Here is a 57,671-nt window from a genome sequence, read left to right as displayed (position 1 = left end):
TTGGTCTGCCATTCCTCAAAACGATCAGCCACCTGCTGGTACGCCCGGTACTGCAGCAGGCGTGCGAACAAGAGGTCACGGGAAGACAGAAGCTCCAGATCTTCCTCGTCATCCTCACCACTACGCGGCAAAAGACGCTGTGTTTTGAGCGCTAAAAGAGTCGCCGCCGTGACTAGAAACTCAGTGACTTCATCCAACTGTGCTGTCTCGCCCAACAGACGCACATATTCAATGAACTCATCAGTAACTTCAGCCAAGGCGATCTCAGTGATGTCAAGCTTCCTGGCACCAATGAGGTTCAGCAGCAGATCATAGGGTCCCTCGAAGTTATTGAGAACAATGGTGAAACCGGTGATCTCTGGCTGGTAACCCTCATTACCAGCCATCGGTCGATTCGTATGCGTTGTTGTCATGCCGGATCAACGGCTCCCCTACTAGCGCTGGGAAGTGCGCTCGATGACCTCAAGCGCCAGATTTCGGTACTGCTCCGCGCCTGGTGAGTTGGGTGCCCACGTGATAATCGGTTCACCAGCGACAGAAGTTTCTGGGAAGCGGACGGTGCGGGTAATCACGGTGTCAAAAACACGATCACCGAAGACTTCCACCACACGATCCATGACCTCGCGGGCGTGGGTGGTGCGACGGTCAAACATGGTCACCAGGATGCCCACGATGTCCAAGTCGAAGTTAATGCGGTCACGCACCTTCTCCACAGTGTCCGCCAGAAGGGCGAGGCCACGCAGCGAGAAGTACTCGCACTCCATCGGGATGATCACGCCATGAGAACACGCAAGAGCATTCACAGTGAGCAAGCCCAACGATGGCTGGCAATCGATGATGATGAAGTCATACTCCCCGCGCACTGGGCGCAATGCGCGGCCAAGGGTTTGTTCACGGCCGACCTCATTGACCAATTGGATTTCCGCGGCTGACAGATCAATATTGGCCGGCACGAGATCCAAACCGGAAACATTCGTGCGCTTAATAGCCGAGTGGATGGAAGAGGTGTTATCCAACATCAGGTCATAGACCGTAACTTGATCCTCATCTTGAGTCACCCCAAGACCGGCAGACAAAGCGCCCTGCGGATCCAAATCAACCAGCAGGACTTTACGTCCCTGTTCCGCAAGGCAAGCGCCAAGATTGATGGATGAGGTGGTCTTGCCCACGCCACCCTTTTGATTAACCATGGAAATGATCGTGGCCGGGCCATGCTTGTCCAGTGGCTCCGGCTGAGGGAGTTCGCGCAGTGGGCGTCCAGTCAGTCCGACTGCTGCCTGCTCCGCATCGAAGAGTCCTTCGTCTGCCACAGTCCCGCCCTTCATTTTCAGGTCGACCAAACATTTACTGCCCGTCATCTTACACGGGTGTTATTTACCGCGTAATGCGTCTGATCCCCTTGTTTTCGCAGTGTGTTTAGGAACGCGGATGGGCGGTACGCCAGACCTCACGCAAGTTCTCTGGAGTGACGTGAGTGTAGATTTGAGTCGTTGTCACACTGGCGTGACCGAGTAATTCCTGGACGGTACGGACATCTGCTCCACCCTCAAGAAGGTGTGTTGCAAAGGAATGGCGCAGAGTGTGCGGTGAGATGTCTTTCTCAATCCCCGCGCGCGAAGCCGCATCTTTAATAATTGTCCACGCGCTCTGCCGGGATAGCGCTCCCCCGCGCTTGTTAAGGAATAGTGCATGAGACTTGCCCTGTGACAGGGCGGGACGACCACGCACTAAGTATGCGTCTAACGCCAGATTCGCCGTGCGCCCCACCGGGATAATGCGTTGCTTGTCGCCTTTGCCAGTGACCTTGATGTACCCGGGCATCTGGGAAACATCATCCACTACCAAACTGAGCACTTCAGATACACGTGCTCCCGTGGCATACAGAATCTCCAACAAGGCCTTATCGCGTAGGTGGTGAGGGGTGTCGGTCAAGCAATCGTCGAGAAGCTTGCTCACCTCATCAATACTCAAGGTGTCAGGCAGCTTCTCCCCCTGCTTGGGTGGTGAGACGCGTGCTGCAACATCCGCAACCACAATGCCCTCAACGGTGGCGAACTTATGCAGACCCCGGGCAACAACAAGTGCTCGGCTGGTTGAGGATGCCGCCAGTGGCTTCCGATACTCATCGCCCCGGCGAAGATCTGCGACATAGGCCTCTAAATCAGCAGCAGTCACTAAGGCGAGATCCGTTTTGCCAGAGCTTTCCAGCCAATCAACGTAACGCCCTACATCACGCCGGTAGTTGCTTAGCGTGTTCTCTGAAACACCCCGCTCAACAGCGAGGTGATCAAGCCACAATTGGCCAACTTCCCGTGCCTTCACTACATCCCAATCTTTTTCATATCGGGCTGGACACCTTGGTGCTGGCGCCGTAGCGCCATGTGAGTCGGCCGCACATCAAAAGGTGTGTCAGTGGAACGGGGAAAAGAGCGCCCCGCGAGCACATCCGATGCGGCGAAGATGCCGGCTATCGCAATCGAATTGATAATGCGGCCGGACATAACGGCTTCACGCGCATCCTCAATGTGCATCCAGGTGAAGCCCATGTCTGCTTCTTCATCCTCGGCTTCAGGGCGCTCCACCTCAGTCAAACCAGTGGCCATGAAGACGCGTACTGCTTCTTCGGCGAAACCCGGGGAGGTAACCAAGTCCAACAAAAGTGACCAGTTCTGCGCTTCAAGCCCAGCTTCTTCGACGAGCTCGCGCCGTGCTGTAGTCAGCTCATGCTCACCTGCAAAATCGAGCAGACCCGCAGGAAGTTCCCACAATCGCCGTCCTACGCTGTGGCGATATTGCTCAACGAGGGCGATACGGTCCTGTTCATCCACGGCAACGACAGCCACGGCCCCGAAATGTTCTACGATCTCGCGGTGAGCGCTGACACCACCTGGCATGGTCACCGAGTCGCGCCGAAGCGCCAGAATGGGCGCGTCCACAAGAAGCTCGGAGCTCGTCACTGTGAATTCATGTCGCGGGGATTGTGCGTGGGAAGTCATGGCACCAGTTTAGGCCCGGCTCGAACAGACAAGCCGGGCCTAAGCGCAAGCTTTATTCAGCCGACTCAGTGCGTGGACGTTCCGGGGCGGGCGCCTGCGCGTTGGAGGCCGAGCCGTAGGCACCAGACTTACCGCCTAGCTGTTCAGCCAGAGCGAGGATGGTGGAAATCCTTCCGGTTTCAGTGTCGAGGGAATCCACGGTGGATACCGCAGCGCTTGCCTCAGCATCGGAGCGAATCAGCTCGATGGATCCATGTGGCCCCGCCGCGCCACGGCGACCGGCAAGCACAACGGCATCCCCGCGTGAATCCAGGCCTTTGGCAAGGTCGGCGAGAACCGTCGCGGCAAACACATCCGCATCGTCCTTGACGCCATCGCCCTCGTCGATGCTGCCACCGGTGACCACAATGATGCCCTGTGCCGGGGTGATCGTGCCATCGGCGTAATCGATGAATCCGGCATCACGCAGTGCGTGCAGGACCAGTGCGCGGTCTTCGACCGTGGCCAGCGGCTCATTCTTGTCCACGTCAAACATCAACGCAGTGCCCAAGGACTCGCCAGCGTGCGTACCTGAAGTTTGGTTGTCCACAGAAAGTTGTGCGCCCGCCGGCAGGGTGTTCGCGACGATGGAGCGCAGCTCATCTGCACCATCCTGGGAAAGGAACTTGTCGGTTAGAGTGATCTGCCCGGCTGCCGTAGCACCTGCCTGTTGGGCAAGAGACTCGACGGCTTTCACATCATCCTCATCGGCGTTAGGAGCCCGCACAATGATGTAGGGGCGCTGTTCCAACGTGCCCTCCACAATGCGTTTGGAGTGGCCAGCCAGAAGCGCATTAGCGGAATTGGCCTCCGGGTTTTCTGGGACCTCACCGTCCTGCTTGTTTGCCTTAGCTTCACCCCGGTCGGCGGAGTCGATGTTGTTGAACGCGTAATCCGAAATAGGAGCCAAGGAGGGCGCTACCACCAGGGTTCCCAGGGTAAGGCCACCTGCAAGGCCCCATGCGAGGCCACTGGCAACCCATCCGGCACCGCCGGTCTTCTTTTTAGACATGTTGTTGCGCCCCTCCTAGCGCTTGAAAAGGTTTTGGACGGTCAAGGCGAAGTTGTTCCACGTGTCAATGAGGTTGTCAACGAACGTCCCGTTACCCATGAAGCCGACAATGAGGACCACAGTGGCTAGCGCCACGAGCAGGCCCAGAATTGCCCACGCCCACGCAACACCGGAGCCAGAGCTGGTCTTATACAGATTCTCAATCACCGTGGATTCCACGATGCGGTTGCCGGCCTTGAGGCGCGTCAGCATTGCAGCCGGGGACGCTGCCAGGTCATTGCCGAAAATACGGTCCAGGTCGACGAGATCACCGACGGTGACAATTGTTTCGGCCTGGTGAAAGACAGCCAGCAAGACTGCCAGATCCATCGCCGAATCAGCAGCTGCCGGAAATGTCACGGCACCAACACCAAGATCCTGGATGCGTTCCAAACCAGCTGCATGCCCATCCGGGTCGGCTGGCAGGATCACCCGCGCATCACCACGCAGCGCGTCCGTGGAGATATCTGCTGGGTCTCCAACGATGAATTCGCAGCTGTATCCCAGATCAAGCAGCGTGTCAGCGGCACTGCCAACGCCGATGATGACTGGGCGGTATTCACGAATGAAGTTCCGGAGATTGGTCACTCGCTCACGCACATCAGGAGTGGGTGCGACGATGAGGACTTTCTGGCCATCCATGACATCGCCAAGTTCGGGCACACCTACACCGTCCACAAGCAGCGGCGATTCGGAATGGATGAATTCGATACTGTTGCCAAAGTAGGCTTCCATATTCTCAACAAGGGCGCGCTGAGCATCATCAAAAACCTTGTCAGCGGTCTCCCTGCCCAGGTAGTCAGTCTGCGCGATGACCTTCTTGCCCACGACGAGTTCGCCATCAGCGCTTAGCGTGGCTTTCTTGCCATCCCGAAAGGCTTCGCGCGTGGTAGCACCTGCGCCCTCATAGAGCGGGATCCCAGCGTCCAGCAGAAGCTGCGGGCCATAGTTCGGGATATTGCCTGTTGAGAACTTCCCAATGTTCACCACAGCAGCCGGACGCTTTTCCACTAGCGTCTGAGCCTGACGTCGCGTCAGGTCAGGGGCATCCACGACGGCGATATCGCCTGCAGTGAACTTGCGCAGACCTTTGCCCTGCGGAGTGCAGTCACGGAGGTGGCCATGAATGGGGGCAGCGGGCTTCTCCGTCGCGTCTGGCGTGGCGGGGGCTGCGAGAGTGTCAGGGGTACCAGCCTTCTGCGGGGTTGGTTCTTTCGCCTCAGAGGCATTGGAAGTTGAGCTCATGACACGTGATCTTGCTGTATCAACCAGCAATATTGGTGGAGGCGCGCTGTAAGAACAGCTCTGTTTTTAGAATGCAGCGATCTCTGCCTGGGCGCGCTCCATGAGCTCATTAGCGTGCGCCCGGCCTGTCTCCGAATCATCCATGCCGGCGAGCATCCGAGCGAGCTCCTCAATGCGCGCGTCTCCCTCAAGCACATCAACACCGGACGTCACGGATTCATCGCTCACATTCTTCGACACATGCAAGTGTGTCGTAGCGTATGCAGCAACTTGCGGAAGGTGCGTAACCACAATGACCTGGTAGTTTCGTGCTAGACGAGCCAAACGTCGTCCAATTTCGACGGCAGCGCGACCGCCGACACCGGCATCCACTTCATCAAACACCAACGTCGCGCCACCCTGCTGGCTAGACAGAATGACCTCTAATGCGAGCATGACGCGCGAGAGCTCACCACCAGAGGCGCTCGAAGCCAATGGTTGTGGCTCAAGCGCATCGTTCGGGGCCAATCGCAATTCGACGCTATCAGCACCGTTACGGTCGAATTCTTGCTTATCGACGGACACAGTCACCCGCGCCTTCGGCATCGCCAGCCCGCGCAGTTCCTCCGTGACCGCTTCCTCCAATTTCCTAGCCGCAGCAGTCCGGTCCTTGGTCAGTGCTTTTGCCGCAGTGGTCATCTCTTTCTCGCTGGTTGCCACACGCTTCCTCAGCTCTTCAATTGCCTCCGCAGAAGTATCAATCGAGGCCAGCCGCTTCACTGCCTTGTCACGCCAAGCAAGCACACCTGCGATATCCGGCGCATACTTCCGGGTAAGGCTTTTCAGTTCCTGCTGACGTTGGAGCAAGCGCTCCAGTTCATCTGGATCACTTGGGAGATCGGAGAGGAACATACCCAACTCACCAGAGACATCAGTGAGAACCGCTGCAACATCTGCCAGCTGGCTGCCCAGTTCCCGCAAATGGCCGTCACTGGCCTGTTGCAGCGTTGAAGCAGCCTGGCCAATGAGCGTTGAGGCTGGATCCGCACTTTCCGCACCGCTGTTGTACTCCCCGACGGATTCTGCCCCATCAATGGCGACGAGTGCGCCTTGCGCGGACTCGCGCAGTGCATCCACATCCTGCAAGCGGTTGATCGTAGCTACTAGGTCAGTGTCCTCCCCATCTTGGGGGTCAATGCCGTCGATTTCATCCACGGCGAACTGGAGGCGGTCGACTTCTTGCGCTAACTCACGGCGCTTCTCTGTACGCTCGCGCAGATCCTTCGTCGCCGCGCGCCATTTCGAATAGGACTCGCGGTAACGCTCTTTCAATGGTGCGATAGCCGGGTCAAAAGCATCCAACGCTGCCAGCTGTTCTGCTGGGGCCAACAACCGGAGCTGATCATTTTGTCCGTGAATAGTCAACAGGTGGGAGGTGAACTCAGCCAGTGTCGCAGCCGGGACAGTCCGCCCGCCGAGGTGAGCTCGGGAACGGCCAGATGCCTTCACCGAGCGGGCAGCAAGGTACTCGCCGTTCTCATCCGGCTGCGCTCCGGCGTCTTCGGTGATGGTGGTGAGGGCGTCCCGTGCGACGTCGCTAAGCAAGTGCGTGCTGAAAGCACCTTCAACAGTGGCTTGCGCAGCGCCCGTGCGTACCTTCGATGCATCCGCGCGCCCTCCAGTAAGCAAACGCAAACCGGTGACAACCATTGTTTTACCCGCACCTGTCTCACCAGTGAGAACATTGAGTCCCGGCGAAAATTCGACGGCGGAATGCGGGATAACGCCCAGGTTATCGATAGTTATTTCGGTGAGCATAGACCTACCGTTGCGTCACGTTATCGGCGTAGGAGAAATCATCCTTGACCACGGGACCGCGCCAGCCATTGACCGGCAGATGAAGTTTGCTCACAAGGCGATCAGTGAACGGCCTGTCGTCCAGACGCACGAGGCGAACGGGACGCTGTCCGCGTACAACCTCAAGGCGCGAGCCGGGCGGCATGTCCAGATGGCGGAAACCATCTAACACGACGTTGGCGGGAGTGGTAGTGATCAGCGACTCAACTGCGACCTTGGAGCTGGGCGAAACGACAAGTGGCTTTGTAAATAGAGCGTGGGCGTTATTGGGAACCACCAAAATGGCGTCCAACTCCGGCCATAGAATCGGGCCACCCGCGGAAAACGCGTAGGCCGTCGAGCCCGTTGGTGTTGAGATGAGCACACCATCACAACCAAACGAGCTCACCGGACGAAGATCAACTTCAAGGATCGCATCCAACACACCACGGCGGTCTAGGTTCTCCAAGCTCGCCTCGTTAAGAGCCCAACCCGTACCCACGAGGTCGTTGTTGTGGTCATGCACCGTGACATCAATGGTCATTCGGCTATCAAGGGAGTATTCGCGGTCGATGACACGGCGAATTGCGGTTTCCAGGCTGTCCTCTTCCCACTCCGCCAAAAAGCCAATGTGGCCCAAGTTGATACCAAGGATTGGCACATTTTGGGCACGTGCAAAACCAGCGGCGCGGAGGAATGTGCCGTCACCGCCAAGGACGAGGACAAGCTCGCAGCCTTCCGCTGCATGTTCATCTGGTTCAACCCGGCACAGCTCGTCCAGCGCCGGGTAATTACCGGCGTAGGGCAATTCCTCATCGCCCAGCAGACGAACAGTGAAACCGGCCTCGAGCAGCAACTCAGTTGCGCGGGCAGCAGAAGCGATATTGCCTTCACGGCGTGTATGAGGGACCAAAAGAACAGCGCGGTCACTGCTTGTTGCCATTAGTTTTTCGGTCCTTCCTCTACTGCCTGCTGAATCATAGCGGCCAACTCGCCTTCACTCGGAACGCTGTGGCCACCATCCTTAACCAGCCATAGGAAGTATTCTACGTTCCCACTCGGCCCGGGAAGCGGAGAAGCCACTGCAGCACGACAACTTAGGCCTAAAGTATGAGCGAATTGCGCGACCCCCAGGGTCACTTCCTCGCGCAGCTGCGGTGAGCGCACAACTCCCCCGCTGCCGAGCCGCTCCTTGCCCACCTCAAACTGTGGCTTCACCATAGGTAGCAAGTCAGCACCGTATTCCAGACTGTCTGCGATAGCCGGCAGGACCAGTTCCAGGGAAATGAAAGACAGGTCACCCACCATCAACTGCGCGGGTCCACCCATCATCTCCGGGGTGAGGTGCCTGATATTGGTCCGGTCCAACACCGTCACGCGCTCATCGTTTTGTAGGCGCCACACCAACTGGCCATAGCCCACATCAACGGCGACGACTTCTTTCGCCCCGCGGCGCAACAGCACATCGGTGAAGCCACCGGTAGAAGCACCCGCGTCTAGGGCCCTCTTCCCGGCAACGTCCAACCCGAGTGGCTCGAAAGCCTCTAGCGCCCCAAGTAGTTTGTGCGCACCGCGCGAAGCCCAGTCATCGCCGTCAGCTTCCGCGACCTTGATGGACACGTCCGGTTCCACAACGGTGGCTGGCTTCTTAGCCACAAAACCACCGACTTCAACGTGGCCAGCCTTGATCCACTCCACAGCCTGTTCGCGTGAACGTGCGATCTTCCGGCGCACAAGTTCCGCATCCAGACGTCGACGCCCTGGTGCCATGCCTAATCCCCCTTCTAAGCCCGGTCCTGGAGTGCCTCGGCGAGCACCTCATACGCTGCCTCATACTCGGCTAACTCCGCCGCCAGATCATCCATCGGCTGGGAGAGCACAGCCTCAAAACGCGCGGTCAGCTCCGCAGGCGTGATCGCCGGCTTGCGGGGATCACGTGGCTTCGGCATCGGGGTGTTATGAGATTGCATGAGCTTTACCACCACGCCTTAATCGCCGTGGCAGCTACAGGCGATGCAGCCTTCACATCGATGAATTCGGGCTCGTCCTCAATATTCCACGCCACACTTACAACAGTGCGCAACGCTTGGAGCCACGTCGCGTCCTCGTTGCCACCATCAAGAATGATCACGGCCTCCTCCGAAGCACGCTGTTCAACCGTCGCGGTGAACCCGCCCTGAACAGCTGGCGCTAGAGAGCTAAAGTCCCCTGCATAGCTGGTCAACACTCGCAAGTCCTCCGCTATAAATGTTGGGCGTTGGCCGAGGGGTGCAGCAATCAGTGCCCGTGGACCCGAAACACCAGTGAGCACATGCAACGTGTCCATCCCCGCTGCCACCCCACCGGCGATATCCGTATCCAACCGGTCTCCCACTACCAATGGTTTGTGTACGCCGAGTTTTTCCTGCGCTAGATCAAACATCGCGCGACCCGGTTTGCCGGCGGCTTCGGGTACAACGCCAGTGGCACTGGACACGGCAGCGACCATAGAACCATTGCCCACCATGAAACCGCGCTCAGCTGGCAACGTTGAATCCAAGTTACTAGCCAGATACACGGCACCATTGCGGATAGCCAGCGCTGCCTCGGAGAGCTGCCGCCACCCGGTGTCCGGATTGTGCCCGTGCAGAACCACCGCCGGGTTGTCATCCGCGGAATCCACAACGACGAAGCCAGCCTCACGCACCAGACCCTTAAAAGAATCGGCCCCGACCACTAAGACCTTCGCGCCGGGATCCGCGTGGCGTTGTGCAAGCACGACCGCAGCTTGCGCCGACGTCAGCACATCCCCTGCGCTGGCATCAAGGCCAATAGCGGCGAGTTTGCCTGCCACTTCATCCGGACCTTTGGACGCGTTATTCGTCACATAGGCCACGGCGCAACCCGACGCGGTGCATGCGTTGATGTTTGCAACGGCATGTGGGATGGCGTCGCCGCCGGCCCACACAGTGCCGTCAAGATCGAGCAACAGCGCGTCATAAGGCGCGATCACGCTCATCGCTGTCCCCCTCTACCCCAGTTCCGTCAGGCGCTGCTTGGCATCCGTCCACTCCTCGTCGTCCACAGCGGCGACGTGTTCAAACCAGTGGCGCGCCTCATCAGTTCGGCCAATCTGCTGCAGCGCATCTGCGTACGCATACGCCAGGCGGGTCTGCGCGAAGCCGTGTGCGCTTAAGCTCGGATTCATCTGCTGCAGCGTTGCTAATGCCGATTCATGCTGGCCCAGGTCATGGCGCGCACCGGCGACGACAATGGCCAATTCAATCCGGGAATCCGGGTCCAGTTGTTTCACTTCCGGGCTACGGCCAATCTCAATCGCCTTCTCCGGCCGGCCAAGTCCACGCTCAGCGTCAGCCATGACAGCCAAGAGACCTGGGCCACCGCTCATACGGCGTGCGGCGCGCAGTTCAGACAGTGCTTCCTTCCACTCCCCAGCGTGGTACGCGGCAATACCTGCTGCTTCACGGACCACACCAACACGCCCAGCACGGTTCTTCGCAGCACGTGCGTGGGTCAGTGCCAGCTGCGGATCATCTGCCATCCATGTTGCGGCCATGATCATGTGTTTGGCCACCTTATCCGCGTTGTCCTTAGCCAACACGCGGAGGTCCTGAAGGACCGATGGATCAAGATCGGTCGGATCAATATCATCCGGCAGCGAGGGCTCTTTTTCCTTCTGCGCCATGCGGTCCTCACGGAAGCCCTGGCGGTAAGGATTGGATCGATCGTGGCGCACCTTGCCATCGCTGCCATCACGACCAGCGCCACCACGATTCGCATGCGTACGGCGGCCATGGTTGCCGCCCTGACGGTCATCTCGACCGCCGTGGTCACCGCGTGCGTTCCGGTCGCCACGGGGATTGCGGTTGCCACCGGACCTTCGGTCCTGGCGTCCTTCGCGGTTCTCCCGGTTATTGCGTGAATCCCGGCTGCTGTTCTGCTTGTTGTCCTCGCTCATTGCGTCACCTACCCGTTCACTTTCACGCCGGAGAAGTTCTTCTTGCCACGGCGCAGCACAATCCAGGAACCGTGGAGCAGATCTGCTTCGGTCGGCTCCCAATCCTCCGAATCGATGCGCTGGTTATTCGCATAGGCGCCACCTTCCTTGATGGTGCGGCGTGCAGCTCCCTTCGACTCGGCCAAGCCAGTGCCCACGAGCATGTCGACGATTCCGCGCGGCTCACCCGCATTGATCTCAAAGACCTCTGTCTCAGACACAGCAGCAGCCAACGTTGCCTCATCCAGATCCGTCAGCTCGGCGCGACCAAAGAGAGCCTGGGATGCCAGCTCAACGTTCTTCGTCGCTTCTGGGCCGTGAACAAGGTCAGTCATCTCCTGCGCCAGCTTCTTCTGCGCGACGCGTTTGAACGGGCGCTCCTTGACCTCAACCTCGAGCTCATCCAATTCTTCCTTGGTCAGGAAGGTGAACCAGCGCAGGTAACGGATCACATCAGCATCAGCGGTGTTGATGAAGTACTGGTACCAGCGGTACGGGCTGGTCATCTCCGGATCGAGCCACAGCGAGCCACCACCGGTGGACTTGCCAAACTTCTTACCCTCAGAGTCAGTCACTAACGGCACGGTCAGGGCATGTACGGACTCACCATCAATACGGCGGTTGAGATCCACCCCGGCAACGAGGTTGCCCCACTGATCAGAGCCACCAACCTGCAGCACACAATCGTGGCGGCGACGCAGCTGCACGTAGTCATTGGCCTGCAACAGCATGTAGGAGAATTCGGTGTAAGAGATACCGTCGTTTTCCAGACGGCGCTTCACCGTGTCGCGAGACAGCATGGTGGACAAAGAGAAGTGCTTGCCCACATCACGCAGGAAAGTGATCACGGACATCTCATTGATCCAATCCGCGTTGTTCACCATGATCGCGGCGTTCTCACCTTCAAAGGAGACAAAACGCTCAAGCTGACCTGCAATGCGCTTCGCCCAATCGCCGACGGTGTCGGCCGAGTTCATGGAGCGCTCCCCCACATCACGCGGATCACCAATCATGCCCGTGGCGCCACCAGCAAGCACGATAGGACGGTGTCCTGCTTCCTGGAAACGGCGCAGCATCAGCAACGGCACCAGGTGGCCAGCATGCAAGGACGGACCCGTCGGGTCAAAACCTGCATACAGTGTGATCGGCGCCTGCGCCGCCTCACGCAGGGAATCCAAGTCAGTAGACTGATTAATCAGTCCGCGCCACTCGAGTTCATCAATAATGTTTGCACTGTTAGCCATAGAACAGTTCTTTCACGCCTCGTTGAGTTGTAAATGGATTTTCAAAAAAAGAAAGATGGGCAGCCCGAATCCGGGTTCTATGCGGCGGGATACGGCTCAGCTTCGTCGATAAGCAAAACCGGAATGCCTTCATCAATGCGATAGGCAACGCCAAGCCGGCGATTGACCAGTAACTGCTCGTCCTTGAGATACTCCAACGGCCCCTTGTCCTGCGGACACGCAAGGATGTCAAGGAGCTGAGGGTCAAGCGTTGGAGTGTTCGCCGTCATGGTGCTTCATCGTACCTTGTTCAGTTCTCATCCAACCCAGGCAGGTCACCGAAGGCTTCCCGCAACGCCCGCGCCTGAGAGTCCAAAGCACGCAGGTTCTGGTCCAAGATGCCCTGCTTCACTTTCTCCGCAGCGTTCGTCAACGTAGTCAGTGAGCCAGTGACCACGTCAGCAGCTTCTGGGCTCCGGTACTGCGGCGCGTCCAGGTATGTGGCAATCACCTCCGGCAGGTAGATATTCACGATGTTCCAGATGGTCTGCTGGTGCTGCGGGGCAGCTTCCAGGTCATCCCACTCGTGTAGGACGAAACGCAGTGTCTCCTCCAACTCAATGGCCTGCAGGTGAACCGACTCCGGCGGCTCCACTCGGTAGAGCGGCTGAAGAACCTTATAGAGCTTTTGATCCAACTGTTTTCCCGGTGGCAGCAAGGGTGAGGTGTTCGCGGGAAGAGCTTTTTGCCGCGGCGCTGGAGTCAACAACACGCCTGCACCCCACGCGGCTGCCGCAACGACAGGCCAGAGGAACCCAAGGCCAACCACCACGTGCGCTCCCACGACCGCGGTGGCAAGACCCATGCCCACCATATTTTTCTTGGAGCTGAAAAAACTATCGCCACTGAGGGCTGCCGGGAGGCGGTTATTGGTACCCACGAATCTCCTTGAAGGCGTCACCGAGGTCACCGTTAATCGCATCAAACACAGCGCCACCGGTCATATCCGCCAGTTCCTTCATTTCTTCAACGTTTGCTTCACCGTACAGGATGACAAACACTGGGACCTTACCCTTGTTCGCGGTGACCTTGGCATAGTCATTCTTGAAGTCCGCCATTCCACGACCCGCCGTGACCTCACCATCCGTGAGTAGCACGATCGATGTGATGCCTGCATCTGGGTCAGCCTTCTCAGTGACGCTTAGAAGCGTGTCGTAGATATTTGTTCCGCCATCGGCGACAAGACCGTTGATGTAGTCAAGGAACTGCTGCTGCACGGCAGGAACAGTGGTGCTGTAGGTGCCGGTGAGAGGTTCCCACGGTTCGGAGGAGAACTTCTGGAAGGTCACGGTCTCCCCATCGCGCAGGGACACGTTGCCGATCGTGGTTGCTGCAGTGCCATCCACCAGCGACGTCATGATCTCCTTGAGTGAATCAAGCCGTTCCCCTTCCATCGAACCCGAGGTGTCCAGCACAAAGGTCGTGTTGCCGCGTGTGCGGTATTCATTGTTGTAGCGCTCAACGAGATTCTGAACTGTGCCGTATTTACCTGGGAACGGCAGCTCAATGACCGTCTGGGTCTGCAGCGCTGCTGGCATGTTTTCTACATCACTGACCGGGCGACGGAAGGAATCGGCGATCAGCTGCTGGTGCTCAAGCAACCAGTCTGCCAGAGCCTTGACCTGCCCTGAAGCCTCCTGATTCGCAGGATTAGCCAAGGTGGACAAAGGGTAATCCGCGGAGACAACCCCGTCCGCCGGAACGATCACCTCAATATCCGCACCCTCAGCTCGCATCTGGTGCAGCGTGGACTCGTAATTGATAATTGCATCCGCCTCATGTGGATTCTGCAGGAAAGAATCAGCCAACCAACCAGAAGAGCCGGAGACCATCGACTGCGCTTGGAAGAGTTCGTGGAGGCTTGGGCCGACTTTCTCAACATCCTGATCAGTCAATGCCGAACCAGTATCAGCCATGGCAGTAGCCACGGAAACGAGTGCAGAGAAACCTGAATTCGATGCGGAAGGGTCCGTCATACCGAAGGTGAACTTTCCTTCACGGCCGGCAGCAGCGAATTCACTCCACGTGGGCTGCTTCTTATCCCAGCCAAGCTCCTTCACCTTTGCTGTTTGCACACCGAAGGCGACAGGACTGGTGGCTATTTTCGTTTCATCTGCAAGTGCACCCCGTGCACCAATGAGGTCAACGTAGCGGTTGGTAGCCATCCACGTGGCATCGACGGAGCCATCAAAGACCCCATTTTTCAGGTCTTGAGAGTTCTGCAGGGTGCCCTGGTGGAACTGCATATTGATGGGAAAACCAAGATCCGCGGACGCCTGCTGAACCACGGGTTCAAGGTCTTCCAACTCGGTTGCGGCGATGATGTTCAACGCTGTATCGGAGTTAATCCCAAGCGAATTACTCGCCTTCTCCGTCAGCTCACAACCGCTCAGTGCCACGCCAGTCAGCAGGGCGACAAGCAGTGTGATTAGCTTCTTCATTTCTCTTGTTCCTCCTGGTTGCGTGGCGGGACGCTGCCATAACGAGTGCCCGTTCCTTCAATGAGTGCTTCCAACCTGTCGTAGTTCGGTGGGTCCACCGAAGAGACATAACTCGATGGTGCTGGGAGGCCCTTCTCCTCGACGACTTCCGTCAGATAGTCATTACTCGCTGGGCGGAAACCGTGCTGCGCGGCGAGACGCTGTAGAGTCTCATCCGTGGACAAAAGGCGCCCCAGCTCCTTGCCCTCCGGGCTGATGCCTACAACGCCGTGGTTGGCCAACACTGTTGGATCCAGCTGAACCAGCACCATGTCGTCCTTGATGCGGGAGTTCGGCTTCATCTGCTCCCCAAGGAACTGCGCCTCATAGACCAGCACCATCGGCGTTGAACCCATGCCTTGGCTCAAGTAGTCATTGAAAGGGCCTGCGGAAGAAGACTGGGTGTAGCCCTGGCCGGTAAAGAACGGTGCCACCTGCTGTGTCAACCATGCAACATCGTTTGCTTTGTCTGGTTCACGTTCACCAAACTGCCACGCCAAGATGGATAGAAACATCGCAGCAGAATTAGATGTGCGGATGTCCGTCGTGGCAATTTGCACGTTCCGCGGTGAAGGGAATGTATCCCCAAGGTCACGCCACCGCTTCCCGTCTTGGGTCAAGTCGATGTACTTGTTCACATCGAGGACGTAGCTCTCCCCTTCTTTACGCACCACACCGGCGCCAACCAGCAGGTCCACGATCGGTTGGAATGTTGCCACTGCCATGGGGGAAAAGAATGGGTAATCAGCGGAGTAGCCGGAGCCTTGATCGGTGACCTTCTGGGTGGCGGGACTCGAAGATGGGAAAACAAAGTCTTCCTCATCCAAGTCCACTTCAGTAGCAATACGGCGTGAGCCAGCGGTGCTCACTGTGACGGTGTAGCCCAACTCACCGAGGCGTTCCACCACGGCTGGGTCTTCAAAGTATTCCCGCTTCTCCGACCCGACTACACCATGAATGGCCTTGGTTCCCTTGGCTGGTGCAGGCTTACCGTCACCATCCCCACCAAAACCAAAGGACGGCCCAGGAATTATGCCGCGGCCCATCAAAACAGCGACAACAGCAACGATGAGGAGTAGAACGCCAAGGCCGACGGAACAGCCCCGCCGCTTCTTTCCCGATGAGTTGCTGCTGGGTGTGCCTGCAGGCGGTGGCCCAAAATTAGGCGAAAAACTCATGCCGAACGAGGAGTTGGGGTCTTGCGTGGACATGCGCACAGTTTAGTGCGCATACCCTAACCTTGCAGGCCAAGCGAGGATACGCCAGGCAGTTTAGTTGCCGCGTGGGCTCGTTTGAGCCCACGCGCGTGCTTGCGCATTTGCCTCATCAACACGCTCACGCTGCTCCACCACACGAACACCGGCGGTGCCACCGCGGGTTGCACGGGAAGCCACGGCACCATCGATCGTGAGCACCTCACGTACCTCAGGGGTGAGGCGCTTATCCACGCTGGCGAGCTCCTCATCCGTCAAATCAACCAGATCGACGCCGCGGGATTCCGCGATGCGGACGCAGGCGCCGGACGTCTCGTGGGCTTCACGGAATGGCACGCCCTGGCGCACCATCCACTCTGCGAGGTCCGTTGCAAGGGTGAACCCTGCCGGAGCGAGTTCCCTCATGCGATCCTCGTGGAAAACGAGGGTGGAGACAAGACCAGTCATGGCGGGCAGGAGGATGCGCAGCTGATTGACTGAGTCGATGATCGGCTCCTTGTCCTCCTGCAAGTCACGGTTGTAAGCCAGTGGCATTGCCTTGAAGGTGGCAAGAAGACCGGTGAGGTTACCAATGAGACGACCCGACTTACCGCGGGCAAGCTCAGCAACATCCGGGTTTTTCTTCTGCGGCATGATCGATGAACCGGTCGACCACGCATCATCAAGCGTGATGTAACCGAATTCCGGTGTGGACCATGCGATGATCTCCTCGGCCAAACGGGAAATGTCCACACCAATCTGCGCGAGGACAAAAGCCGCCTCCGACACGAAGTCACGGGAAGAGGTGCCATCCAGTGAATTATCCGCGGCTGAGTCGAAACCGAGCTCCTTGGCGATGGCCTCTGGGTCGAGCTTCAGCGAAGATCCTGCGAGTGCACCGGAACCGTACGGGGAGACCGCGAGGCGCTTGTCCAGGTCGCGGATGCGCTCGAGGTCACGCAACAAAGGCTGAGCATGAGCAAGTAGCGAGTGTGCAAGCAGGATTGGCTGCGCTGCCTGGAAGTGGGTCTTGCCCGGCATAATCGCATCCGGGTGTGCGGCAGCCTGCTTGCTCAGGGCTTCCACGAGGTCGGTGACATCGAGGGAAACAGCACGCACAGCATCGCGCAGCCACATACGGAACATGGCCGCAACCTGATCATTGCGGGAACGGCCCGCACGCAGGCGTCCGCCGAGTTCCGGTCCAACCCGATCAATGAGGCCACGTTCCATCGCACCGTGGACGTCCTCATCGGAAGGTTCCGGGCCGAAGGATCCATCAGCCACATCACGGCCCAGCTGATCCAGGCCGGCGAGCATTGCCGCTAAGTCAGAATCGGTCAGAAGGCCCGCGCGGTTGAGCACCTTCGCGTGGGCCTTAGAAGCCAACACATCGTAGGGTGCGAGAATCCAGTCGAAGTGAGTGGACACGGACAGGGCGAACATAGCCTCCGATGGGCCACCAGAGAATCGGCCGCCCCAGAGTGCGCCTTCATTCGTACCGTGCTGTTCCATTCTTATCTCCCTTTCCTCGCGCCCTATTCCTCGTGTGCTTGTCCGTTTTATTTACTTGCCAGCTTCGCGGTCGCGCTTGTTAGCAATCTCGGAGGACAGGCCGTGCAGCTTGACAAAGCCCTTGGCGTGGGACTGGTCGAAGGTATCGCCCGTGTCGTAGGTAGCCAGGTTGAAGTCATACAGCGAGTGACTGGAGCGACGGCCATTGACTGTGATGGAACCAGCGTGCAGCACCATGCGGATATCGCCGGTGACGTGCTCCTGGGTGGACTCGATGAAGGCATCCAGGGAACGCTTCAGCGGACCGAACCAAAGGCCGTCGTAGACTTCCTCGGACCAACGTGCGTCGATAAGCCTCTTGTAACGCGCAAGCTCACGCTCAACGGTGACGTCCTCGAGAGCCTCGTGTGCGGTGATGAGTGCAACTGCGCCTGGTGCCTCGTAAACCTCGCGGGACTTGATACCCACCAGACGGTCCTCGACCATGTCCAGGCGGCCCACACCCTGGGCACCAGCGCGACGGTTCATCTCCTCAATGGCCTCGAGCACGGTAACCTTGCGGCCGTCGATGGCAACTGGCTTGCCACCCTCGAAGGAAATGATCACTTCATCCGGAGCGTTGCCCAGTGCCGGATCCTCGGTGTAGGCATACAGGTCCTTTGTCGGCGGGTTCCACAGATCCTCTAGGAAACCAGTCTCCACAGCGCGGCCCCACACGTTCTGGTCGATGGAGAACGGGGAGGCAGCGGACTGCTCAATCGGCAGATCCTTGCCCTCGGCGTACTCGATCGCCTTGTCGCGGGTCCATGCGTAATCACGCGCCGGAGCGATGATCTCCAGGTTCGGATCCATGTTGACAAAGCCGACCTCGAAGCGGACCTGGTCATTGCCCTTGCCGGTGCAACCATGTGCGACGTGGGTGCCACCGTGCTCCTTGGCTGCCTCAACGAGGTGCTTGACAATGAGCGGGCGGGAAATCGCAGAGACCAGCGGGTACTGCTTCATGTACATGCCATTGGCCTTGATGGTGGGCAGGCAGTACTCCTCAGCGAACTCATCGCGGGCATCCACGACGATGGACTCCACCGCACCACAGTCAAGCGCGCGCTGGCGGACGGACTCCATGTCCTCGCCGCCCTGGCCGAGGTCCAGGGAAACAGCAACAACCTCACCGCCGGTCATCTCGGCGAGGTACGGGATGGCCACGGAGGTGTCCAGGCCGCCAGAATAAGCAAGAACGACGCGATTCGTCATATGTTTTCAGGGCTCCTTAGCTCTGTTGAATGCTTTGTAAAGATCAATAAAGACTGTATGACAGCGTACTACCCGGCTCCGGGCTCATCGCCGTCGGAATGCTCCTCGCGGTCCCCCATGAACTCCTCGGCTAAGTCTTTACCCGTGAGGGGTTCTCGGGCCAGTACAAACACCGTGTCATCCCCCGCGATGGTACCCACCACTTGGTCGAGCGCGACGCGGTCAATGTAGCTGGCCAAGTATTGGGCGGCACCGGCCGGGGTGCGCAGCACGGCGATATTGCCGGTGTGATCAACGGACACCACGAGCTCAGCGAGCATACGGCGCAGCTTGTCCCGCGGACCCTTCGGTGAGGCTTGGAAGGACTGCGCTTCCTCCCCCACCGCGTAGTAGGAACGGCCACCACCGGTGGGACGGACTTTGCGGGCACCCAGCTCATCCAAGTCGCGGGACAGGGTGGCCTGGGTGATGTCAATGCCTTCGTCCAGAAGCAGCTCCGACAACTGCACCTGGGACGAGACCCGAGTGTGATCCAAGATGGCCAGGATCTTTGCCTGGCGCACGGTGCGTGAGTTTGGTGTGGTCATGTCACTGGTTCTCCAACAGCCAGGTGAGCAATGCCTTCTGTGCATGGAGACGGTTTTCCGCCTCATCGAAGACGCGCGACTGCGGGCCATCAATCACCTCAGCGGTGACCTCACTTCCGCGGTACGCCGGCAGGCAGTGGAGGAAAATCGCGTCCTTGCCAGCACGATCCATCACAGCCTGGTTGACCTGGTACGGCATGAACGGCGTGCGGCGATCCTTCCCGTCTTGTTCCATGCCCATGGACACCCACGTATCCGTGATGATCACATCGGCACCATCGACTTCAGCAAGATCCGTGGATACCGTTACCGTGGCACCGGTCTCCTGCGCGCGAACCTGCGCTCGGTCCACGAACTCCTGCTTGGGCAGGAAGCCCTCCGGCGCCACGATGGAAATATCCATACCCGCTGTAGCGAAGCCAATCATGTAGGAGTTGGCCATGTTGTTATCGCCATCGCCAAGATAAACGGCTTTCTTTCCGGCGAGACCCGCAGCACCTTCCTCTGGGCAGAGGTTCTCAATGATGGTCTGCAGATCAGCCAAAATCTGACAGGGGTGCAAGTCATCGGACAGCGAGTTGATGATGGGCACGGTGGCACCCTGTGCCATCTCGAAGAAATTGGAGTGCGCGTAGGTGCGCCAGACGATCGCGGAGACATAGCGCGACAAGGTTGCACCCGTGTCCTGGAAAGTCTCGCCTTTACCCATCTGCGAGTTACCGGTCTCCGCCACGATGGGGAATCCGCCAAGTTCCGCGATACCCGTCATGAAGGAAAAACGCGTACGCGTGGAGGTCTTGTCAAAGAGCACGGCCACAGATTTCGGCCCTTCAAGCGGACGGTAGGCGTAGCGGTCCTGCTTCATCTTCGCCGCCAGCCCAAGCACTTCTGCCTGTTCAGCGGGCGAAAGATCATCATCAGCCAAAAAATTTCGTGGTGCTGCGTGAATCATTATTTATTCTCCTTCAGCTTCCGCGCGGAGACACTCCGCCAAGGTTGTTGCGAATGCGTCAACTGCCGCATCCAGTTCTTCATCCGTGATGGTCAGTGGCGGGGTCAGGCGCACCACGTTGTCGGTCGGCGCGTTGAGGATCACGCCATTTTTCAGCCCTTGCGCCACCATCTTCTTCGCCACAGGTGCTTCCACAACAACGCCGAGCATGAGCCCGCGGCCACGCACGTGGTCAACGCCAGATAGCTTTTCGACGCTCCGCGCGAGCTTCTCCCCCTTCGCCCGCACCGTCTGGCAAAACTCATCGTGGACCACACCGAGCACCGCCTGCGCTGCGGCGCAGGAAATCGGGTTGCCGCCAAAGGTCGTCCCGTGGGAACCGGGAGTGAACAGCGTTGCTGCCTTGCCGCGGGCAATCACTGCGCCGATGGGCATTCCGCCAGCCAGGCCCTTCGCCATGGTGACAATGTCCGGTGTAATGCCTGCTGCCTGGTGCGCAAAGAAGTTGCCCGTACGGCCAACACCCGTTTGCACCTCATCAACCACCATGAGGATTCCATACTCATCACACAGCGCACGAACATCTTCCAGGAAGCCCTCCGGCGCCGGAATCACACCAGTCTCACCCTGGATCGGTTCCAGGAAAATAGCGGCTGTGTTGGCAGGATCTTGCTCGACGAGTTCACGGAGGTTCTCAATGTCCCCATAGGTGTAAAACTCCACGCCAGGAACGAGCGGCTCAAAAGGCTTCTGCTTGGCCGGCTGCCCGGTCAAAGACAGCGCACCCATCGTGCGGCCATGGAAACCGTGCACCGCGCTGAGCACCCGCGTCCGCCCGGTCAAACGCGAGAGCTTGAACGCCGCCTCATTGGCCTCTGCACCGGAGTTGCAGAAGAAAACCCGCGCTTGATCATCACCAAAGCGCACACGCAGTTCTTTCGCCACTGCCAACGCTGGCTCAGAGCCAAAAAAATTGGAGATGTGCCCAAGAGTGCGCACTTGCTTTTCGACGGCCTCTACCACCGCCGGATGCCCATGTCCCAGCGAGTTGACAGCAATGCCGGCCAACATGTCGATGTAGGTTTTGCCATCCGCATCCGTCACCGTAGCACCATCACCGGACACCAGGTGCAATTGCGGGGTGCCATAGGAATCCATGAACACACCCGACCACTCGGCCAGTGCCTCCGCGTTAGTACGCGAAAGGTTCGTCATTGAATCGCTCACTGCATATCGTCCTTCCTGAACACGGTGCCATCCGGGTAGTTCTCACGCTCATAATCGTTGGGCAACACCATCGTTCCAATGCCGCCCATGGTGAGCAGCTCCAAGAGAACTGAGTGCGGAATGCGCCCGTCAATGACGTGTGCTGCTGCCACTCCCCCGTTGACTGCCGTCAGGCACGCTTCCATCTTGGGAATCATGCCGGAATCAAGATTCGGCACAATCTTCTCCAGCTCACCCACCTCGATCTTGGACAGTAAAGAATCCTTATTCGGCCAGTCGGTGTACAGGCCCTCAACGTTGGTGAGCACCACGAGGCGCTCTGCGTTCAAAGCAGCAGCAAGCGCACCAGCGGCGGAGTCTGCATTGATGTTGTACACATTCCCATCAGCACCAGGCGCAATGCCGGACACGACGGGGATCCTGCCCGCGTCGATAATGTCCATCACGGCTGCCGGGTTCACATCGACGATTTCACCGACAAGACCGATGTCCGTCAGCTCACCGTCAACCTCAACGAGTCGCTTCTCTGCGGTGAACAAACCAGCATCCTCACCTGAGGTGCCCACCGCGTACGGACCATGTGAGTTGATGCGCCCCAAGAGGTCACGCCCCACCTGGCCGAAGAGGACCATACGCACAACGTCCAGGATCTCCGGTGTGGTCACGCGGAAACCACCAACGAATTCACCACCGTCAAGCCCCAGTCGTCCCAGCATGGTGGTGATCTGCGGGCCACCGCCGTGCACCACCACCGGCTTCGCGCCCACGGTGCGCAAGAAGACCATGTCGGCGGCGAAGGCTGACTTCAGGTCATCGTCGATCATGGCGTTACCGCCGTACTTGACCACCACGATCTTGTCGCGGTAGTGCTGAAGCCACGGTAAAGCCTCCGCCAACACCTGTGCGCGGTCTTGGTTAGTCAGACCGCGGGTCAATTCTGCTGCTGCATCCATCTTGCTGCTCATTTTCTATCACTCAACTCTACGTCGAGTACTCGGAGTTGATTTCCACGTAAGCGTAGGACAAGTCCGTGGTGCTCACCGTTGCCTTACCCGGTCCACCGGTGCCCAAATCAACATTGACCTGGATATCGATACCGCTCAGATCAACCTCGCGGGCACCCGGTGCACCGGTACTGCCTTCACACACCGGGTGGCCGTTGAAGTAGACGCTGATGTTGTCCGGATCCATGTCGGCATCAGCCATACCGACGGCTGCGAGGACACGGCCCCAGTTCGGGTCCGAGCCGAACATTGCGCACTTGAACAGGTTGTCCCGGCCAATCGTGCGTGCTGCATTGAGTGCCTGCGCATCAGTAGTGGTGCCTTCCACGGTGATAGACACGCGCTTGGTCACACCTTCAGCATCAGCCTGAAGCTGGTGCGCCAAATCACGGCTGATCTCTAGGATCGCATCAGCTAAATCTTCCGCAGTTGGGGTCACACCAGAAGCACCAGAGGCCATAGCAACCACGGTGTCATTGGTGGATGTCGTGCCATCAATATCCAGGGTGTCAAAAGTGACAGCGGTTGCTGCACGCAATGCACGATCCAGGACCTCCGGCGTCACCAACGCATCAGTAGTAATGCAGGTGAGCATCGTGGCCAAAGACGGCGCCATCATGCCCACGCCCTTAGCCATACCGCCGACGGTCCAGCCGCCACGCACAACAACTGCTTCTTTTGCCACGGTATCCGTGGTCATAATCGCCGTAGCTGCTGCTGTGCCGTCGTCACCGAGGGAGGTACTCAGCTCATCAATGCCACCGCGCACAATGTCCATCGGCAGCAGATCTCCAATACGCCCCGTGGAGCACACAGCAACATCGGATGCAGCGCTACCAAGAGCTGCAGCGGCGTACTCCTGCATCGCCACAGCATCCTCATCGCCTTGGCGGCCGTTGCATGCATTCGCATTGCCAGAGTTGAACACCACTGCCTTGAGCGAACCATCGGCAACAGCCTTACGCGTCACCTTCACGGGCGCGGCCACGACCTTGTTGCGCGTGGTCACAGCAGCCGCTGAATATTCCGGGCCGCTGTTGACCACGAGGGCCATATCAGGATTGCCCGAAGGCTTAATGCCGGCAGTCACTCCTGCGGCCACAAAACCTGCTGGGGCAGTTACGCCTGTGGTTGCCATAGTGAACGGACTCTCTTTCAGTAGTGAATATGTAATGAACAAGTAGTGAGTAACTAATAGTTAGGGCGCAACGGCTGCACGTGGCAGACCATCGGTCTCCTCAAAACCGAGCGCAATATTCATGCACTGCACTGCTGCGCCACCAGTGCCCTTAGTCAAATTATCGATGGCCGAGGTGATCACCAGAACACCGGCACCCTCGTCCACCTCAACCTGGATGTGGCACATGTTGGAACCGACAACATTCTGTGTCTGCGGTTGGATGCCCTGCGGGAGCAGGTACATGAATGGCTCATCGGCATAGAACTCGGCATAAGCCGCGCGCGCTGCTTCCTCAGTCACATCACCATTCAAGGGCGCGGTGATCGTAGTGAGGATTCCGCGTGGCAGCGGTGCGAGGACCGGGGTGAAACTCACCGTGACTTTTTCATCGGTGACCTCACTGAGGTTCTGGACCATCTCTGGGGTGTGGCGGTGCTTGCCAGCAGTGTTGTAGGCCTTGAGCGAGCCCATGGTCTCCGAGCCGAGCAAGTCTACGTTGGCTTTCTTACCGGCGCCGGACACACCGGTTACGGAGACCACGTTCAGGTTAGGAATAACCAAGCCCTCAGCAACAGCAGGAAGCGCCGCTAGCGTTGCCCCGGTAGGGAAACAACCGGGAACCGCAATACGACGTGCAGCCGCAATCTGTTCACGGTGACCGGGAAGCTCCGGGATGCCATAGGGCCAAGAGCCGGCATGCTCACTGCCGTAGTACTTCTTCCAATCATCCGCATTGCGCAGACGGAAATCAGCAGCGCAGTCCAAAACAAGCGCGCTTTCCGGAAGGGCCGCACCGATCTCCGCGCTGAAGCCGTGTGGAAGACCGAGGAAGACAACATCGTGGCCGGAGAGAACCTCCGTGGTAGTTTCCTCAATCGTCTTATCGGCCAGCTGCGGAAGATGCGGCAGCACTACTGCTGCACTTTGACCGGCATTTGAATTGCCGGTCAACGCACCGATACGAAGCGTGCCATCAAGGTACCGCGGGTGGTTGAGCAGCAGGCGAAGAATTTCGCCACCGGCATAGCCAGTAGCACCCGCCACAGCGACAGAAATAGTCATAGCGGTCAGGCTACTCACCCAAGCGGCCAAATGTAAACTATTCCGTGAGTTTCATTTTATAAATTTGTGGCGGGTGCCTCTCAGCTAAGCGCGCATTTGTGCGCCGAACTGCTTTTCAGCAGCTTCTGCTGCAGCAAGACGACCGGCCGAGGCCTCATCATCTGTCAGCGTGCGGTCAGGCGCACGGAAGATCAGACCAAAAGCCAGAGACTTCTTGCCTTCGCCGAGGGACACGGACCGGTAGACGTCGAAAAGCTCCACTGCCTCGAGCAGCTCGCCAGCACTTTCCTCAATCGTGCGACGAACGGATTCAGCTGGGACTTCCTCGTCCACAACGAGCGCGATGTCCTGGTGAAGAGCCGGGAAGGAAGACAGCACCGGTGCCGGCAGTGTCTGGTTGAAAGGCACCGCCGTGAGGTCAATCTCCATTGCACAGGTGTGCTCCGGCAGGTCGAGTGCTTCGAGCACCTGCGGGTGAAGCTCACCGGCGTAGCCGACGACAACGCCGTCAACGGAGAGCTTTGCGCAACGTCCCGGGTGCCACGGAAGGTGCTCAGCGGACTCAATGTCCAGGCTCACACCGCACGCACGCGCGACAACCTGCGCGGACTCAATCGCATCAGCCCAGGTGTATGCACGGCCATCGCCCCACGGACCTTCGAGCTCAATATTGCCGATGGCCACGGTCGCCGCATGCAGGTGCTGTACCGGCAGCGAGGACACAAGTTCCTCTACAACCGCGTCGCTTGGACGCGATTCAACGCTCGGCATCGGCGATTCATCAGCGGTCTTCTCCGCGGTTTGTGCCACGGAGTACAGGCTGAGGTCATGGCGACCACGGGCGACATTGCGGCCGACAGCTTCCAGCATCGCCGGCAGCAGCGTGGTGGCCAGCACTGCATAATCCGCATCAAGCGGGTTCTGCACAGCAACGGTATTGCGGCGCGGATCGTCTGCATCCAGGCCCCACGTGTCCAAAACGGTGTTGGACATGAACGGTGTCGGGATGATCTCCACGTAGCCCGAGTACGCCAACGCGTGCGTCACTGCACGGCGACGGCGCTGCTCCGGGGAAAGACCACGACCACCACGCGGGGTGGGCAGCACCAACGGGATGTCATCCAGTCCCTCCAGGCGAACGATCTCCTCAATGAGCTCCACAGGCTCATTCAGATCCGTACGCCACGTCGGTGGTGTGACCACGAGGACATCGCCGTTATCGGCAATGTCGCAACCAACCTCGTGCAGGCGCTTGATCACGGTCTCCTTCGAGTACTCCACGCCAATGAGCTCAGACGGATGCGCCACGCGCAGGTTGACCGGATGACGCTTCTGAACAGCACCTTCAACCAACGTGCGCTTGTCGGAGATGGCCCCGCCGGCGATCTCCACCAGCAAAGCACACGCCATATCCAGCGCTACCTCAATGATGATGGGATCGACGCCACGCTCGAAACGTCGAGAAGCTTCCGAGCTCAACTTGTGGTGACGTGCGGAACGGGCAACGGTAAGTGCGTCCCACGAAGCGGCCTCGAAGTAGACATTCGTCGTCCCGTCGCTGATCTCCGAGGTCGTACCACCCATGATGGCTGCGAGCGACTGGACGCCATTGTCATCGGAGATGACCACATCATCCGGAGTGAGCGTGCGCTTGGTGTGATCAAGGGTTTCAAACACTTCCCCACCCTGCGCATTGTGCACGCGCAAACCACCGGCAACCTTATCCGCGTCAAACGCGTGCATCGGCTGGCCGAGCAGAAACATGACGTAGTTGGTCACATCGGTGGCAGCGTTGACAGAACGCACACCAGCCAGCATGAGCACGCGCTTCATCCAGAACGGTGCCTGCGCAGTTGGATCGATGCCCTCAACCTTGCGCAGGCCAAAACGCTGGACCTTCGCGGACTCCTCCAAGGTGATCGGAATGACTTCACCCGTCGGCGCCGGGACACCGGAAACATCGATACCCGCAACGGACGGATCATCGGCCATATCTTTGTACTCAAGATCAAACGCGGATGCGACCTCGCGGCCCAAGCCCCGCGCGGACAGCGCGTAACCACGATCCGGAGTGACATTCACCTCGAAGATCGTGTCCGGACCACCGAGCACCTCTCGCGCATCCTGGCCCAGCCTACCGGCACCTTCAGGGAGCACGATGATGCCATCACTCTTGGATGCGAAGCCAAGCTCAGCTTCAGATGCCATCATGCCGTTAGAAATGTGACCGTAGGTCTCACGCGCGGCGATCTCAAAACCACCCGGCAGCACAGCACCCGGCAGGGACACCACAACGTAGTCACCCTCCTTGAAGTTGCGCGCACCACAGATGATGCCCTGCAGCTCACCTGTGCCATTCGCCTTGCCGACGTTCACCTGGCAGTACCGAATCGGCTTCCGGAACTCCGTGAGCTCCTCAATCTCCTCTACGCGACCGATAACGAGCGGACCGGTTGTCTCCGGCAGGGGTTCGTAGCCCTCGGTTTCAAAACCGACGCGCACGAAACCAGCGTCCAGCTCCTCCGCACTGACGGACCAGCTTGGGTTACCAACGTTGTTCAGCAGGGACGTCAACCACTTCTGAGAAATCAGCATTTTCTACTCTCCTTAGACCTTTCCCTGCTACGCCTGAACACCAAACGGCTGTGTAAAGCGCACATCGCCTTCAACCATGTCCCGCATATCCGTCAGACCATTACGGAACTGCAACGTGCGCTCAATGCCCATACCAAAGGCGAAGCCCTGGTACTCATCCGGATCAACGCCAACCGCGCGCAGCACGTTCGGGTTGACCATGCCGCAGCCACCCCACTCGATCCAGCCGGCGCCACCCTTCTTGTTCGGGAACCATACATCCACCTCAGCGGATGGCTCCGTGAACGGGAAGTAGTTGGTGCGAATGCGTGTCTTCGTCTCCGGACCAAACAACACCTTGGCCAGGTGATCCAGCGTGCCACGCAAGTGCGCCATGGTCAGGCCCTTGTCCACTGCAAGTCCTTCCACCTGATGGAAGACCGGCGTGTGCGTGGCATCAAGCTCATCCGTACGGAAGACACGGCCTGGGCAGGCAATGTAGATCGGCAAGTCACGCTCCAGCATCGTGCGCACCTGGACTGGCGACGTATGCGTGCGCATCACCTGACGCGAGCCTTCCTTGCCCACGTAGAACGTGTCCTGCAGGGTGCGCGCCGGGTGATCCGGAATGAAGTTCAGTGCGTCGAAGTTGAAGTACTCCGCTTCAACCTCCGGGCCTTCAGCAACTTCCCAACCCATACCGATGAAAATGTCCGCGATCTGCTCACTCAACGCGGTGATCGGGTGCATCGCACCCGCCTGCGCACGCGCGGTTGGCAGCGTGACATCCACCTTCTCCGCACGCAGCTGCTGCTCTCGGTGTTCCGCTTCTCGCTCTGCATGCAACTGGCCGTAACGCTTTTCTGCACGCCCACGCGCCATGTTCACAAAACGGCCAGCATCCTTACGCTGATCCTTCGGAATCGAACCGAGCGACTTTCGGGCTTGCATAATCGGCGACTGCTCGCCCAAGTGCGCGCGCTTGGCCTCTTCAAGCGCCGCCAGGTCCGCGGCTTTTTCGAACGCCGCGATAGCCTCGTCCGCAGCCCGATTCAGGTTCTCCTCGGTCAGTTCAATTTCGAGTTTGTCAATGCTCACTGCACACCCGCACCTTTCCACTTCGGCGGCATCACAAAACGTTCACAAGCATACCCGCGGGTATTCGGCTGTCTCCTAGGAGGATAAGTTGTGCGTGCATCTATACAGTGCGGACTCTGGGCGCACGCCGAATCTCGTGCTGTTTTGTGGTCATGAGCGTGACAACCACCCCTTTTTAAACCGCCGTAGGACGGTTCAACATATACAGCACCATTTTTGCCGGGGTCAGTGCTTTAACAGCGTGCGGTAGGCGCGTGGTGAAATGCACCAAACCGCCAGGACGCAGTATCACCGTTTTACCGTGGGCAGTAATTTCCAGTTCACCCTCTAGGGCCTGCACAATCACTGGCATCGCAGCGGTGTGTTCTGAAAGTTCCTCCCCTTGATCAAACGAGAACAACACCACGTTGACGCCCTCGGCACGCAGGAGCTTGGTCGATGTGATCGAGTTTGGGGAATACTCAACATGCTCCGCCATATTTTCGACGTAACCAAGCATGGCTTCTGGCACGTGTTCGTGTCTGCTCATGAATCTAATCTCCTTCTTTTACACGCTGCCATCGGGTTTTCGAGCGATGATAGCGATGCCGGTGAGATTGTCTCGATATTCATTAAAGGTTCTACGCATCTCCAGTACACGGTGACGCAAATCCCTATCCCGCACTACGTTACGCAAAATCCGAAAAACTCCGCCAAAACCTTCATCTGCAAGATTGCGGCGCATTGACAGTAGGGCCATCGGCTCAGTTCCAACCCATTCAATGTCAAAACCCGACTCCTCCAACAATCCACACCATTCTCGGCGCGTAAGTGGGCGAGCATTCACGCGGATCGTTTTCGCTAGGCGCTTCCGCAACTGATCAGCGAGTTCTGCATCAATTGTGTCGGGGGTGAGTCCCAGCTCATGGATCGCATACAAACCACCTGGCTCCAGCAAACGGAACGCTTCAGCAATAATCGCGCGTTTGCCTTTCTCACCTTGCATTGTCAGCATCGCCTCACCGACCACCACCTGGGCAGAACCTCTTTCAAGGCCGGTGGATTCGGCACTAGCATTGACCACTGTGCCACGCGATCCCACCACGGACTGCGCGCGTGTCACTGCATCCACATCTTGGTCTACACCGACATAGGACGCGATGTCCCGTTCAAGCATGATGGTGGCAGTTCGCCCCAACCCAGGCGCGAATTCCACCACCCTTTTATCCTGCAGTTCTGCTGCATCCAACAAACGATTCGTCAGCTTCAAACCACCAGGACGCAAAACGCGCTTCCCAGCTCGAGCGAGCACCCAATGGCCTGCAGCAACGTTGGTCGATCTGTCGCTCTGCGGTAATGGCGGTTGACTTCCATTCGTTCCCATGAGGCCAACCTTACAGCCGAAACTTAGGCTTGCCTACCCTTATATCTGTGCGATAAGGATCACCTCTCGCGCAACGCTTTTGCTGACTCCCACAGGCAAATGGACGCCGCGGTGGACAGGTTGAGCGATTCGGCGGAACCCTTGATCGGGATGGAGGCTGTGTCGTCGGCGGCGGCGAGGACGTCGTCCGGCAAACCGTGGGCTTCATTGCCGAATAGCCAGGCGGTGGGCTTGTTTAGTGCATCGCCCGCATTGGTCAGGTCGAGGTTGCCGTTCATGGTTGTAGCTAACGTCGATAAGCCTGCTGCCCGGAGTTGACCGAGGACTCCCTTGATGTCGCGCTCGCGTGCGACTGGGACATGGAACAGTGAGCCGGCCGAGGAGCGCACGACCTTCGGTGATTCCGGATCGACCGTATCGCCGGCGAAGACAACGGCATCCGCCCCAAGTGCGTCGACAAGCCTGATAATCGTCCCGGCATTGCCAGGATCATTGGTCTCCACGCACACGGCGACGAGCTTGGGGCGACCTTTGAGGATCGAGCCGAGCGTCCACGTGACTGGCTTGCATACGGCGAAAATACCGGTGGTGTGCACGGTGTCCGTGAGCGATTGGGCAGCCTTTTCCGTGATGGCGTGGGTGTACACATCCATGTAGCCGGCGGTGGTGACAATGTCGGCGAAGCGGTCAGCAGCAGCTTCAGTGACAAAGAGGTCCGTAGCGGCGCCGGTGGCCACGGCAGCCTCAACAGAGTTCTCCCCCTCCGCGAGGAAGGCCTTAGCCTTCTTCCTGCCAGCAGCCCGATTCAACTTTGCGGCGTTGACCACGCGCGGGGTGCGTTCAGTGAAAGGTTGGGAGAAATCAAGACTCATGGCAACCAAGCGTATAGCTAGAGCGTTCCGTTCGCGCTAACGTGCTCGCTCCGCGACGGGAGTGCGCTCCAGAATCTCGTCGATTGTGGTCGGGGGCACGACCGTCTTGCGGGCATCCAGGTGAATGAGCTCCCTCATCGCCTCCGTCCACTCGGCGACGATAACGCGCTGCTTCTTTATCCTGGTCTCCAGCTTTCCGCCTTTGACGTTGCCACCACCGACGATCACGAGTACGAACTCGACTTCCCCACCGTTGACTAGGCGCGCAGCGTCTACCAGCGCACAGATCGAGCGGTAACGCGACAGCTCCTCCGACCCCAGGTTCGCATCCACGATGGTGCCGTCCCGCGTCAGGCTCAATGTGCCGTTCCACCACTTAATATCAGCGACAACAACTCCGCCACGGGTGGATATGATTTCGCCCACCCGCAATGAATCTTCCTTTTGTGCCTGCTCGAGGAGTGAACCGAGGAAACGATTCCGCTTCTGTTTTCGCTCGGTGGAGAAATCCAAACCGGAGAAGATAATCGGGTCCACTGCCCGTACTTCATTCTCGTGCGCACGTCTGACGAACGCCTTGCCCCGCGGGAGAACCCCGATGTCATGGCAGATCTGTACCTCGAAGGGCAAAGCGTTCTCCAGATCCAACCCCATCTGCTGCCGGCGATACGTTGCCTCTGCATACGTCCGTGCATACGGGTAGGCGTCAAAACCATTGAATGTGCCACGCTGTGCCTGCTTCACAAGAGGACTTAATGCCTCCAAGCTCCCAGCTGAGAATGCGCGCTGCTTATTCCTCCGGTGGCGGAAACGAAGGTAGTAAAAGAGGGACACCCCAACCACCGCTGTAATGAGACCGGCAAGCAACCACATACCTCGTCCGGCAGCGAGGGTCGCGGCCACGGTGCTCCAGATGACCATGAAACAAAGGTAGACACCGAGGATAATCAGGTAGTATCTTGCGCTGATGAGCCGAAACTGCACCGGGTTATCGAGCCTCCTGGATTCCTCGAATGGATCCGTTGGGTTGAATCGCTCCGGGTCTTTGGCTGCTGCCTGAAAAGCACGCTCAAAGAAAATCCAGGTTCCAGCGGATGGCGGTTGTCCCACGCGCAACGCCATGTGCCCCTTTGCCTTCCCGCTACCGATAAGCTCCACGCCTTCCGTCCCCCACACGGCAGCATGACGTGGCAGACCGACATCATTACAGCACAACGCCCCACTGTCACGGGATGGAACCGGAGCAGCAGAGCGCGGACAAGCGAAAACGGCTTAGGTTCCCTTCAGGGGGTTGACGTCTGATGGTGGGCGATGCAGTACCTAAACAGCTTTTCAAAGCAGCTGACGGAGCACACCACTGCTAGCAGGTGCCCCGTCAGGCTATGGAACTAGATGAATCAAACAGTCATCTATGGGCGGAAAACCCACGGGAACCTAGGCCACGGGTTCAAACCCTCCCAAGGATCCCAGTTATCCCAATCATCCCAGCCGCCTCCCGGAGGTTTCGGCGTGCTTGGTGGCGGAGTTGGAGTCGGTGTCGGTGTAGGAGTTGGTCTTGGCGCCGGATTCCACGGCCAAGGCAAAGGTGCCGGCGGCCGTGGTGTCGGTGGCTGCGGTGTCGGTGGTTGCGGCGCCGGTGGCTGCGGGTTGTTGTCTCGGCCCTGGCTTACCGCCGCTGCAGGATCAACGATGCCTGTGCCACAGCCATTGCAATTACCTCGCAATGGGCGTGTGGTCTCGCGCAGCCTCTGAGCAACCTGATCCGGAGACAGCCTCGGACTTTCCGCGCGAATGAGCGCTACAACACCGGCAACGTATGGTGCTGCCATGGATGTGCCTTGGAGCGAACCATAGGAAGGCTGAGCTGGTTGCTGCCTGCCGGAATTGTAGGTAGCCAAGATTCCGCCACCTTGGTTGGAATCACCACCAGGCGCAGTGACATCTACCGGCGCCCCGTAGTTAGAGTAGCCAGCCTTTTGGTCACGTGGACCGGACGCGGCCACTGTGATTGCCCCACGACAACTAGCCGGAGTAACGTTCGCAGCATTTTGGCTCTCATTGCCCGCAGCAACCACTACTACCGTGCCACGGCTGCGGGCATTATCAATTGCTTGCTGATACAGGCGCGAGCACCTGCCCTGCCCGCCGAGGGACATATTGATCACGGTTGCCGGGTTCGAGTTACGTGGCGCTCCCCGCACTGCACCACCCGAGGCCCACTCGATTGCATCAATGATGTCAGAGGTGTAGCCACCACAAGGACCCATGACTCGCACAGGCTGAATTGTCGCTCTTGGGGCAACGCTGGCTACGCCTTCGCGGTTATCCGTCACTGCGGCAGCGATGCCGGCGACGTGCGTGCCATGCCACGAGGAATTTGTTGAACGGCCACATTGGCCGGGTTGCGTCCAGTCCCCCTCATCACTTGGGTTCGGATCCCATCCATCACCGTCGCGCCCAGTCTGCGGTGACGAAATGAAGTCATATCCACCCCGTACATTCTGGTTAAGGTCGGGGTGGTTTGTAATGCCGGTGTCAAGAACCGCAATGGTTTGCCCAGCACCACGACTGGGCGCATGTGACCACGCGGTCTCAATGCTGGGCCCTACGGAGCCATTCAAAGACCACTGCTGGCGGAAATGTGGGTCATTCACCGCCATTGGGTACATGCGTACATCTTCTTCGATGTAATCAACCTTGCCGCTGGCAAGTGCCTCCTGCATGAAGGTATCCACTTCATGGTCACTCATTTTCTTATCCGCTGCGACAACCGTGGTTCCATCTTCGCGTTCACGGACTTCTGTTACATCTGGTAGCGACTCTTCCGTCGTCGTATTGAGGATTCGCGTGCGCTCCACGGGTGTGTCCACATCATCAGCAAAGTTCACGATGAACTGCGTCGGTGCGTTGTCCTGTTGACTCTGAACGCCAACATCTGGTGCGCCAGAAATCTGCACATCTTGCGCGGACGCCACTGGCGGCTGTACCGAAACCATGAACACAAGGCTCATCGGAACGGCCATATAGGCAAAGCTTTTTCTAGGTTGCAATGACTTCCCCTTCAGTCAGTGTTTCGGTTTCCCCAGCGACCTATCCCCCGTGCTCATATGACGCGAGCATGATCGCTGGCTTCCCACCGTCTCGAGTTGATAACGGGACGGTAACGGAAGCATAACAAACGCGACACTCCCCTACCCCTAAAACCCACCCCCGCCCTTCACCACCCCTAAACAGCACGAAACCCCGTAGCCGGCAAAAAGCCGGGACACACGGGGTTCCGTCGAAAAGCTAGATGCGCAAGCGCATCCAGGGGTTAGGCAGCCTTCGGAGCGTTAACGTCTTCCGGAAGGGCGTTCTTAGCCACCTCGCACAAAGCGGAGAACGCTGCGAAGTCGTTGACAGCGAGCTCAGCCAGGATCTTGCGGTCCACCTCGACCTCAGCCAGCTTCAGGCCGTGGATGAGGCGGTTGTAGGTGATGTCGTTCATACGAGCAGCCGCGTTGATGCGCTGGATCCAGAGCTTACGGAACTCGGACTTGCGGGCGCGACGATCGCGGTATGCGTAGGTATGGGAGTGCAGCCACTGCTCCTTGGCCTTGCGGTACAGGCGGGAACGCTGGCCGCGGTAGCCCTTAGCGGACTTCAGAATCGCGCGACGCTTCTTCTTGGCGTTAACTGAGCGCTTAACACGTGCCACAGTGATACTTCCTTAACTTCTCGTGACGGATGATTTATCTGGGAAAGGCAGGCGCTCGATTAAGCCATGCCGAGGAGGCGCTTAGCGCGCTTGACGTCACCCTTAGCAACGTCGGTGGTGCCGGAGAGCTTACGGCGACGCTTGGACGAAAGCTTCTCGTTCAGGTGGCGCTTACCAGCCTGCTCACGGCGCAGTTTGCCGGAGCCGGTGACCTTGATGCGCTTTGCGGTGCCCTTGTGGGTCTTCTGCTTCATAGTGGTAAATCCTTAAAGGCGGTGAAACGATCTAATTCTTACCCTTGCGAACCGGGCCAAAGACCATGGTCATGTTGCGCCCATCCTGCTTCGGACGGGACTCGACCTGGCCAACCTCCTGGATATCCTCAGCGAGGCGCTCCAGCAGGCGGTACCCCAGCTCCGGACGCGACTGCTCGCGGCCACGGAACATGATGGTCACCTTGACCTTGTTGCCCTTGCCCAAGAAGCGCTCAACATTAGCCTTCTTGGTCTGGTAGTCATGCTCATCAATCTTGGGACGGAACTTCTGTTCCTTCACCACAGTCTGCTGCTGGTTCTTGCGGGCTTCGCGGGCCTTCTGATCCTGCTCGTACTTGAACTTGCCGTAATCCATGATCTTGCACACGGGCGGCTTCGCGTTCGGTGCCACCTCGACGAGGTCAAGGTCAGCTTCGTACGCAAGCTTGCGTGCATCATCGGTACGGACAATGCCAACCTGCTCACCGGACGGGCCGACGAGACGTACTTCCGGAACGCGGATGCGTTCGTTGATGCGAGCTTCAGCGCTGATGAGAACTCCTAGTGTCTAGGGCGGGTATATGGTTCGCTACCGATTCGCCCGTGGGAATTCCCCCTCAAACAAAAACCCACGCTGCCGGTGGCATGCGTGGGAGTTCATCCGAAAACGGCGCCAGCATTATGGCTGCCACCGTTGTTTTGACCCTTAGCCTTCCGGGTTATCGGCGGCATCAGGTGGGAGTAACTCCACTTGCAACCCACGAACCTTTCAAGGCCCGTAGGCGGTAGTGGGTAGAAGATTAGCACTCCCCTGCCACAGCACCAAATCACAACACTCCAAGCCTGTCGCGGGAAGGCCATCGCAGAGACGCTATGTCACAACACAGTAACTATTCAGTCGTGTGCGAAACCTTTTGAACCTAAACGTCGTCTAAGAATAGATAGACATACTTAGGAGGCCCAATATGAATCAACCGCGTGAACAGATTCTTGCGCATGTTCACCGCCAACTCGGTGAGCTCCGTGCTAGCACTGCGCATTCACAAAAGCTTATCGACGATATCCAGGCAACCCTCAACCACCTCAGCCAGGTCAACCCTGCCTCATCTGTGGGTATGGCTGCACCTGAGCCTCCACCGGTTGGAGCACCGCTGCCACCACAGCAGCCCCAACCACAGTTCGCACCACCACCACAGTTCAGTGCACCACCACAACCGGGCCAGGCACCCCCGCCAAGGGAGCCTCTGCTGACTCCGCACCCACCAAAACCGAAGTTGACCACGGAGCAGCAAGTGATGCGATGGGCTGCGGTTGTCGGTTCCATCATCACCTTCGTGGGTGTGAGCTTCGGTATTGGGCTGGCTATTCAAACCGGTCTGCTTGGCCCTGTTGGTCGCATGGTCGGCGCTGCGCTTCTCGCTCTTATCCTGCTGGCCGTGGGCATTCGTGTGGATCTGCGCAAAGGCAAGAACGCTGGCGTGATGGCGCTGTACATCACTTCATTCCTTATTTTCATTCTTAATCTCTTGGATGCCGCGGAAGCCCGAGGCTGGTTGACTTCATTAGGTTTAGTCAGTTCCTTCTTGGTGCTGTGGTTGGTATATCTCGCCCTTGCGCACTGGCGAAAGAGCCCGCAGTTGGTTTTGGCTATGTGCATCATCTTGGTGTTCTACACACTCGGCATGACCAGCTGGGACGGTCTGGCTAATGCTCTTCTTATGGTCGCGCCGGTGGCTGTAATCCTGGTGAGCTGGCTAATGCCCATGTATGTCACCCCGCGTCTTCTTGCCATCGTGCGCGGGGTAGCAGGGCTGCTGCTTGCTTGGCAGATATACGCCGCGACATGGGCCACTGGATCTCGGTTATTCCGCGAGGACACGGGTACACCGATCGACTTTGCTGTCACAATGCCACTCATCGGCCTCGTGCTTCTGGTTCTTGGGGAGATCTTCTTTGGCGCCCCCGGCGCCAAACGTGCCTACAGGATCGTCCCAGCAGTTGTTGCACCAGCTGTTATTTTGATGGCATCTAACACGATGGTTAAGGACGCAGGCGTGTGGCTGCCCTTCATCACTGCCATTGGTGTCACACTGCTCGTCTTGGTTCTTCAGGCGAAGAATAACCCGCAGTTCGTTTACGATCTCATCACCGGTTGGTTCATCGTGCTTCCATTTACACTCAACCGGCCGCTGGCTGCATCCCGCGATTTCACCAGAGAAAACCTCCACGCAGAGGCGATTCCAATCTTCATCTTCCTCGCCCTTGCCATCACTTTGCTTCTATTTATCCACCGCCTGCCCGTGAACACACTTGCTGTGCTTGCCAGCTGGACAATCATGCTCTTCAACGCCATTCTCCCCCTGCTTGTAGGCGCGTTGATCCCGTTTGCTCGCACAGGCTGGTCGTGGTTCGTTTTGTTCGAGGGTCTCATGCTCGTGGCCCTGATCGTTGTAGCAGCAACTCGAAAGGCTGTATGGAGCGGCATGACAATCGGGGCGCGAGGAGTATTTGCCGCCGTTGGGCTTCTACTGGAGATGGTGGCGGTAGTCACCCTCGCAGATGTGACCAAGAATGCCGCACTCTTCTTGTCGGGAGCTCCCACCACACCCACCCTTGAAGCCTCAGAAGGCGGTTTCTACACGGGGCACATGATCGTATCCATCTCCTGGATGGCTGTAGCTTCCTGGCTTCTGCTCAAACGCCCCAGCGCTATGGATACCAAGAATCTACGCAAAGCTGGTTTGCTCATGGCCATTGTGGCCACACTCAAGTTGGTTTTCTTCGACATGGCGGCCATCGGCGGAATCATGCGCGTGATCACCTTCATCGTCTGTGGTCTGATCCTCATCGCGGTTGCCGTCAGGGGCGCACAGCAGGTGGGTGCTGGGGCTAGCAACCGGGCAGGCAACAACCCCTATGCCAACAGCCCGGGGCCGAACATCCCAGCAGCGAGCCCTTCACAGGTGACTAACGCTCCTAGCGGAGCACAGCCCCCTGCGAACTAAACAAGATTGCTCAGGAACTGGCCGGTGAAGGATCCCTTCACCGTGGCCACGTCCTCGGGCGTGCCTTCGGCGACGACGGTTCCGCCGCCCGAGCCGCCCTCTGGGCCCATGTCAATAATCCAGTCAGCACACTTGATCACATCAAGGTTGTGCTCAATAACCAGGACAGAGTTGCCCTTGTCCACCAATCCGTTGAGCACGAGCATGAGTTTGCGGATGTCCTCAAAGTGAAGACCGGTCGTCGGCTCATCGAGGATGTAGATCGTTCGGCCATTGGAACGCTTCTGCAGCTCGGACGCTAGCTTCACGCGCTGAGCCTCGCCGCCAGACAACGTCGTAGCGGATTGACCAAGGCGGACGTAACCCAAGCCGACGTCGCAAAGCGTCTGCAAATAACGATGGATCGACGTGATGGGCTCGAAAAACTCGGTGGCCTCACTGATGGGCATGTCCAGCACTTCAGCGATGTTCTTGCCTTTGTAGCGGACTTCCAGCGTCTCGCGGTTGTAGCGTGCACCGCCGCAGACTTCACACGGCACGTACACGTCAGGCAGGAAGTTCATCTCAATTTTGATAGTGCCATCACCGCGACATGCTTCACAGCGACCGCCCTTCACGTTGAAGGAGAAACGCCCAGCCTTGTAGCCGCGCACCTTTGCCTCCTGTGTTTCAGCAAAAAGATTGCGGATCTTGTCAAAGACTCCCGTGTACGTAGCCGGGTTGGAGCGAGGTGTTCGGCCAATCGGCGACTGATCCACCTGCACTAGTTTGTCCAGGTGCTCGAGGCCCTCCACTTTCTTCACACGGCCGGGGACTTGGCGCGCACCATTAAGTCGGTTCTGCAACGTCTTGGCCAGAATCTGGTTGACCAGAGTGGACTTACCCGAACCAGATACGCCCGTGACAGCGACGAGGACACCGAGTGGAATATCCACCGACACGTTGTCCAGGTTATTCTCCCGGGCGCCAACGACCTTCAGCTGACGCTCCTTATCGCGGGGACGGCGTGAGTCCGGAACAACGATCTCTTTCTTCCCAGAAAGATAGTCACCAGTCAGCGAGTTCTTTGCAGTCAGGATTCCCTTGGGCGGGCCCTGGTAGACCACTTCCCCACCGTATTCACCGGCGAATGGGCCGATGTCAATGAGCCAATCGGCCTCTCGGATCGTGTCCTCATCATGCTCCACCACCACGAGCGTGTTGCCAATATCGCGGAGCTTTTTCAACGTGGCAATGAGGCGTTGGTTATCGCGTTGGTGCAAGCCAATGGAAGGTTCATCAAGGACGTACAAAACACCTGCGAGACCGGAGCCGATCTGCGTGGCCAGGCGAATACGCTGTGCCTCACCGCCGGACAGCGTCCCGGCGGAGCGGGACAGGGTGAGATAGTTCAAGCCGACATCCAGAAGGAAGTGCAGGCGTGCCTGAATTTCACGCAACACTGCGCCGGCAATCATCTCCGCGCGGTACCCCAGGACAAGGTTGTCCAGGTACTCAGAAGCATCCTCAACAGATAGTTCCGTTAGGCCAGCAATTGACTTCTCACCATGCGTTGTGGAATCCAAACGGACAGCCAGAATCTCTGGCTTCAAACGTGCACCTTTGCACGTCGGGCAGGCCACATCGCGGGTGTACGCCATGAAGCGTTCTTTGGTGTGCTCTGAATCAGACTGCTCAATTTTGCGGTGCAGGTAGCCCCGCACGCCTTCAAAAGCAGCCGTGAAAGACCGCTGACGCCCGTAACGGTTCTTGTATCGAACGGACACCTTCGTATCCGTACCGTTGATCAGCGCATCGCGTTGGCTTTTCTTCAAGCTCGACAGTGGCGCTTCCGGGTCAAAGCCCTCCTCCTTCGCCAAAGCGACGATGAGTTTGGCAAAGTAGCCCTTGTTCGGACTAGAGTTCCACGGCTGGAACGCATCCACCGCTGGGGCATCCGGATCCGGGATAACCAAATCCGTGTCAATCTCCGCGCGTGTACCCAAACCATCACACGCTGGGCAGGCGCCAAACGGAGAGTTGAAGGAGAACGCGCGGGGTTCGTACTCTTCCACGCCCAGGGTGTGGCCATTCGGGCAGGCCATCTTCTCGGAAAAGATCACCACTCGTTCCGGGTCATCCGCATCTTTTTCAACCCAGTCGAAGGCCACCAGCCCGTCGGCAAGTTTGAGTGCCGTTTCCACGGAATCGGTGAGGCGCTGCTTCTGGCTTTCCTTGACCGTGAGGCGGTCCACCACCACGTCAATATCGTGCTTGATCTGCTTCTGTAGCTTCGGCGGATCACTCAACGTATACGTCTCACCGTCGACGTTGACGCGAGCATAGCCTTGCGCGGCCAGGTCAGCGAAAAGATCAACAAACTCACCCTTGCGCTTGCGCACAATCGGCGCAAGCACCTGAAACTTGGTGCGCTCCGGGTTTTCCATCACCTGATCCACAATCTGCTGCGGTGTCTGCCGTTCAATCACCGCATCACACACCGGGCAGTGCGCCGTACCCGCACGGGAGTAAAGAAGGCGCAGGTAGTCGTAGATCTCCGTAATCGTTCCCACCGTCGAACGCGGGTTACGGTTGGTCGACTTCTGGTCAATGGACACAGCGGGGCTCAGTCCATCGATGTAGTCAACCTCAGGCTTATCCATCTGCCCTAGGAACATGCGCGCATACGAACTCAAGGACTCAACATAACGGCGTTGACCTTCAGCAAAGATCGTGTCAAAGGCAAGGGAGGACTTGCCGGAGCCCGACAGCCCGGTAAACACCACCATTTTGTCGCGGGGTAGTTCAATGTCTATTCCCTTGAGGTTGTGTTCGCGTGCTCCGCGGACAATCAGCTTCTCAGCCACAGGCAGTGCATCCCCTTGTTGTAAGTTGCTGTTTGGAATGAGGTTGGATCCTCGAACAAAGATACCAACGTTAGCCAACCACCAATCATTCCCGCAGCATCAGCCCACCCAGGAGGCCCACGCCTCATTAAAGTAGGCACCATGACCAGACTTACTCTTCATTCTGTTTCCGTTTCCCCGATGGATAACAATTGCTATCTGTTGGCGTGTGATGGGCGGGGATTGCTTATCGACGCCGCGGCGGAGCCCCACACCCTCCTCTCCATGGCCGAATCCGCTGGGGTTCGCATCACTGATGTTTTGACAACGCACCGGCACGCAGACCACGTGGGGGCTTTGGCAGAGATCCTCACGGAAACAGGAGCAAACCACTGGGGCTCCTTCTTGGACGCCCCTGCCCTCCCGGTAGCACCGGACCATGAACTGCATGAGGGAGATACGCTCGACTTTGCTGGCCACCAGTTCCCGGTTCACATCCTGCGTGGTCACACTCCTGGTGGCGCCGCCATCGCGGCTGAGATCGATGGCACTGTGAACCTCTTCGTTGGTGATTCCCTCTTCCCCGGTGGGGTGGGCGGGACGAACGGCGAAGGCGATTTCGTTCGCTTGTTCACGGATGTGAAAGAAAAACTCTTTGACCAATATCCGGATGAAACCATCGTGCGCCCAGGACACGGAAAGTCGACCACATTGGGTGCAGAGCGTCCCCATCTGGATGAGTGGTGGAAGCGCCGCTGGTAACTTTTCCCTGCCAGCCTGCCGGAATCCGTCTACAGTGGAAAGGACGGAGAATCCCCGAATAAGAGAAGGATACGTGAGTATGATCCGTAAACTAGCTCGACCGATGCTGGCCTCTGTGTACATCGCAGATGGCGTCAACTCGGTCACCAAAGCTTCCGAGCACGCAAAAAGCGCAGAGAAGGTAGCTGGCGCTATTAAGTCGGTGCTCCCGGCTCAGTACGCAAGCTTTATCCCTTCTGACCCGGAGACCCTGGCCAAGATTGGTGGCGGTGTAAAGATCGGCGCTGGATCCACCTTCGCACTGGGCAAGGCTCCGCGCCTGTCCGCTGCCCTGCTGGCCGGCTCTTCCGTAGCTACCCTCCTTGGTCGCAATGCGTTCTGGGAGGCATCCAACGAGTCTGAGAAGGTACGCCAGCGCAATGGTGCGCTGACCAACGTTGCACTCCTTGGCGGTGTGCTCATCGCTGCTGCTGACACTGAGGGCAAGCCTGGTCTGGCTTGGCGTGCACAGGACGCCGCGAAGCGTTCCAAGAAGAACATCCAGCAGGCTCTGCCAACCCAGTCTGAGTCCGAGAAGGCTCTGAAGAAGGCTGGCGAATGGTTCCAGGACACTCGTGAGACGGTGACTGAATCCGCGCAGCAGGCAGCTCACCAGGTGGCAGACTACGTGGATGACAACAAGGGTGACTGGAAGAAGGTTGCTGAGAAGTGGGCTGACAAGGCCACTGATGTTGCCCACGATGCCGCTGACTGGGCTGAGGACACCTACAAGGACCTCAAGCCGAGCAAGGTGCAGCAGTACAAGGCTAAGCGCCAAGTTAAGGGCTTAATCGGCGACGTTCAGGACCGTGTGGGCGATGTGCAGGCCCGTATTGAGGATCTGCAGCCGTCCGCACTGGATAAGTTCAAGGCAAAGCGCAAGGTCAACTCCGTTGTGGGTGACCTGCAGAGCACCTTGGATGATTTTGGCCCCTCGGCGCTGGACAAGTTCAAGGCAAAGCGCAAGGTGAAGAAGAGTGCTACCAAGGCTCAGAAGACCGCGCAGGATGCTATTAACACCTTGCAGGATGCTTTTGAGAACCTTGATGCCGCTCCGAGCCGCCGCCAGAAGCGCAAGCTGAAGAAGAAGGTCAAGAAAGCAGAGAAGACTGCCAAGAAGGCCGTGAAGAAGGCAGAGAAGAAGTTCAAGTAAGCTCTCTCGCTTCTGTCCTACAGCGCGACAGCCTCATTGCTGGTTTTCCAGCGGTGAGGCTGTTTCGCATTTCGCGCTAGACTGGACCGTCATTGTTTACAGGCCATCTGGTGAACGAAGTTGAGTAAAGGAGTGTGTGCGTAGTGGCTAACCAGTCCGGAGACTTGTCCTTGAATTCCCCGGAGGCGGTACAGCACGAGCAGGCTTACGTCGATGTGCTGTTTGCTCACTTGGACCGCGAGGTCTCTAATGCACAGCAGCGCCTTGAGGAAGTTCAACGGGATGTGGACCCGGATAATCCGGATGCGGATGCGTTGGTGCGGCGTGAGACGGAATATCACGGCCTGAATGCGAAGTTGGATGCGCTGAATATCGCCGAGACGGGTCTTGTCTTTGGGCGTATCGATGTTGAGGATGGCTCCCCAGAAAACCCTGTGCCCGGTTCGCCGAACCAGGACAGGCGGTATATCGGCCGTATGGGTATGGATGACCGGGATGATAACTACCGCACGCTCTTGTTGGATTGGCGCGCCCCAATGGCTCGTCCGTATTACCTGGCCACTACCGCACACCCGGAAGGAGTTGTATCCCGCCGCAATATTCGCATGCGTGGGCGGACCGTCACCGCCGTTGATGATGATGTGTTGAGCGGGCCAGGGGCCGATGGCGCCGGCGCGGATTCTGGTGTGGCCAGCGAAGCAGCATTGGTGCGGGCCCTGAACGCACCACGCACTGGTCACATGCAGTCCATCGTGGAAACCATCCAGCGGGAGCAGGACCAGATCATCCGCGATAAGACCCGGGGCGTGCTTGTTGTGGCCGGCGGTCCCGGAACAGGTAAGACTGCTGTAGCGCTCCACCGCATTGCGTATTTGCTCTACACATGGCGTAACCAGTTGGCCCGCACCGGTGTTCTTATCGTTGGGCCTAACCGGACCTTCTTGGAGTACATCTCGCGCGTGCTTCCGGAACTCGGCGAGACAGGCGTGGTGTTAAGCACTGTGGAGGATCTCGTTCCCGTGTTCACGCCTGGCCTGCAGGATGATCTCCTCACACGGGAAGTCAAGGGATCAGCCGAGATGGTTACAATTCTCTCCCGCGCCGTGCGCAACTACCAGGTGGTTCCCTCGTCCCCTATTCCTCTCACAATCGACGGCATTGAGATCGCGGCCACGCCCAAGATGTTCATGGCGGCACGCACGCGGGCTCGACGCAGCCGTAAGCCACACAATGAAGCGCAGTCGGTTTTCGCCGAGGTTCTCACACAGCGCCTTGCAGAAGCCATGGCGGAGCGCATCGGTGCGGATCCGCTTGGTGGAGCAAACTTGCTCTCACACGCGGATGTGGATCAGTTGCACGATGATCTCGCAGACGAACCCCAGGTCGCCGATCTCATTGCGGAGCACTTCCCTATCTTGAATCCCGTCGAGGTGCTCGCGGAGTTTCTCAGCAGCCGTGAGGCCATCAGCGCTGCTGCACATGATTATGATGAGGAGACGCAGGACGCCCTCTACCGCGCCGACGGTGATGCATTCACAGCGTCAGACACGGCGCTTATCGACGAGTTGTATACCCTCATCGGCATCCCCACCCCCACCGACGAGGCGGAGAAGGCCGAACGACAATGGCGTGAACTGGTGGCGGATGCGGAAGATGCGCTGGATATCTTGGCGTCTTCGGCGAACACGGATACGGACGATGAGTTTGAGGCGGAAGTCCTCTCAGCCCACGACATCATCGATGCGGAAACTCTCGCTAGCCGCCAACGCGAGACAGATGCGCGGTCCACCGCTGAACGCGCTATCGCTGACATGACCTGGGCCTATGGTCACGTGATTGTGGATGAGGCACAAGAACTCACGCCTATGGAATGGCGTATGGTGTTCCGCCGCTGTCCGTCGAAGTGGATGACACTCGTTGGGGATACTGCACAAACCTCGTCCCCTGCTGGTGTGGACGACTGGGCCACTGCACTGGAGCCCTTCGTGGGACAACGCTTCGTCTCTCACGAACTCAGCGTCAACTACCGCACCCCAGAAGAAGTAATGGAAGTAGCCAACGAGGTGCTCACGGCGATTGACCCGGATGCTCAACCCGCCGTGACAATCCGTTCATCCGGCCACCCCGTGCGTATCCTTCCCGAAGGCACAGATACCACCACGGTCCGCGCTGAAGTAGAAGAGCTTGGCGGACTCGTGGTGGTGATTAACAAGGACAATGTCAATGCGGTGAAAGGGCTGGAATTCGACCACGTCATCGTCGATAAGCCCCACGAGATCATCGAGGCCTCCCCGCAGGGGCAACAAGACCTGTACGTGGCACTGACACGCGCCACACAAACATTGACCGTGATTGGTGAGCTTTAAGCCACCTAAGCCACCGTGTGCACGATCATGACATCGCAATCGGACTGACGAGCCACATCTGCGGGGACGGAGCCCAGAAGGCGGCCCGTCAAAGAATTGATGCCACGGTTACCCACGACGAGGAGATCTGCATCGTGCTCTGTCACGATGGCCATGAGCGCCTCAACCGGGGTGCCTGAGCGCACAGTGGTCACCACATCTAACGCACCATGCTGCTTGGCGTGCTCGGCAGCAGCGACGAGGTTCTCCTTCGCCGTCTCATCCCCAAGAATCGTGTTGGAATCCTGGCGGAGTGTTCCCGCAACATCCTCCTCCGACTCGTAGTACGCACAGCCGATAACCAGCGTGGAATTGAAAGCAGAGGCAATCTCTGCGGCGCGCTCAACTGCCAGCAGCGAAGAGTGTGAACCATCCGTGCCAACGACAACAGTGTTGTACTTGCTCATGTTGCGCCTTTCGCATCTACTACGGTCCCTTCACGGACCATGTCTTCTCCGGCCACTATATACACGTACGTCACACAGCCGTCCGGTAGGCCGGACTACCTCGAGGGATACCAGTTAAATCCCGGCTTCTTTCACTCCGCGAAGTTCTTTCTTCAGGTCCGCAATCTCATCACGCAAGCGTCCTGCCAACTCAAACTTGAGTTCACGGGCGGCGGCGGTCATTTGAACCGTCAAATCGTCGATAAGCGTCTGAATCTCATCTGAAGCCATCGTCGAGGTATCGCGACCTTCAACCATCGCCGTGTCGCCTGCCAGAGTCTCCTCCGGAGCACCGCGCTCCTCCCCGTTGCGCTCATACACCTCATCGAGGATATCCGCGATCTTCTTCCGCAATGGCTGCGGATCAATCCCATGCTCCTTGTTGTACGCAATCTGCTTCTCACGGCGCCGCTCGGTCTCATCAATCGCCTCACGCATCGAATCCGTGATGTTGTCGGCGTACATGATGACCTCGCCGGAGACGTTTCGTGCGGCACGGCCAATCGTCTGAATGAGAGACTTGGTGGAACGCAGGAACCCTTCCTTATCCGCATCAAGGATGGCCACGAGTGAGACCTCCGGGAGATCTAGGCCCTCGCGCAGAAGGTTGATGCCCACAAGGACGTCATATTCCCCCAAACGCAGCTGACGCAGAAGCTCAACGCGCTGCAACGTATCAATATCGGAGTGGAGATACCGAACGTTAATGCCGTTATCCAGCAGATAATCCGTGAGGTCCTCCGCCATGCGTTTGGTCAAAGTGGTGACCAGGACGCGCTCATCCTTCTGGGTCCGCTCACGGATCTCATGGATGAGATCATCGATCTGCCCCTTCGTTGGGCGCACGTGCACCTTCGGATCCACCAAGCCCGTGGGGCGAATGACCTGCTCGACGAACTCGCCACCAGCTGCTTCCAGCTCATAGTCACCCGGTGTTGCAGACATGTACACGGTTTGGCCCACGCGCTCCTCGAATTCATCGAAGGTGAGCGGGCGGTTATCCACGGCCGAAGGAAGACGGAAACCAAACTCGACGAGGTTGCGCTTGCGCGACATGTCGCCTTCATACATGCCACCGATCTGTGGCACGGTGACGTGGGACTCATCGATGATGGTGAGGAAGTCTTCCGGGAAGTAATCGATGAGGGTGGCTGGCGCGGAGCCTGCCTCGCGGCCGTCGATATGCCGCGAATAGTTCTCAATGCCGGAGCAGAAACCGACTTGTTGAATCATCTCCAGGTCAAATTCCGTGCGCATGCGCAAGCGCTGTGCCTCGAGGAGCTTGCCCCGGTTCTCCAAATCCTCCAGACGGTCAGCGAGCTCCTCCTTAATGGCCTCAATCGCCTTTTCCATGCGCTCTTCTGTGGCTACATAGTGCGTTGCCGGGAAGATACGCAGTTCATCGCGCTGCTGCAGCACATCACCAGTAAGTGGGTGGATGTAATACAGTGCATCCACTTCATCGCCGAAGAACTCCACGCGCACGGCCACTTCCTCATAGGCCGGGATGATGTCAACTGTGTCGCCCTTCACGCGGAAGGTGCCGCGTTTGAAGTCCACGTCATTGCGCTCATACTGCACATCAACGAGGAGGCGCAGGAAGCGATCGCGCTCGATCTCCTCACCAACGCGCAGGAGCAGCGAACGGTCAAGGTAGGACTGCGGTGTGCCCAAACCGTAGATGCAGGACACGGATGACACGACGACGACATCTCGTCGACTAAGTAGCGCAGATGTGGCCGAGTGGCGCAAACGCTCCACATCATCATTAATCGACGAATCCTTCTCAATGTAGGTATCCGTCTGCGCGATATAAGCCTCCGGTTGGTAGTAGTCATAGTAGGACACGAAGTACTCAACCGCGTTATTGGGCAGGAGCTCACGCAACTCCGTAGCCAGCTGCGCAGCCAAAGTCTTATTCGGTGCCATCACGAGTGTGGGGCGCTGCTGCTGCTCAATCAGCCACGCTGCTGTTGCGGACTTACCAGTACCGGTAGCACCCATGAGAACCACGTCCGGCTCCCCTGCCCGCAGCCGTCTATCCAACTCCTTGATCGCGGCAGGTTGATCGCCGGAGGGCTCGAACTCCGAGACGACTTCGAACAGTTTGTCCGATCGCTCCACTTCACCTACCGGCCGAAACTCGGAGTGGGACAAAACTGGGTGTTCAGCAGCAAAAGCCATGCCCGCCAGTCTATCCATCCGCACGCCGCGAAGCACCGGCCGGTAGAAAGTTGCGAAATGCGACTTGAACATCGGTCAAATAGTTGCGATAGATTCACAGCTATACCTAAGCTTGCGTACATGGTCTCGCATTCACCCCTGTCAGCCGCGCGTGACGCAATCACTGCGTCGGGCTTGCGGCATAACGAGGTGGCTGCATATCTAGGCATTGATGCCCCGAAGCTGTCCAAGTCCCTCTCCGGTGTCCGGCGCTTTAGCCAGACAGAGTTAGAGCGCTTGGCAGAACTCACCGGCGTTGATGTAGAAGCCTTAAGACCATCGCCGAAAGAAAGGCACACGTCACCGAACCCACGCCATTCCGGTGAGGAGTTCGCGCTGCGTCAGCAAAAGATTGTGGATACGGCCTGGCCACTGTTCACATCCCGCGGATACCAGGCGGTCACCATCGCCGATATCGCTCGAAGCGCTGGGATTTCCACCTCAGCAGTGCTCTATTACTTCCAGTCAAAGAATGACATCTTCATTGCCACGCTGGACCGATGCTCGGAACAAGCTGCTGGGCGCAGGTCTTTTGTCGCAGAAATTCCGAATCCCGCCGAACGTCTACTTACCTTTGCTGAAGTGACGCTCGACGGATCGCCGGAGTCATTCCGCGAATGGACAACGTGGGCACAATTTTGGGCATCATCCACTGCTTTTGAGGACGCAAAACATGCCACCGTAGTGGCCTACGCACGGTGGGAAAAACAAATGCGCAGCATTGTTGAGGATGGGATTGCCACCGGCTGTTTCAATGCTCAAGCCCCGGAGCCAATGATCAACGCGGTCACCGCAATGATCGACGGGCTCGGCGTACGCATGCTCGCAGGGACACTTAGCCCTGCAGCCGCGAAAGATGCTGTCACTGCATACCTGAACACGTGGATGGAGCCACCAGACGCGAAGGAATTCGTATCAGCTACACCCACACGTAAGGAGAATTATTCACCATGATTGACCTCACACGCCGGCAACTGTTCGGCGCCACGGCAGTCGCTGGAGCAGCGGGAGCACTCGTCTCATGCTCCGCACAGCCGCCAGCCGAACAGATTAACACTTCCGGTCCACCACGTAAGGGCGGAAAACTACGCGTCGGGCTCGTTGGTGGTTCTACGGCCGACACGGTGGACGCTCACATCCCAGCGAGTGCCAGTGACGCGGCCCGCGTTATCAACCTCTACGAGCTGCTTGTGCGCCGTGGGTACGACTACGAGTTGGAGTACCGCTTGGCCGAATCGATTGAATCGAATGACGCAGCGACTGAGTGGACTGTGGTGTTGCGTGAGGGCGTGAAATTCTCTGACGGTCGCCCGGTTCGCCCGCAGGACGTTAAAGCAACACTCGAGCGCGTGGCTGATCCCGAGAATCCGAAGAACGGTGCTGGCTCCATCGCCCACGTCGAAGCGATCGAAATTATTGATGACCGTTCGTTGGTGATCAAGCTTTCTCAGGCAGATGCCGTGTTTGTGGACACTCTGGCGGAGTACCAGATGGGTATTGTTCCGGAGGATTATGACCCGAAGAATCCGATCGGTGCTGGGCCGTTCAAGCTGATGAACTTCAGCCCAGGACGCTCCACATCGCTCGCACGAAATGAGCACTACTTCGAAGGCCCCGCAAACTTGGATGAAGTCCACATCGTTGACTTCTACCAAGAAGACGCGATGCTCAATGCTTTGTTGTCCTCCCAGGTCGATGGCATTGGTGCACTGAACCACGCGTTGGTGCGCGTCATCGAAGCTGATCCGCGTTTGAATGTGGTCAGTTCTGAAACAGGTATGTGGTTGCCGTTCACCATGCGTGTTGACGTCGAGCCTTTCGACGACAAGCGAGTGCGCCAGGCAATGCGCATCGCGGCAGATCGTCCGGGCATGGTCAACCAGGTGTTCTCCGGCGAAGGCCAGGTGGGCAATGACATGTTCTCTCTGTATGACTCGGCCTACCCGCACGAGTTCCCGCAGCGGGAGCAGAACATTGAGGAAGCCAAACGTCTCCTCGCCGAAGCTGGGTACCCAGACGGCATCGACGTTGAGCTAAACACCTCGGAGATCGCCTCCGGGGCTATTCGTGCTGCGCAGGTCTATGCCGAACAGGTCCGCGAGGCTGGCATTCGGGTGAAGATCAACCAGGTGGATTCCACCACTTTCTGGGCGGAAGGCAGTTACTTGTCCTACCCGTTCTCCCAGAGTTTCTACTACACCCGTAACTTCCTTGAGCAGGTCAACCGTTGTGCCACTGCTGATGCGCCGTTCAATGAGACGCATTGGGTAGATGATGAGTTCACGGCAAAAACCATCGAAGCGCGTTCCGTGTCCGATGATCGCGAGCGCACCAAGCTGATCAAGGAATTGCAGCAAGATCTGTATGACCGCGGTGGTTACATCATCTGGGGCTTCCCCAACAACATCGATGCGTATCACAACTACGTGGTTGGGGCTCGCCCGCACCCGAGTGGTGTGGCACTGTCCCAAGCACTCTTCTACGACATGTGGATTGCGGAGGCATAAACAATGGGCAAAATGATTCTTCGCAGACTAGGTCTGAGTATCTTCATTCTTCTCGCAGTGTCCATCATCGTTTTCTGTGCGACGCTGCTTCTACCAGGTGACCCGGCACGTGCAATCCTTGGCCAGCAGGCCACACCGGAACGCATTGCGGCGCTGGAAGCTCAAATGAACTTGGACAAGAGTCCTTTTGAGCGGTACTTCCTGTGGCTCGGCGGTGTTGTCACCGGGGACTTTGGTATGTCCACCACGACCGGTGGCCCCGTATCAGAACTGCTGGGTGAACCCTTGGTCAACTCCCTGATCCTCATGGTGTTGGCCGCACTCGTTGCCATCCCGGTGGGTATTTTGCTGGGTGTCTACGCCGCTTGGTGGCGTGGCTACAAGCGCGACAGCGCTATCACCTGGGTAACGCTGATTCTGGCAGCAATGCCGGAGTTCGTCATCGGTATTCTCTTGATCACGCTTTTTGCTACCTCGGTATTCCAGGTACTACCAGCGGTGACCATGTCACCACCGGGCACTGCTGTGTGGGAGTACCCGTCCCAGCTGATCTTGCCCACGCTGACGTTGGCTCTGGTGGTCAGTCCTTACATCGCGCGCATGACACGCGCGACGATGATTGAAACCTTGGATTCTGGCTACGTGGAAATGGCACGCCTGAAGGGTGTTCCGGAGCGCCGCGTCATTTTCCGCCATGCACTCCCCCACGCCGTTGGTCCTATTGCACAAGTTGTGGCCATCCAGCTGGCCTGGCTGGCCGGCGGCATCGTCGTGGTCGAGTACCTGTTCCGTTACCCCGGCCTCGGTGTCGCCATGATCGACGCCGTGAATTACCGCGACGTCCAGGTGGTACAGGCAGTCACGTTGCTGATTGCCGCCGTATACGTCGTAGTCAACTTGCTCGCTGACGTGGTGAGCATCATGGCCAACCCGAAGCTAAGGAGCAACTAATGACTCAGCCACAGCTGAATCCACACTCCCCGACTCCGGTGCCTGTCTCCGCCGAGACGCAGGATGAGCACACCACTGAGCTGAAAACGTCCCTGTCCAAACCAGCACCAATTTACAAACGTATTTGGGCACAACCTGAAGGTAAGGTCGGTGCGATCCTCACAGGAATCGTTCTCCTTGTCGCACTGGTCGGTTACTTCTTCGCCGAGCAAATCACCGGTTACTCCACCACTGAGTTCCACGGCCTGCCGTTCACCAGCGATGGAACGTTTGGTACGGACAACCTTGGTCGCTCCGTTGCCTCCCGCTTCATTGCCGGTGGATTGCTGCTGTTGGTCACCGCTTTCCTAGCCACCGTGCTGGGCATGCTCGTAGGCACACTCTTGGGCATGATCGCTGGCTACGCGGGTGGGAAGACTGATGCGGTAATCATGCGCATCAACGACATCTTCCTGGCTTTCCCACAGCTCATCTTCGCGATGTTGGCGATTGTGATCTTCGGTCCTTCCGCAACGGTGCTGGTGTTGGTCATCGGACTCACACACGCCCCACGTATTGCGCGTGTGGCACGTGCTTCCACACAGTCCGTGACCAATGAGGACTACATCCGTGCGGCACAGATGTACTCCGTCCCACACTGGAAGATCCTCACCCAGGAGATCCTCCCCAACATCACCGGCCCGTTGTCCGTGGAAGCCGGTTTGCGCCTGACCTACTCCATTGGTTCCATCGCTTCCCTGTCCTTCTTGGGTCTGGGTATCCAGCCCCCGGCTGCGGACTGGGGCTTGATGATCAATGAGAACCGCATCGCTTTGTCCATCCAGCCATGGGGTGTTGTGCTTCCGGTGTTTGCCATCGCACTGCTCACCATTGGCACCAACATGCTCGCGGATGCGACAGCCCGGGCAACTGCAACGACCGCTATGCCGATCAAGCGCACTGGCCCGAAGGCTGAAAGTGTGCGTCAGGAAAAGGTCGAGCCGATCCATAACGAGGAGGCATAACCATGAGCACCCCACATAATTCCGGTGGACCGACCCCGGTCAATCAACCTGCACAGGATGCATCAAGTGGCATCAACCTGTGGGAAGCTGCTGGCTTGCAGGGTGAGTACACCCCGCCACCGCGTACCGAAGAAACACTGGTGATGCGTTGCCGTGACCTTCGCTTGGCTACGTTTGAGGGAACCGAGATCCTCCACGGCGTTGATTTTGATCTCTACCGCGGTGAAATCGTTGGCCTCGTCGGCGAATCCGGCTCTGGCAAGACTACAGCTGGGCTGGCCACGATGGGTCACTTCCGCACCGGCCTGATCAAGACAGATGGCACCATCACGCTGCATACGCGTGAGGGTGAATCCATCGACATCTTCAGCCTGAACGAGGACCAGCTGCGTGATCTGCGCGGTGGCCGTGTTGCCTACATTCCCCAGGACCCGGCTCTGAGCCTTAACCCTGCGATGCGAGTGGGCGATCAGATCCGCGAGGTCCTAGACATCCACGGATACGGCTCAAGCGCACAAGAGCGCGAGGACCGCGTGCGCGAGGTCATGCGCGACGTGGACTTGCCTGACACCGATGAGTATCTGGCCCGTTGGCCACACCAGCTCTCTGGTGGCCAACAGCAGCGCGTCGGTATCGCCATGGCCTTTGCCATGTACCCGGATGTGCTCATCTGTGATGAGCCAACCACCGGCCTTGATGTGACCACTCAGAACCACGTTCTGAAGACGATTCGCACGATGACGGTGAAAAACGATGTTGCATCGCTCTACATCACCCACGATCTTGCAGTCGTTGCGGAGCTAGTGGACCGCGTCGTGGTGATGCTGCGGGGCGACATCGTGGAAGAAGGCCCCTACAACACGGTCTTGTACACCCCAAAGCACCCGTACACCAAGAAGCTACTGGCAGCCATCCCGGATCTGGCGGGCCGCAAGGACATCGCAGGCTTTGCGCGCTGGGGTGAAGGGCCGGATGCGGGGAAGATCCTGACTCCGGCAGATGCGCCTACTGAAGAGCGTGAGCAAAAGCGCAAGCACAACGCTTTGCTGGAAATCCGTGACCTCAAGATGGCGTATGGCTCCAACCAGGTGCTCCACGGTATCAATCTGACGGTGGAGCCCGGTGAGTCCATTCTCATTTTGGGTGAATCCGGTTCTGGTAAGACCACGTTGTCACGATCCGTCGTGGGTCTTAATGATGGCTACACCGGCCAAGTGCTGCTGCGTGGACAGGAACTTGATCCCAGCAGCCGCAAGCGGTCACTGCCGGAGCGCAAGGATGTCCAGTACATCTTCCAGTCCCCCTTCTCCTCTTTGAATCCACGCCGCACGATTGGGGAGTCCATGAGTGTCCCGCTCGTTATCGCGGATGAGCTGTCCAAGGACGAGCAGCGCGCGATTGTTGAGGAGACTCTGGAAGCCGTGCAGCTGGACCGGAGCTTCTACGACCGACGTCCGGGTGACCTGTCCGGTGGAGAACGCCAGCGCGCGGCAATCGGTCGCGCTCTGGTGAGCACCCCTTCAGTCTTGGTCTGTGATGAGGTGACATCGGCTCTCGATGTCTCCGTTCAAGCCAGCATCCTCAAACTGCTCGCCGAACTGCGCCATGAACGCGATTTGGCCATGCTGTTTGTCACCCACAACATTGCGCTCGCCCGTCACATTGCCACCCGCGTGGCTGTGCTGAACAAGGGCGTCATCGTGGATGAAGGCCCAGTGGACGAGGTTCTGGAGAACCCGCAGCATGAGTACACCAAGGAGCTTCTGGCTAATATTCCGTCGCTCTAAAGATTCCTAGACCGGTGGATGTAAACACCGTTCTAGTCCGTCGCCGTCACTCTCCCTCCCCGCCGGCCACCCCGCGGTGGATGAGGTGACGGCGATCATGTTTTTGCAGGTCTTGGGACGGGGATTTGGTGGGTAGAGTGGGCTGTGTATGCACTCAATGAAGACCTACCCATAGGAGGCCTGCTCTCGTGGCTGCGAATCCCACCATTGCGCCGCACCCGTCAACACTGGACCTGAAGGTTCTTGAGGTCCCGCCGCTGGATGACACACTCGATGCGTATAAGCATGCACTCTCGGCTGTGCTCGATGAGGATGCGCTGAGCCGCGCCGACGCTATCGTCGAAAAGTTCCGCACTGGCGCTGGCCCGAAACTTGACGCTGCTCTGCGTGAGCGTGCCGAAGCACGCGCGGCTGTGGGTACGAACTGGCTTCACGACGAGTGGTATTCCAGCTACCTCACCGTCCGTGAGCCACTGCCTTTGAGCACGAACGTGGGCTTCCAGCTCGCCCTTCCAGCGGAGCAAACACCAGTAGGCCTTGACCGCGCCATTGAGTTCATTCAGCGCGCTGCCACGGTGCACTTGCAAGCGGCCTCTAAGAAGCTGCCGGAAGATGTGGATGCCCGCGGTAACCGCATCACCTTGAACCAATGGTTCGTGTATGGCGGTGGTGTGCGCCATCCACTGCCGAATGAAGACACGATTTGGCAAAGCGAACTCGATGAAACGAACCGTGAGATCGGCGTATTTGTCAATGGAAGCCTCTTTGCCATCCGCATCACCGACAGCGCCGGCAAGCTCGTCTCGGCAGAGACATTGCGTGCCACTTTGGAGAACATCTTGGCAGCCGCGGCTGAACCAGCTGAGCTTGATTTCAACGCGCCGTCCCTACTTGGCTCCGGCGTACTCGGGGAGCTTCTCCCGGAGATGCTGAAGCAGAGTAATAATGAGTCGGTGTATGAGCGCTTGAGTGACATGCTCTTCACTATCGAGCTGCTCGACGACGAGGACAAGACGAATAACCAGCGCATCCATGAAGCCACATTCACCCCACGCGGTGCATGGACATACAAAGCGTTGAGCTACCAGGTGAGCCTTACCGACGACTGGATTGCGGTTCACGTGGAGCATTCCTGCATCGACGGTGCCACCTTGGTCACCGCTATGAACCGCCTGCAAACGGTTGAACTGCCGGGTGAATCATCCGAGGAGCTGACAGAGCTGGTCCCCGAGGAACTCGTGTGGACGCTCGATGAAGCAACCAGCGAGAAGATCCGCCAGCAGGCCACCTCCTATGCGGCACAGGCAGAAAAACTCGCGGTGGAAATCATCGACGCGCCACTACGCCAACCAGCTGAGCTACCGTTCAAGATCAGCCGCGATGCCTCTGCCCAGCTGATCATGCACATCGCGCAACAACTGACCTTCGGCCGCGTCCGTGGTGTATATGAAGCTGTGGATATGCGCGAGTTCCGCGCCGGCCGCACCGAGTGCTTGCGTGCTGCTACCCCGGAGGCCGTCGCGTTCGCAAAAAAACTAGTTGCAGGGACCGCTACGCAAGACGATCTCCTCGCGGCGGTGAACGCCCACCGTGGCTGGGTCAAACGCTGCAAGTCCGGCAATGGTTTTGACCGCCACATTCAGATGATGGCCACCATCGATGACAGCGACCCCTTCTTCAACGATGAGGCCGTCGTTGCTGCGCGCAGGGACTTCCTGTCCACCACATCTATTGGTGGCGCACAACAAATCGTGCGTTACAGCTTCGCGCCTACTCTGCCGGAGGGCTTCGGCATTTCCTACACTCCCCTCCCGGGCGCCACGGAGTACTGCGTCTCCTGGAACCTGGATACCGCGGAGAAGCCAAAGGAGTTCAAGGCAAACCTGGTCAAGGCCTCCGATTTGCTCTGGGATTTCCTCCAGTAAGTCAGCGTGGGCTAGCTGACAAACTTCCCGGAGTAATTGCGGGCTTCGGCGAGCCAATTCTCTAGCTCGCCGGCATCCTGCCACAGATCGTACAACTCGGAAATTTCCGGGTTCACCGCGTGATCAGCACGGCGCCGAATCCACTGGCGATCATCGCGGGTGAACGGGAAGGACAGCGCTGCGTTGTACTCCTCCGATGGCACATAACCATTCAACACAGCTGCTAAGGCTAGGACGGTTTCAGCCTCATCGGTGCCAAGAGCTCCGCGACCACATTCAAAACGGAATTGCGCCATACGGAAAGACCCGTCGGACAATGCGGCGACGGTGTCCAATGCCTGATCATTATCAAAAGGCCCGATATCCCACGTTCCCATGGGTTGAGACAGTAGGGATACCAGGTTAATCAAACGTGTCTACACACTAGCCGGACACTTAACTTTGCCGGTCAAATGGGCAACCTGTTGTGTGCTTGTCATCTTTCCATTACCGGAAAGCGTCACCGGATTGTACAGCCGAAATGAAGCGCTGAACCTGCGGATCGAGTTCTTCCAATGGGCCGTTGTTGTCAATGACCCAATCGGCTGCTGACTTGCGAGCATCATCATCGATCTGCTGCTTGATACGCGCGCGGGCATCTGCCTCATCCAGGCCACGTGACGCCACGAGGCGGCGTACACGCTCTTCCGCAGCAACATCTACAACAACGGTCAAGTCCATGTCCTTGTTCAAACCCAACTCAATAAGCAAGGGCATGTCGTAGACGGCCACGGCAATGCCATCGGCTTCTGCTTGCATGAACTGCCGGTGGGATTCCGCACGAATCGCTGGGTGCGTAATCGCGTTCAGGCACTGAGTGGAGTCAGTGTTCGCGAACGCACGGCGCGCGAGTTCCGCCCGGTCCAGTGAGCCGTCTGTGTTGAGCACATCGTGCCCGAACTCATCGGCTACCTTGGCCAGTACTGGTGAGCCAGGTTCCATGATCTCTCGGGAGATTCTATCCGCGTCCACCACCCGAAAACCCGCTTCGGCCAGCATCGCTGCCACCGTGGATTTGCCGCTACCAATTCCGCCTGTCAGACCAATCTTTTTCATGCCCGCAACCGTAGTGGGTTGCGCAGCAAAACGGGTATCGACTACCGGCGCGTCGTGGCGGGTTAAGTGGGCGGGGATTGTCCAAAGACACTCTCCTTCGCCGGGTGCGTGTAAAAAACTACATCGCGAAAACTCGGCACGGATAAAGACCGTGATAGAGATTTTCTAACGTTTGCTAGTTACCGGCGCAATGTAACCGGCTGCACCGAAGTAGGCGCAGGCGTGAGTAGCCGAGAGCGAAGCATGGCGCGGGAGGCGGCCCGTAGTCGAGTTCAGGGCAGAGAAAAAGGCCCGCACCTTTGAACTGGCCCCCGAAAGTTGGACTGGTTTAATTCTAGGCGGTTAGGGCTTCAAGGGTCTGATTTCGATATTGCATCGGGGTCAGGCCCTTGAGTCGTTGTTGGATGCGTTCGGTGTTGTACCACTGGATGTACTCGTCGATCGCCTGGGTGAACTCTGCGACGGTGGTGAAGACTTCTCCGTGGTACATCTCGGTTTTCAGGTGACCAAAGAAGTTCTCCATGACCGCGTTGTCGTAGCAGTTGCCTTTACGCGACATCGACTGAACACCACCGTTGTCATGAATCAGGTTGCGCTAGGACGAATGTTGGTACTGGAAGCCTTGGTCGGTGTGCATCATCCACCCAGGTTCAGGCGCACACGTTTTAATCGTCTTTGTTAAAGAATCGGCGGTCAACGCTGTCGACGGCGATGTAGCCACGGTGTAGCCAACGATTGAACGGTCGAACAGGTCCATCACCGGTGACAGGTAGACCTTGCGGCCTGCGACCCTGAACTCGGTGACG

General features: G+C 58.1%; 50 protein-coding genes and 1 pseudogene (1 of these 51 running past the window's edge). 10 read left to right on the top strand and 41 right to left on the bottom strand.

Annotation, left to right across the window (positions count from 1 at the left end):
• The 35 genes from QP994_RS01800 to infC all read right to left on the bottom strand — a co-directional run.
• Positions 1-413, bottom strand: partial view of a segregation and condensation protein A gene (locus tag QP994_RS01800; protein WP_284854878.1) — the start only. The gene continues 427 nt to the left of window position 1, outside the view; only the first 413 of its 840 coding nucleotides appear in the window; the start codon lies at positions 411-413; its stop codon lies beyond the left edge, outside the window.
• 21 nt (positions 414-434) lie between these two features.
• On the bottom strand, positions 435-1,310 hold the full coding sequence (locus QP994_RS01795; RefSeq protein WP_502869991.1) for a ParA family protein: 876 nt from the start codon (positions 1,308-1,310) through the stop codon (positions 435-437).
• A gap of 106 nt (positions 1,311-1,416) precedes the next feature.
• Positions 1,417-2,322 carry a site-specific tyrosine recombinase XerD gene (gene xerD / locus QP994_RS01790; RefSeq protein ID WP_284854880.1) on the bottom strand — a complete coding sequence of 302 codons (906 nt, stop codon included), beginning with the start codon at positions 2,320-2,322 and terminating at the stop codon, positions 1,417-1,419.
• On the bottom strand, positions 2,322-2,996 hold the full coding sequence (locus QP994_RS01785) for an NUDIX domain-containing protein (protein WP_284865158.1): 675 nt from the start codon (positions 2,994-2,996) through the stop codon (positions 2,322-2,324). Before QP994_RS01785 ends, xerD begins: the two co-directional genes overlap by 1 nt.
• A gap of 52 nt (positions 2,997-3,048) precedes the next feature.
• A complete protein-coding gene (locus tag QP994_RS01780; RefSeq protein WP_284865157.1) occupies positions 3,049-4,047 on the bottom strand; it encodes a copper transporter in 999 nt (332 codons plus the stop codon).
• Between the two features lie 15 nt (positions 4,048-4,062).
• Positions 4,063-5,331, bottom strand: a complete 1,269-nt coding sequence (steA, locus tag QP994_RS01775) for a putative cytokinetic ring protein SteA (RefSeq protein ID WP_284865156.1) — start codon at positions 5,329-5,331, stop codon at positions 4,063-4,065.
• A gap of 66 nt (positions 5,332-5,397) precedes the next feature.
• Complete coding sequence (gene recN, locus QP994_RS01770) at positions 5,398-7,128, bottom strand: DNA repair protein RecN (RefSeq protein WP_284865155.1); 1,731 nt, start codon at positions 7,126-7,128, stop codon at positions 5,398-5,400.
• A 4-nt stretch (positions 7,129-7,132) separates the two neighbouring features.
• Positions 7,133-8,089 (bottom strand): NAD kinase, encoded by a 957-nt coding sequence (locus QP994_RS01765; protein ID WP_284854885.1) that lies wholly within the window; start codon positions 8,087-8,089, stop codon positions 7,133-7,135.
• Positions 8,089-8,916 (bottom strand): TlyA family RNA methyltransferase, encoded by an 828-nt coding sequence (locus QP994_RS01760; protein WP_284865153.1) that lies wholly within the window; start codon positions 8,914-8,916, stop codon positions 8,089-8,091. Before QP994_RS01760 ends, QP994_RS01765 begins: the two co-directional genes overlap by 1 nt.
• A gap of 14 nt (positions 8,917-8,930) precedes the next feature.
• On the bottom strand, positions 8,931-9,116 hold the full coding sequence (locus tag QP994_RS01755; protein ID WP_284865152.1) for a hypothetical protein: 186 nt from the start codon (positions 9,114-9,116) through the stop codon (positions 8,931-8,933).
• A gap of 5 nt (positions 9,117-9,121) precedes the next feature.
• A complete protein-coding gene (locus QP994_RS01750; RefSeq protein WP_284865151.1) occupies positions 9,122-10,144 on the bottom strand; it encodes an HAD-IIA family hydrolase in 1,023 nt (340 codons plus the stop codon).
• 12 nt (positions 10,145-10,156) lie between these two features.
• Positions 10,157-11,104 carry a tetratricopeptide repeat protein gene (locus QP994_RS01745; protein ID WP_350309329.1) on the bottom strand — a complete coding sequence of 316 codons (948 nt, stop codon included), beginning with the start codon at positions 11,102-11,104 and terminating at the stop codon, positions 10,157-10,159.
• An 8-nt stretch (positions 11,105-11,112) separates the two neighbouring features.
• The gene (gene tyrS / locus QP994_RS01740) at positions 11,113-12,387 is read right to left on the bottom strand and encodes a tyrosine--tRNA ligase (RefSeq protein WP_284865150.1); all 1,275 of its coding nucleotides are present in this window, start codon (positions 12,385-12,387) and stop codon (positions 11,113-11,115) included.
• Between the two features lie 77 nt (positions 12,388-12,464).
• Positions 12,465-12,656 carry a Trm112 family protein gene (locus QP994_RS01735; protein ID WP_284854890.1) on the bottom strand — a complete coding sequence of 64 codons (192 nt, stop codon included), beginning with the start codon at positions 12,654-12,656 and terminating at the stop codon, positions 12,465-12,467.
• A gap of 20 nt (positions 12,657-12,676) precedes the next feature.
• Positions 12,677-13,306 (bottom strand): hypothetical protein, encoded by a 630-nt coding sequence (locus QP994_RS01730; RefSeq protein WP_284865149.1) that lies wholly within the window; start codon positions 13,304-13,306, stop codon positions 12,677-12,679.
• Positions 13,293-14,867 carry a VWA domain-containing protein gene (locus QP994_RS01725; protein WP_284865148.1) on the bottom strand — a complete coding sequence of 525 codons (1,575 nt, stop codon included), beginning with the start codon at positions 14,865-14,867 and terminating at the stop codon, positions 13,293-13,295. Before QP994_RS01725 ends, QP994_RS01730 begins: the two co-directional genes overlap by 14 nt.
• Complete coding sequence (locus QP994_RS01720; RefSeq protein ID WP_284865147.1) at positions 14,864-16,117, bottom strand: hypothetical protein; 1,254 nt, start codon at positions 16,115-16,117, stop codon at positions 14,864-14,866. Before QP994_RS01720 ends, QP994_RS01725 begins: the two co-directional genes overlap by 4 nt.
• 60 nt (positions 16,118-16,177) lie before the next feature.
• Positions 16,178-17,614, bottom strand: a complete 1,437-nt coding sequence (gene argH / locus QP994_RS01715) for an argininosuccinate lyase (protein WP_284865146.1) — start codon at positions 17,612-17,614, stop codon at positions 16,178-16,180.
• A 51-nt stretch (positions 17,615-17,665) separates the two neighbouring features.
• Positions 17,666-18,868, bottom strand: coding sequence for an argininosuccinate synthase (locus QP994_RS01710; protein ID WP_284854895.1), 1,203 nt, complete (start codon positions 18,866-18,868; stop codon positions 17,666-17,668).
• Positions 18,869-18,936: 68 nt separating this feature from the next.
• Positions 18,937-19,455 carry an arginine repressor gene (locus QP994_RS01705; protein ID WP_284854896.1) on the bottom strand — a complete coding sequence of 173 codons (519 nt, stop codon included), beginning with the start codon at positions 19,453-19,455 and terminating at the stop codon, positions 18,937-18,939.
• A gap of 1 nt (position 19,456) precedes the next feature.
• Positions 19,457-20,407, bottom strand: coding sequence for an ornithine carbamoyltransferase (argF, locus tag QP994_RS01700; RefSeq protein ID WP_284854897.1), 951 nt, complete (start codon positions 20,405-20,407; stop codon positions 19,457-19,459).
• Positions 20,408-20,410: 3 nt separating this feature from the next.
• Positions 20,411-21,622, bottom strand: a complete 1,212-nt coding sequence (locus tag QP994_RS01695; protein ID WP_284865288.1) for an acetylornithine transaminase — start codon at positions 21,620-21,622, stop codon at positions 20,411-20,413.
• A gap of 8 nt (positions 21,623-21,630) precedes the next feature.
• Complete coding sequence (gene argB, locus QP994_RS01690) at positions 21,631-22,599, bottom strand: acetylglutamate kinase (protein ID WP_284854898.1); 969 nt, start codon at positions 22,597-22,599, stop codon at positions 21,631-21,633.
• Positions 22,600-22,615: 16 nt separating this feature from the next.
• On the bottom strand, positions 22,616-23,776 hold the full coding sequence (argJ, locus tag QP994_RS01685; RefSeq protein WP_284865145.1) for a bifunctional glutamate N-acetyltransferase/amino-acid acetyltransferase ArgJ: 1,161 nt from the start codon (positions 23,774-23,776) through the stop codon (positions 22,616-22,618).
• Positions 23,777-23,836: 60 nt separating this feature from the next.
• Positions 23,837-24,880 carry an N-acetyl-gamma-glutamyl-phosphate reductase gene (gene argC / locus QP994_RS01680; RefSeq protein WP_284865144.1) on the bottom strand — a complete coding sequence of 348 codons (1,044 nt, stop codon included), beginning with the start codon at positions 24,878-24,880 and terminating at the stop codon, positions 23,837-23,839.
• Positions 24,881-24,964: 84 nt separating this feature from the next.
• A complete protein-coding gene (pheT, locus tag QP994_RS01675) occupies positions 24,965-27,475 on the bottom strand; it encodes a phenylalanine--tRNA ligase subunit beta (RefSeq protein ID WP_284865143.1) in 2,511 nt (836 codons plus the stop codon).
• 27 nt (positions 27,476-27,502) lie between these two features.
• On the bottom strand, positions 27,503-28,552 hold the full coding sequence (gene pheS / locus QP994_RS01670; protein WP_284865142.1) for a phenylalanine--tRNA ligase subunit alpha: 1,050 nt from the start codon (positions 28,550-28,552) through the stop codon (positions 27,503-27,505).
• Between the two features lie 175 nt (positions 28,553-28,727).
• Positions 28,728-29,051 (bottom strand): cupin domain-containing protein, encoded by a 324-nt coding sequence (locus tag QP994_RS01665; protein ID WP_373277169.1) that lies wholly within the window; start codon positions 29,049-29,051, stop codon positions 28,728-28,730.
• A 48-nt stretch (positions 29,052-29,099) separates the two neighbouring features.
• Entirely contained in the window at positions 29,100-29,915 is an 816-nt protein-coding gene (locus tag QP994_RS01660; protein WP_034662933.1) for a class I SAM-dependent methyltransferase, read from the bottom strand.
• A gap of 59 nt (positions 29,916-29,974) precedes the next feature.
• Positions 29,975-30,787 (bottom strand): TrmH family RNA methyltransferase, encoded by an 813-nt coding sequence (locus QP994_RS01655; protein ID WP_284854903.1) that lies wholly within the window; start codon positions 30,785-30,787, stop codon positions 29,975-29,977.
• A gap of 36 nt (positions 30,788-30,823) precedes the next feature.
• Positions 30,824-32,002 carry a hypothetical protein gene (locus QP994_RS01650; RefSeq protein ID WP_284865140.1) on the bottom strand — a complete coding sequence of 393 codons (1,179 nt, stop codon included), beginning with the start codon at positions 32,000-32,002 and terminating at the stop codon, positions 30,824-30,826.
• Positions 32,003-32,196: 194 nt separating this feature from the next.
• The gene (locus QP994_RS01645) at positions 32,197-33,783 is read right to left on the bottom strand and encodes a S8 family peptidase (RefSeq protein ID WP_284865139.1); all 1,587 of its coding nucleotides are present in this window, start codon (positions 33,781-33,783) and stop codon (positions 32,197-32,199) included.
• 317 nt (positions 33,784-34,100) lie between these two features.
• A complete protein-coding gene (rplT, locus tag QP994_RS01640) occupies positions 34,101-34,484 on the bottom strand; it encodes a 50S ribosomal protein L20 (RefSeq protein ID WP_284854906.1) in 384 nt (127 codons plus the stop codon).
• Positions 34,485-34,543: 59 nt separating this feature from the next.
• Positions 34,544-34,738 carry a 50S ribosomal protein L35 gene (gene rpmI / locus QP994_RS01635; protein WP_034662973.1) on the bottom strand — a complete coding sequence of 65 codons (195 nt, stop codon included), beginning with the start codon at positions 34,736-34,738 and terminating at the stop codon, positions 34,544-34,546.
• Between the two features lie 31 nt (positions 34,739-34,769).
• Positions 34,770-35,291, bottom strand: coding sequence for a translation initiation factor IF-3 (infC, locus tag QP994_RS01630; RefSeq protein WP_284855105.1), 522 nt, complete (start codon positions 35,289-35,291; stop codon positions 34,770-34,772).
• Positions 35,292-35,703: 412 nt separating this feature from the next.
• On the opposite strand from infC, the gene QP994_RS01625 reads away from it, so the two are divergent.
• Complete coding sequence (locus tag QP994_RS01625; protein WP_284865138.1) at positions 35,704-37,743, top strand: DUF2339 domain-containing protein; 2,040 nt, start codon at positions 35,704-35,706, stop codon at positions 37,741-37,743.
• Here the strand turns inward: QP994_RS01625 and uvrA are convergent.
• Positions 37,740-40,589, bottom strand: a complete 2,850-nt coding sequence (gene uvrA, locus QP994_RS01620) for an excinuclease ABC subunit UvrA (RefSeq protein ID WP_284865136.1) — start codon at positions 40,587-40,589, stop codon at positions 37,740-37,742. The genes QP994_RS01625 and uvrA overlap by 4 nt on opposite strands.
• A gap of 141 nt (positions 40,590-40,730) precedes the next feature.
• Between uvrA and QP994_RS01615 the strand changes: the two genes are divergently transcribed.
• From QP994_RS01615 to QP994_RS01605, 3 genes are all read left to right on the top strand, one after another.
• A complete protein-coding gene (locus tag QP994_RS01615) occupies positions 40,731-41,330 on the top strand; it encodes an MBL fold metallo-hydrolase (RefSeq protein ID WP_284854909.1) in 600 nt (199 codons plus the stop codon).
• Positions 41,331-41,409: 79 nt separating this feature from the next.
• Positions 41,410-42,522 carry a DoxX family protein gene (locus tag QP994_RS01610; RefSeq protein WP_284865135.1) on the top strand — a complete coding sequence of 371 codons (1,113 nt, stop codon included), beginning with the start codon at positions 41,410-41,412 and terminating at the stop codon, positions 42,520-42,522.
• Between the two features lie 143 nt (positions 42,523-42,665).
• Positions 42,666-44,888 (top strand): HelD family protein, encoded by a 2,223-nt coding sequence (locus QP994_RS01605; RefSeq protein WP_284865134.1) that lies wholly within the window; start codon positions 42,666-42,668, stop codon positions 44,886-44,888.
• A 5-nt stretch (positions 44,889-44,893) separates the two neighbouring features.
• On the opposite strand, the gene QP994_RS01600 is transcribed toward QP994_RS01605, so the two are convergent.
• Together QP994_RS01600 and uvrB are read right to left on the bottom strand one after the other, a co-directional pair.
• Positions 44,894-45,334 carry a universal stress protein gene (locus tag QP994_RS01600; RefSeq protein WP_284854912.1) on the bottom strand — a complete coding sequence of 147 codons (441 nt, stop codon included), beginning with the start codon at positions 45,332-45,334 and terminating at the stop codon, positions 44,894-44,896.
• Between the two features lie 114 nt (positions 45,335-45,448).
• Complete coding sequence (gene uvrB / locus QP994_RS01595; protein ID WP_284865133.1) at positions 45,449-47,557, bottom strand: excinuclease ABC subunit UvrB; 2,109 nt, start codon at positions 47,555-47,557, stop codon at positions 45,449-45,451.
• Between the two features lie 120 nt (positions 47,558-47,677).
• Here uvrB and QP994_RS01590 point away from each other — a divergent pair, with 120 nt between their 5' ends.
• From QP994_RS01590 to QP994_RS01565, 6 genes are all read left to right on the top strand, one after another.
• Entirely contained in the window at positions 47,678-48,550 is an 873-nt protein-coding gene (locus QP994_RS01590) for a TetR family transcriptional regulator C-terminal domain-containing protein (RefSeq protein ID WP_284865132.1), read from the top strand.
• Positions 48,547-50,103 carry an ABC transporter substrate-binding protein gene (locus QP994_RS01585; protein WP_284865131.1) on the top strand — a complete coding sequence of 519 codons (1,557 nt, stop codon included), beginning with the start codon at positions 48,547-48,549 and terminating at the stop codon, positions 50,101-50,103. Before QP994_RS01590 ends, QP994_RS01585 begins: the two co-directional genes overlap by 4 nt.
• A gap of 12 nt (positions 50,104-50,115) precedes the next feature.
• Positions 50,116-51,054 carry an ABC transporter permease gene (locus tag QP994_RS01580; RefSeq protein ID WP_257997228.1) on the top strand — a complete coding sequence of 313 codons (939 nt, stop codon included), beginning with the start codon at positions 50,116-50,118 and terminating at the stop codon, positions 51,052-51,054.
• Complete coding sequence (locus QP994_RS01575) at positions 51,054-52,058, top strand: ABC transporter permease (protein WP_284865129.1); 1,005 nt, start codon at positions 51,054-51,056, stop codon at positions 52,056-52,058. The genes QP994_RS01580 and QP994_RS01575 overlap by 1 nt, the downstream gene beginning before the upstream one ends.
• Positions 52,059-52,060: 2 nt before the next feature.
• On the top strand, positions 52,061-53,845 hold the full coding sequence (locus QP994_RS01570; RefSeq protein WP_284865128.1) for an ATP-binding cassette domain-containing protein: 1,785 nt from the start codon (positions 52,061-52,063) through the stop codon (positions 53,843-53,845).
• Positions 53,846-54,033: 188 nt separating this feature from the next.
• A complete protein-coding gene (locus QP994_RS01565; RefSeq protein WP_284865127.1) occupies positions 54,034-55,770 on the top strand; it encodes a choline/carnitine O-acyltransferase in 1,737 nt (578 codons plus the stop codon).
• 11 nt (positions 55,771-55,781) lie between these two features.
• On the opposite strand, the gene QP994_RS01560 is transcribed toward QP994_RS01565, so the two are convergent.
• The 3 genes and pseudogenes from QP994_RS01560 to QP994_RS01550 all read right to left on the bottom strand — a co-directional run.
• Positions 55,782-56,147, bottom strand: coding sequence for a DUF4259 domain-containing protein (locus QP994_RS01560; RefSeq protein WP_284865126.1), 366 nt, complete (start codon positions 56,145-56,147; stop codon positions 55,782-55,784).
• A gap of 109 nt (positions 56,148-56,256) precedes the next feature.
• Positions 56,257-56,865: a dephospho-CoA kinase gene (gene coaE, locus QP994_RS01555; protein ID WP_284865125.1), complete on the bottom strand. Its 609-nt coding sequence runs from the start codon at positions 56,863-56,865 to the stop codon at positions 56,257-56,259.
• Positions 56,866-57,199: 334 nt separating this feature from the next.
• Positions 57,200-57,671, bottom strand: a pseudogene (locus QP994_RS01550) (IS3 family transposase); the annotation flags it as partial.

The sequence above is a fragment of the Corynebacterium sp. MSK044 genome (genome assembly GCF_030232825.1).
In the GTDB taxonomy this organism is placed as follows: domain Bacteria; phylum Actinomycetota; class Actinomycetes; order Mycobacteriales; family Mycobacteriaceae; genus Corynebacterium.
This window is presented reverse-complemented; position numbering and strand designations above follow the sequence as displayed.

Coding starts and splice junctions, on each gene's coding strand:
- QP994_RS01785 (WP_284865158.1), bottom strand. CDS start 2,996: ATGACTTCCCACGCACAATCCCCGCGACATGAATTCACAGTGACGAGC.
- QP994_RS01780 (WP_284865157.1), bottom strand. CDS start 4,047: ATGTCTAAAAAGAAGACCGGCGGTGCCGGATGGGTTGCCAGTGGCCTC.
- steA (WP_284865156.1), bottom strand. CDS start 5,331: ATGAGCTCAACTTCCAATGCCTCTGAGGCGAAAGAACCAACCCCGCAG.
- recN (WP_284865155.1), bottom strand. CDS start 7,128: ATGCTCACCGAAATAACTATCGATAACCTGGGCGTTATCCCGCATTCC.
- QP994_RS01765 (WP_284854885.1), bottom strand. CDS start 8,089: ATGGCAACAAGCAGTGACCGCGCTGTTCTTTTGGTCCCTCATACACGC.
- QP994_RS01760 (WP_284865153.1), bottom strand. CDS start 8,916: ATGGCACCAGGGCGTCGACGTCTGGATGCGGAACTTGTGCGCCGGAAG.
- QP994_RS01755 (WP_284865152.1), bottom strand. CDS start 9,116: ATGCAATCTCATAACACCCCGATGCCGAAGCCACGTGATCCCCGCAAG.
- QP994_RS01750 (WP_284865151.1), bottom strand. CDS start 10,144: ATGAGCGTGATCGCGCCTTATGACGCGCTGTTGCTCGATCTTGACGGC.
- QP994_RS01745 (WP_350309329.1), bottom strand. CDS start 11,104: ATGAGCGAGGACAACAAGCAGAACAGCAGCCGGGATTCACGCAATAAC.
- tyrS (WP_284865150.1), bottom strand. CDS start 12,387: ATGGCTAACAGTGCAAACATTATTGATGAACTCGAGTGGCGCGGACTG.
- QP994_RS01735 (WP_284854890.1), bottom strand. CDS start 12,656: ATGACGGCGAACACTCCAACGCTTGACCCTCAGCTCCTTGACATCCTT.
- QP994_RS01725 (WP_284865148.1), bottom strand. CDS start 14,867: ATGAAGAAGCTAATCACACTGCTTGTCGCCCTGCTGACTGGCGTGGCA.
- QP994_RS01720 (WP_284865147.1), bottom strand. CDS start 16,117: ATGTCCACGCAAGACCCCAACTCCTCGTTCGGCATGAGTTTTTCGCCT.
- argH (WP_284865146.1), bottom strand. CDS start 17,614: ATGGAACAGCACGGTACGAATGAAGGCGCACTCTGGGGCGGCCGATTC.
- QP994_RS01710 (WP_284854895.1), bottom strand. CDS start 18,868: ATGACGAATCGCGTCGTTCTTGCTTATTCTGGCGGCCTGGACACCTCC.
- QP994_RS01705 (WP_284854896.1), bottom strand. CDS start 19,455: ATGACCACACCAAACTCACGCACCGTGCGCCAGGCAAAGATCCTGGCC.
- argF (WP_284854897.1), bottom strand. CDS start 20,407: ATGATTCACGCAGCACCACGAAATTTTTTGGCTGATGATGATCTTTCG.
- QP994_RS01695 (WP_284865288.1), bottom strand. CDS start 21,622: ATGACGAACCTTTCGCGTACTAACGCGGAGGCACTGGCCGAGTGGTCG.
- argB (WP_284854898.1), bottom strand. CDS start 22,599: ATGAGCAGCAAGATGGATGCAGCAGCAGAATTGACCCGCGGTCTGACT.
- argJ (WP_284865145.1), bottom strand. CDS start 23,776: ATGGCAACCACAGGCGTAACTGCCCCAGCAGGTTTTGTGGCCGCAGGA.
- argC (WP_284865144.1), bottom strand. CDS start 24,880: ATGACTATTTCTGTCGCTGTGGCGGGTGCTACTGGCTATGCCGGTGGC.
- pheT (WP_284865143.1), bottom strand. CDS start 27,475: ATGCTGATTTCTCAGAAGTGGTTGACGTCCCTGCTGAACAACGTTGGT.
- QP994_RS01665 (WP_373277169.1), bottom strand. CDS start 29,051: ATGCTTGGTTACGTCGAAAATATGGCGGAGCATGTTGAGTATTCCCCA.
- QP994_RS01660 (WP_034662933.1), bottom strand. CDS start 29,915: ATGGGAACGAATGGAAGTCAACCGCCATTACCGCAGAGCGACAGATCG.
- QP994_RS01655 (WP_284854903.1), bottom strand. CDS start 30,787: ATGAGTCTTGATTTCTCCCAACCTTTCACTGAACGCACCCCGCGCGTG.
- QP994_RS01645 (WP_284865139.1), bottom strand. CDS start 33,783: ATGGTTTCGGTACAGCCGCCAGTGGCGTCCGCGCAAGATGTGCAGATT.
- rpmI (WP_034662973.1), bottom strand. CDS start 34,738: ATGAAGCAGAAGACCCACAAGGGCACCGCAAAGCGCATCAAGGTCACC.
- QP994_RS01625 (WP_284865138.1), top strand. CDS start 35,704: ATGAATCAACCGCGTGAACAGATTCTTGCGCATGTTCACCGCCAACTC.
- QP994_RS01615 (WP_284854909.1), top strand. CDS start 40,731: ATGACCAGACTTACTCTTCATTCTGTTTCCGTTTCCCCGATGGATAAC.
- QP994_RS01610 (WP_284865135.1), top strand. CDS start 41,410: ATGATCCGTAAACTAGCTCGACCGATGCTGGCCTCTGTGTACATCGCA.
- QP994_RS01600 (WP_284854912.1), bottom strand. CDS start 45,334: ATGAGCAAGTACAACACTGTTGTCGTTGGCACGGATGGTTCACACTCT.
- uvrB (WP_284865133.1), bottom strand. CDS start 47,557: ATGGCTTTTGCTGCTGAACACCCAGTTTTGTCCCACTCCGAGTTTCGG.
- QP994_RS01590 (WP_284865132.1), top strand. CDS start 47,678: ATGGTCTCGCATTCACCCCTGTCAGCCGCGCGTGACGCAATCACTGCG.
- QP994_RS01585 (WP_284865131.1), top strand. CDS start 48,547: ATGATTGACCTCACACGCCGGCAACTGTTCGGCGCCACGGCAGTCGCT.
- QP994_RS01580 (WP_257997228.1), top strand. CDS start 50,116: ATGATTCTTCGCAGACTAGGTCTGAGTATCTTCATTCTTCTCGCAGTG.
- QP994_RS01575 (WP_284865129.1), top strand. CDS start 51,054: ATGACTCAGCCACAGCTGAATCCACACTCCCCGACTCCGGTGCCTGTC.
- QP994_RS01570 (WP_284865128.1), top strand. CDS start 52,061: ATGAGCACCCCACATAATTCCGGTGGACCGACCCCGGTCAATCAACCT.
- QP994_RS01560 (WP_284865126.1), bottom strand. CDS start 56,147: ATGGGAACGTGGGATATCGGGCCTTTTGATAATGATCAGGCATTGGAC.
- coaE (WP_284865125.1), bottom strand. CDS start 56,865: ATGAAAAAGATTGGTCTGACAGGCGGAATTGGTAGCGGCAAATCCACG.